Below are 57671 nucleotides of genomic sequence, written 5' to 3' on the forward strand. Positions count from 1 at the left end.
AGCAGCAGCTGCACGTTGGTGCGACGGGCCTCGCGAGCCTTGGGGCTGTTGGTGTGAACCACCATGCCGTCGAGCACGTAGTTGTTGCAGGCGGCAACCAGCTGATCGCAGCCCTCGACTTCGACCACGCACACGCGGCAGCCGCCGATCTCGTTTAGATCGCGCAGGTAGCACAGGGTGGGAATCTGGATACCGACGGACTTGGCCGCATCCAGGATCGTGGTGTGCTCGGGCACCACGACTTCGCAGTTATCGATAATGAGCCTGACCATGTTGTGCGCTCCGTTTTCGCTGTTATCGCCGACGGTGGTTTTGTTGGGCTCTACCATTCCAAGTTCCTCCCTCCACGGAACGCACCAAAGCCAAAGTGGTCGCAACGCAAGCAGCGACTCGCCTCTTGGCGTGCCTCTTCCTCGGTAAGGCCCTGTTCGACCAGATTCCAGTCGTGGATGCGTTCGCCGGCCTCGCGCTCGCCCAGCTCGCAGCGGCCGCACTCGTGTTTGCCCTTAAACTGAACGGTCGGCAGCTCCACGTCGAGCTTAATCTTGTGGTCGAAGCCCAGGTAGTGATCGATGTTTGCCGAAGCCACGCGGCCGGCATTGATGGCGCGGATGACGGTAGCGGGGCCGGTCTGGCAGTCGCCGCCGCTAAAGAGGCCATCGAAGTTGGGCACGGCGCCATCCGAATCGGTGACGACGCAGCCCCACTTGCAGGCAATGCCCATCTCCTCAAACGGCTTGGAATCGATGTCCTGGCCAATGGCGACGAACACGCGCTCGCAGGGGATGACGTGCTCGGGCGTGGCGGCGGCACGCGGAGCCGGACGACCGCGGCGGGGCTCGCCGATAATCTGCGGCTGCACGCGCAGACCGTTCACGCGACCGTCCTCGCCCGTCTCGATGGCGAGCGGGGCTGTCAGCTCCAGCACTTCGCAGCCCTCGGCCTGGGCACCGGCGATCTCGGCATCCTGGGCCGTCATATCGCAGATGCGACGGCGGTAGACGATGCTTACCTTTTCGGCACCGCAGCGCACGGCAGAGCGTGCCACGTCCATGGCAACGTTGCCGCCGCCGATGACGCACACGCGCTGGCCGCTTAGGTCGGGCAGCTCGTCATCACCGATGGCACGCAGCATCTTGACGGCCGACTCAACGCCGGGCGCCTCTTCGCCCGGAAGGCCGAGCTTCTTGTCGCTGTGGGCACCGATGGCTAGGTAGACGGCATCGAACTCGTCGCGTAGACGGGCGAGCTCCTCGCCGTTCACGGAGTGGTCGAGTTCCACATCGATGCCGGCGCTCATGATCCAGTCGATCTCGGCCTGCAGGCGCTCGCGTGGCAGACGATAGCTGGGGATTCCGTAGCGCAGCATGCCACCCAGGTGGTGGCGCTGCTCAAAAATGGTCACCTTGTGGCCCATCACGGCCAGGTAGTAGGCGCAAGAAAGACCGGCCGGGCCGCCGCCGATCACGGCGACGCGCTTACCAGTGTTGTCCACTACATGTGGCTTGTGGTCGTTGAGGTCGCTATGCTCAACGGCAAACCGCTTGAGGGCAAGGATGTTCATGGGGTCGTCGACCATGCCACGGCGACAGTGCATCTCGCAGGGATGCTCGCACACCAGGCCGCAGACGAGCGGAAGCGGATTGTTCTTGCGGATGACCTTGACGGCATCGGCATAGCGGCCGGCCTCAACGAGCGAAATGTACCCGGGAATGTCGACGTGCGCCGGGCAGCCTGAGACGCACGGGACACGGGCCTCGCGGTCAAAGCCGCAGGAGTGCTCACGAATGTGGTGCTCAAAGTCGTCGCGGAAGCCGCGAATGGCCGTGAGCGCCATGGCGCCGGCCTCGTAGCCGATGGCGCAGTCGCTCGAAAGGTAGATGGTGCGGGCCGTGCGCTCAATAAGGTTGAGCGTGGACTCATCGGCGCGCCCTTCGAGCACATCGGCGAGCAGGTCGCTCAGCGCGCTCAGGCCCACGCGGCAGGGCGTGCACTTGCCGCAGCTCTGGGTGGAGCACAGGTTGACGAGCGCTGCCGTAAACTCAACGGGACACGGAGCGAGCGAACTCACCGCCAGACGACGTCCGAGCGCATCGTGCAGGTCGTCCATGACGGCCTGAGCGTGGCTGCGTTCCATTACATGCAGTCGAGCCATAAGATCCCCTCTCACATGGCAGCCCGGAGGCGAGGCCGGGCGAAATTGCTACACGCAACACACTGACCTATAAAGTTGTTTGGCAGCAACACGGTTCGGCAGGCGGTATGAAACGTCGTCCTCAGCGGTGAAATAAAACATTACCGCAGATAAATGCCATATTTGATAAAACGCGTTACCCACAATGCGGCACTTGGGGACACTCCTCACTCTGGTGCATCGTGGACAGGTTTGTTTGCACCAATCGTGAGTTGCGGTGAAATAGGGACTGAAAAGCCGCTCAAAAGGCCAAAACAGTCCGTATTCCACCGCAACTTCAAGACGTTGGTGCAGATTAACCTGACCTCTTTGCACCAAAAAGGGCCCCGAGCGTAGTTGCTCGGGGCCCTTAGTTCGCCTCGCTCTAGCGTGCGACGCGTATGTTACTTGCGCTTGCCGCCGCCGTCACCGGGGCGACGGGAGCTGCCGCCGCGCTTGCCGCCACGGCCGTTGCCATAGCTGCCACGGTTATCGCGGCCGCCGGCGCGGCCGCCACGGGAGCCGGCCTGGTTGCCGCCGCGACCACCACGGTAGCCGCCGCGACGCTCTTCGCGGGTATCGTCGTAGTTGCGCCAATCATCGCGGCGATCGCGGCTGGCACGCGGATCACGACGATCGCGCGATTCACCAGAACGCCCGGCGCCGCTGCGGGTGCCATTAGCGCGAGCGCCCTCGCGACGCTCGCCACCGCGGCCACCGCGCTCTTCAAAGCGCTTGCCGCCACGGGACTCACCGCTGCGGGCGCCACGCTCACCGCGACCCTCGCCGCCACGGCGCTCATCGCGCCCGCCGCGCTCGCTATCGCGACCGGAGCGACGACGGTCACCCGAGCCGCGCTTGCCGCCGCGCGAGCCACGGCCCTCGTCTTCGCGCTCAACACGACGACGACCGCCGCGGTCCTCGTCCTCGCGGCGACGGCGATGTGCCTCGCCCTGGAACTGCTTGGCACGACGCTCGGCACGGTTGCCGCGCGGGCCCTGCTCAACAGCACCGGCACGCTCCTCGGCAGCCACCTCGCGGGCCACGCTCTCCACAGCCTCGTCCACGCGAGCCTGAACGCCCTCGCGCACGCGGGTCTTGCCGCCGCGCTTGGGACGGCTCGGACGCTCGCCGTCGCCGCGACGCTCGTCGCGACCGTGGTTGGAGCGACCGGCCACATCGCCATAGTCATCGCCGTTGCGCTTGCCGTCGCGACGTGCCTGCTCAAGCTTCTTCTTGCTCTTGGACTTGCCGCGCTTGGTCTTCTTCTTCACCTTAAAGGCCGCAGGATCGCGCTCGGGGTCAACCGCAGGCGGGTTGGGACCCACGTGCAGGTCGCCGGCCTCGTAGATGTCGGCGGTCTTGTCCATGAGCTTCTCGATCTCGTAGAACTCATCCACGTCCTGCTCGGTCACAAACGTGATGGCCCAGCCCAGCTCGCCAGCGCGGCCCGTACGGCCAATACGGTGGATGTAGTCAGTCGGCTCGGCCGGCACGTCAAAGTTCACGACGTAGCGCACGTCGCTGATGTCGATGCCGCGGGCAAGCACGTCGGTTGCCACCAGTACGTCGACGGTGCCGTCGCGGAAGGCCGAAAGGGCATGCTCGCGCTGGGCCTGGCTGCGGTTGCCGTGAATCGCGGCGGCCTTGATGCCCTTGCGCTCCAGACGACGGCAGCAGCTGTCGGCACGGTGCTTGGTGCGCATAAAGACGATAGTGCGCTCCGGGCCTTCCTTTTTGAGGAACTCGGGCAACAGGTTGTTCTTGGCCTCGATGGACACCGGGAACACAAACTGGTCGACGGTGTCGGCGGTCGACGTGGCGGGCGCGATCTCCACGCGGGCCGGGTCGCTCACCAGGTCGGTGATCTCACCCACGGCCTCCTCGTCGAGGGTCGCCGAGAACAGCAGCGTCTGACGCTCGGCCGGTGTCTCGCGCACAATGCGGCGAACAGCGGGCAAAAAGCCCATGTCGAGCATGCGGTCGGCCTCGTCGAGCACCAGGACCTTAACCTCGTCCAGGTGGCAGGCACCCTGCTCGATCAGATCGACCAGACGGCCCGGCGTTGCGACCAAGATGTCGCAGCCGTACTTGAGGGCAGCGGTCTGCGGCTTGTAGCTCACGCCGCCCACGACGGTCACGGCGACATGGCCGGTGACGTCGGCGATCTTGCTCGCGACCTCGTCGATTTGCTGGGCAAGCTCGCGCGTAGGGGTGATGACGAGCATCACGGGACCACGGCCGTTGCCCTCGGGCTTCTTGGCACCGCGACGGCGGTTGCGGCCGCCGCGCTCGCGCACGGGTTTGGGAGGAGCGATGTGCTCCAGATTGTTCATGGTCGGCAGCAAAAAGGCGGCCGTCTTGCCGGTGCCGGTCTGAGCGGCGGCAAGCAAGTCGCGGCCCTCGAGCACCACGGGGATCGAACCGGCCTGCACGGGCGTCGGCGCCGTGTAGCCCAGGTTCTCGATGGCACGGAGCATCTCGTCGGAAAGGCCCAGCTCGTCAAAGGCGGGCAGACTCTCGGTAGCGGACTCGACGGCCTGGGCAGCATTGGCCTCATCGGCGGCATCGAAGGCAGCCTGGGTCATGGCCTCGCGGGCCTCGTCCAGAATCTCGGCGTCGGTGACGTCGGATACAGAATTACGCATATGTTGTTGTTCCTTATCTGCACGCGCAATGGGCACGGCATACGGCCGCGCGGGCGTGCTTGGTAGTGCGCTAATACATACAAAAACGGGTGCGCACAGAGAGGACGTTGCTCAGCACGCTGGCGATCGCTTTGGCAGCCTTATCACGCGCCGTCCAGACGCAGCAGCTCTAAGCGATGGAGCAGATTCGCCGCCGGTTAGTATACCCGTACTCCGTATGCCCCCACGTAAACCACAGATGACGAGGCGGACGAGGCGAGTCTGGGCCAATTGTCTCAATCTGTAACAGTTAGAGATCATTTTCCCTGCTAGATGTTACAGATTGAGATGGTTGGTTGGGACGGTCCATCGGCCAACCATCCATCCTCATCTGTAACGAAATCTCATATATTATTTCTGTACTACACACCCCCAGGGGGTATGGGTGTATAGTATCGGCAGGTTAACAATTCCAACACCGAATCACGGAAAGGAGAAGCCATGGCTCAAGATAAGTTCGACGTGGGCGGCATGACATGCGCCGCCTGCCAGGCGCACGTGGACCGTGCTGTGAGCAAGCTCGACGGCGTCGAGAACGTCGCGGTCAACCTACTCGCCGGTTCCATGATGGTCGACTACGACCCCGCGCAGGTCTCCCCCGACGATATCTGCACCGCCGTCGACCGCGCGGGCTACTCGGCCTCACCCGTCGATGCGGGCACCGGTGCCGCCGGCTCAAACGGCAGCACGCAAGCCAGGTCCGGCGCCGCCCACATGGAGTCGCCCACCAAAAAATTGGAGGCCGCCGCCTCTGCCATGCGCACCCGCCTCATCGTCTCGATCGCATTCCTTATCCCACTGTTCTACATAGGCATGGGGCACATGCTCGGCTGGCCGCTGCCCGGCATCTTCACCGACCATACCCACAGCATGACGCTCGCCCTCACCGAGCTCGTCCTGCTCATCCCCATCGTCTATGTCAACGACGCGTACTTTATCAACGGGTTTAAATCGCTCGCGCACGGCGCGCCCACCATGGACGCCCTTATTGCCGTGGGCGCCACCGCTTCCATCGCCTGGTCGCTCTACGCCATGTTCATCATGGCCGACCAATTAGCCGCGGGTCAGGTCCACGAGGCAATGATGACGAGCATGGACAACCTCTATTTTGAGAGCGCCGGCACGATTCTGTCGCTCGTCACCGTGGGCAAATACCTCGAGACGCGCAGCAAGTCCAAAACCGGCGGCGCCATCGAGGCGCTGATCGACCTGGCGCCCAAGACCGCGACCGTCGTGGCAGAGGACGGCAGCGAGACCACCGTCGACGTCGACAGCATCCTTCCCGGTCAGGTCTTGCGCGTGCGCCCCGGCGAGTCCATCCCCGTCGATGGCGTGGTGCTCGAGGGCAGCTCGGCCGTGGACGAGAGCGCGCTCACCGGCGAGTCCATCCCCGTGGAAAAGACCGCCGGCGACACCGTCAACGCCGCCACGGTCAACCGCACCGGCTCGTTTACCTTCCGTGCCACACGCGTGGGCGCCGACACGTCGCTCGCCAAGATCATCCAGCTCGTCGAGGACGCCAATGCCACCAAGGCGCCCATCGCCCGCATGGCCGACAAGGTCGCCGGCGTGTTCGTGCCCGTGGTGTTTACGATCTCGGCCGTGACCTTTGTGGCGTGGATGGCGCTGACCGGCAGCGTGAACGAGGCACTCACTTCTGCCGTGGCCGTGCTGGTGATCAGCTGTCCGTGCGCGCTCGGCCTGGCCACGCCCGTCGCCATTATGGTCGGCACCGGCAAGGGCGCCGAGATGGGCATTCTGTTTAAGAGCGCCGAGGCACTGGAGAACCTGCGCAGCGTGGGCACCGTGGTGCTCGATAAGACGGGCACGGTCACCCGCGGCAAGCCTGCCGTGACCGATATCGTAGTAGCCACGCGCACTGACGGCTCGCCCGCCATGAGCGAAAAGGCGCTGCTCAAGCTGGCCGCCGCGTTGGAGCGCTCAAGCGAGCACCCGCTGGCCGAGGCGATTATGGCCGAGTGCGAGGCACGCGGAATAGTCGCGCGCATGGTCGAGGACTTTGCCGCCGTGCCCGGTCGCGGCGTTACGGCACGCGAGGGGCAAAACGCCATTGCCGCCGGCAACGTGCGCCTGATGGACGAGCTAGGCGTTACCGTGCCCGCGGGTCTTGCCGAGCAATTTGCCGCCGAAGGCAAGACGCCGCTGTTCTTTGCCAAGAACGGCGAGCTCGTCGGTACCATCGCCGTGGCTGACGAGGTCAAAGAGACGAGCGCCGAGGCCATCGTCGCGCTCCGCAAGCTCGGCGTCGACGTGCGCATGCTCACCGGCGACAACCGCGTGACGGCCGAGGCAATCGCCCGCCGCGTGGGACTGAGCAGTAAGCAGGTCATCGCCGACGTCCTCCCCGCCGACAAGGAGCGCCACGTGCGCGAGTTGCAGGATGCGGGCAGCAAGGTCGCCATGGTGGGAGACGGCATCAACGACTCCCCCGCCCTGGCGCGCGCCGACGTGGGCCTTGCGATCGGCACCGGCGCCGACATCGCCAAGGAAGGGGCGGATGTGGTGCTCATGCGCAGCGACCTCATGGATGTTGCGCGAGCCATCGAGCTTTCGCGCGCCACGATTCGCAACATCAAGCAAGACCTGTTCTGGGCGCTGTTCTACAACGGCATCGGCATTCCGCTCGCCGCGGGCGTGTTCTTCCCCCTCACCGGTTGGCAACTCTCGCCGATGTTTGGCGCCGCGGCCATGAGCCTGTCGAGCGTCTGCGTCGTAAGCAATGCGCTGCGCCTAAAATCCTTTAAGCCTAAAGTGGCAAAATAGGCTCACCATTAAGTCCATTTATAACGGGTTTTCCAGGTGCCCGAGATTGACCTGAAAGAGGAGCGACGCGTACTTTGGTACGCGAGCGACGACTTGAAGGTCAAGATCGGGTGCCCGGGAAAGCCGACACAACAGAGAGGAATACCCATGCGATACACAATCAAGACTTCCGGCCTTATGTGCGGCCACTGCGACGCCACCGTCGAGACGGCACTGCTCAACGTGGCCGGGGTGACCGACGCCGACGCCGATCACGAGACCCAGACCGTCCAGGTGGAGTGCGCCGACACCGTGACCGCCGAGCAGCTCGCCGCCGCTGTCGAGGCCGCCGGCGAGAAGTTCCACGCCCTGTCCGTGACCGCCGCGTAGCAGCTACCAGAAGCACTCGACCCCATCGACCAGAAACGAGGACCCGCCATGATGGCAGACCACAAATCGGTGACCCGCATGCTCAAGACGGCACGCGGCCAGATCGACGGCATCTTGCGGATGGTCGATGAGGACCGCTATTGCGTCGATATTTCCACGCAGCTCATGGCCACACAGGCGCTCCTCGCGCGCATCAACGCCGACGTGCTCAAGGCGCATATCGAGGGCTGCGTGACTTCGGCAATCGAATCGGGCGACGAAGACCTCAAAGCCGCCAAGCTCGCCGAGATCGAACGCGTCGTCGACAAGCTCTCCAAGTAATTGGGGCATTGGGGACAGACTTCTTTGCACCGTCTTGGTGTTCCGGGGACAGGTATGTTTGCACCACATTGGTGCAGATTAACCTGTCCCCCTTGCTCTAAATCGGGTATAAAGGCGTGCAGCATATCGAACGAAAGGCAATTTGCATGAATGACTTTATGAAAGGACGCAATGGCGCCGACGAGCTCACCATCGTGATGGGTTTTGCCGGCATCGTCATCGCGATGATCGGATCGATAGCCCACATCCAGTGGCTCAGCTGGATCGCCATCGCCGTCATCGTAATTGGCGTGCTGCGCGGCCTGTCCAAAAACATCGATGCACGTCGCAAGGAGAACGAGACCTTTGTCGCCGCGACTGCCAATGTTCCCGGCTTGGGCAAATTCGTCGCCAGCTTGGGCGGCGGGACTGCGGCTTCCAACGCCTCGCGCGCGGCCGGCACCAGCAAGGAAGACTTTGAGCGCGCCAAGCGAACGGCCAAGAAGATGTGGAAGGGCCGCAAGACCACGGCGTACCTCAAGTGCCCCAACTGCGGCCAGATGCTGTCCGTCCCCAAGGGCAAGGGCAAGATCCGCGTCACCTGCCCCAAGTGCCACGCCAAGATGGAAACGCGCTCCTAGCCGCTACACCATAGGGCAAAATAAAAGCCGAGGCCTCGCACTGAGACCTCGGCTTTTTGCATGGGGCGACATCATTCGATAAAGCTGTCGCCCCGTCGCGCCAGCGCCTAAGCTACGCCGTCGCGGGCGAGCTCCTCGGCCAGCGCCTCAGCCGGCATGGCCATAATCGTGTCGAGCTCGTTATCAACCTCGGGGATACGCTTCACCTTGAGCTTGCGCACCAGATCACCGCGGCACATCACGTGCATTGGCTCACGCAGAGCGCACAGGTCATCGAGCGGGTTCTCGCGCGTCACCAGGATATCGGCGACCTTACCGCACTCGATTGTGCCGGTCTCGCCGCCCAGGCCCAGCAGCTCGGCATTGACCTGCGTGGCCGTATGCAGCGCAAACGCATTGCTCACGCCCACGTACTTGGCAAAATAGGCCACCTCGCGCCACATGTCGTACTGGGTCACGAACGGGCAGCTCGAATCCGTGCCCAGGCCTACCTTGATACCGGCTTCCAGCGCCGCACGCGCACTCTCGATAATGCCCGAGCATACGATGTCGCCGTTCTTCTTTTGCGTGTCAGTCGAATGAGTCTTCTCCGGATCGAGCAATACAAACGGCAGTGCGGGGCTGATGGTGCAGGTCACGCTGGGCGCACGCCCCTCAAGCTGTGTACCCGCGGCGCCGCGGTACAGCTCCAGGATCTCGGGCGTCAACGGAGCGCCGTGCTCAATCGTGTCAACGCCGGCCTCAAGCGCGGCCTTCACGCCCTCGGTGCTCTCGATATGGGCCATAACCGGAAGGCCCATATCGTGCGCCGCCTTGCACGCCGCCGCGGCGACATCGACCGGCATGCGCAGCACGCCCGGCTCGCCCACCTCAGTCGCATCGAACACGCCGCCCGTTACGAACAGTTTAATGACATCGGCACCGCGCGCATACAGGTCGCGCACCTGTTCGGCCGCCTCGGCGGGACTGTTAGCCACCTGGGCGAACAAGCCAGCACCATGGCCCCCCGGCACCGTAACGCCCGTTCCCGGCGCCACCAGGCGAGGACCTTGATACTTGCCGGCATCGATAGCATCGCGCACGGCAAGATCCGCAAACAGCGGGTCGCCCGCGCCACGTACCGTTGTCACGCCGCTTGCCAGCTGTTGTTGGGCGCTGCCCTTAAGAATGTGGCGCACGATGGCGCGCCCCACGGGATTATCGAGCTTTTTCATCAGCGCGCCCGCATCGCCCGCCGAAACCGGCTTGCCCGAGCCGCACAGATGCACATGCATATTGATGAGGCCTGGCATGAGATACGCCCCTGCCAGGTCGATGACCTCGGCACCTGCAGGCGCCTGCGCCACAGCACTCGGCCCCATCCATGTGATGACGCCGCGTTCGACGACCACGGCCATGTCGGGCTGCGGCTCCATATGTTCCGAACCATCCAGAACGGTCGCATTGATAAACAACGTGGAACGATCGGCAGACGCCATATCGAGCTCCTCCCTCACGATTAACATGAACATTTGTCCATTATCGCCCAGCGCGACAGGGTTACTGCGGACATATCGGCTAACGGGAGGAAGAGAAGGGCGTGAGGATAAACAGACCAGCGCAGCGATGCTTCGGTCGTTCCAGCAAAACGTCTTGATCTGTAACAGGTAGATGGCCAAACGGCCCCTTGTTGTTACAGATCGAGACATTCAGTCGAGTCTGCACCTGTTCATCTCGATCTGTAACAACTACGGGTCCAAACGGTCTCTAGACGTTACAGACCGAGACAAATAGACAGGCGGCGGCGCTGCGACAGCCCAACCCTACTCCCATTCCTGTTCGTAGATGTTGAGCGACTTCACATACCGTCCCCGGGCACCCATGACGTCGCGGACCAGCCTCAGAAAGAAGCTGATACACGAGGTATCGAAGCCATCTTCCAGGTCTTCCGGATGAACGGCGCCGGGCCCGTCGACCGCCGTATCGCTCAGGTGCGCAATGTCGTAGAGGTAGAGCTGCCCCGCCGTCAGCAAAATATCGTCAACGCACGCGATGCGCACCGCAATCGCACCATCGCGCCAGTGCTCTTTTTGCACGATATGTGGGTCGTAGACATCAAAACGACGGTCGGTGCGCGTATCGCGCAGCGCGACCATACCAGTCGCCGGATCCTTGTCCAAAATGCCAAAGCGAGAGAAATAGTGCGTGTCGCGCACCTGTTCGAGCCGCCTGAGCGAAGCAGGCGAAAGCGACGCCGGCGGCTCGTCAACATACAGCCCAAGCAGCGTCTTGCCGTGGTAATAGGGGCGCTCAAACAGCAGCCAATCGGTAAATGCCATGTTATAGGCCATGATTTCGTTTTGCGAGGGCTCCTCGCAATAGCTGAGCCATGGATCGACTATCACTTCGAACTGTGTGCGCGCCGACTCCAAAAACTGGAACTTTCGCAGCATCCAAAACTGGGCCATGTCGGCAATATCGTCACCGACGGCCTCGGCCAGACGTCCCCGGTCCAAAACATGATCAGCCATGGCATCCTCCTCAAACTGATGAACCTCAATTTGAGCTTACGAGGAGGGCTCGCGGTCGCCGCCAGCGCGGGCGAAATGAGCATCGGGTTGCAAACCAGATACTGACCGAATACTTGACGGAACGCTTGACCGATACGTTATACCGAAACAAAACCCCAGTTAAACATAGGCAAATAAGCAGAGATTTTGAGCTTGCCAGCCACAGCCATCACGAAAACAGCAAGGTACCGCGAGTCCGCACGTCAGCAAATGAGCGGTCAGACGTCAAGAGTGTCCCCGGCGACTAGGCAAAATAGAGTGTCCCCAATGACTAGTCGTTGGGGACACTCTTGAATGGCTACCTTACAGCCCCAAGGTCTCGGCAACCTCGGCCGCGCAGGCCAGGGAGTCCGCCATGGCGCTCACCACGAGCGAGCTGCCGTTGCGGGCGTCGCCGGCCACATACACCGGCGCGGCATCCGCAGCAACGCCATCCACGCGGACCGCAAGGTGCGAGCCCTCGGAAGCCATCACCGGCAGCGGACGACCAGCGGTGGCAACAGGTACGCTCACCGCATCGAACACGCTGTGCTCCGGACCCGTAAAGCCGCAGGCGATGAGCACCAGCTGCGCCGGCACTTCGCGCTCGGAGCCCGCAATGCGTTCGGGCTTGCCGGCCGACCAATCCAGGTCGACCACGCGCAGGCCCGCGGCCGCGCCCTTCTTGTCCAGCAGCACCTCGAGCGTATCCACACCCCAGGCACGCATCTCGCCGCCCATGGCAGCGATGGCCTCCTGCTGGCCGTAATCGGTCTTCTTAACGTTGGGCCACTGCGGCCAGGGGTTGCTCGCTGCGCGCGCATCAGGCGCGGCCGGCAAAAACTCAAACTGGCGCACGCTGCGCGCGCCCTGGCGCACCGCGGTACCCACGCAGTCGTTGCCGGTATCGCCGCCGCCAATGACCACAACGTCCAGGCCGCGCGCGTTCACTGCGGGCTCGCCGCCATCGAGCACCGAGACGGTCGAAGCCGTCAGGTAGTCCACGGCATACACCACGCCGGGAGCGTCAATGTTCGCAGCCGAAAGCCCGCGCGGGGCACGGGCACCAGCTGCCACCACGACAGCGTCAAAACCATTGAGCTTGGCCGCCACCGCAGGGTTCGTAGCGTCAGTGCCCAGCTCAAAGACGATACCCAGCTCGCGCATGAGCGCCACGCGACGCTCGACCACAGACTTCTCGAGCTTCATGTTGGGAATGCCGTACATGAGCAGGCCGCCCGGGCGGACGTCACGCTCAAACACCGTCACGCGGGCACCGCGACGCGCAAGCTCCCATGCAGCCACCAGGCCAGCCGGGCCAGAACCAACCACGGCGACCGAGGGCGCGTCCTCCCCCGCCGGCTCAAAGCGACGCGGGCCACCGTTTGCCCATTCGTGGTCGCTGATTGCGCGCTCGTTATCGTGAATCGTCGTGGGCTGGCCGTCGACCGATCCCAAGTTGCACGCGGCCTCGCACAGCGCCGGGCACACACGGCTCGTAAACTCGGGCATGGGCGAGGTGAGCGACAGGCGCTCGGCAGCCTCGTCCCAACGGCCGCGGTACACCAGCTCATTCCACTCGGGATTCAGGTTGTGCAGCGGACAGCCGCTCGGGCGCGCCTTGCCAAAGCTCGCGCCCATCTGGCAAAACGCCACGCCGCACATCATGCAGCGGCTCGCCTGGGCACGGCGCGCGTCGTCATCGAGCTCCACGTACAGCGGGTCAAAATCATGGCTGCGCTCCTCCACGGGGCGAAGCTCGTGGGTCACGCGATCGATATCAAGAAAAGCACCGGGCTTACCCATGGCACTTACGCCTCCTTCTTGGTCGAAGCAACAGAGCTGGCAGCCACGGACGCAGCGTCCGCGGCACCGCCCGCGACATCAAAGCGAGCGACATCCGCGGCGCTCGCGCGACCGGTCACAATGTCAAACGCCAGCTCCTCTGCCTGCGCATGCGTCTTGCCGGCAGCCTCGCCCGCAGCGACAATCGCCAGCACGCGCTCGTACTCGGTCGGAATGACCTTCACAAAGTGCTTGCTCATCGTCTCAAAGCTGTAGAGCAGCTTAATGCCGCGCGGGCTCTGCGTCGCGTCCACGTGCTCCTGGATGAGTTCTCGAATCTGCGCCAGCTCGCCGGCCGTCGGGGCCTTGAGCTCAACGCTCTCGTGGTTCACACGGGCATCGAGCGTACCGTACTGGTCAAAGACATAGGCCACGCCACCCGTCATGCCGGCGGCGAAGTTCTGCCCGACCTCGCCCAGGATGAGCGCCAGACCGCCCGTCATGTACTCGCAGCCATGGTTGCCGCAGCCCTCGACTACCACGGTGGCGCCGGAGTTGCGCACGGCAAAACGCTGGCCGGCAAGACCGTTAATGAAGCCGCGGCCGCTCGTGGCGCCAAAGAACGCAACGTTGCCCACGATGATGTTCTCGTCGAACTTGTAGGTCGCATGCGGGTTGGGGCGCACCGACACCTCGCCACCCGAAAGGCCCTTGCCAAAGTAGTCGTTGGCGTCGCCGCACACGTTGAGCGTAATGCCGCGCGGCAGGAAGGCGCCAAAGCTCTGACCGGCCGAACCATCGCAATCGATGGTGATGGAGCCGGCGGGCAGGCCCTCGGGATGTGCCTTGGTCACCGCGTTGCCCAGGATGGTGCCCACGCAGCGGTTGACGTTGGCGATATCGGCGCGGAAGCGAATCGGACGCAGGTGCGCACGGGCATCGGCCGTATAGGGCACGAACAACGTGGAGTCGAGCGTCTTGTCGAGCTCGCTGTCCGCGGCCATCTGCGGGAGGAAGTGGCGACCGTCGGCACCCGGGATATGGGCACCGAACTCGCAGGTCGCGCTCGCCAGCACGGGCGACAGATCGAGCAGGTTGGCCTTGCGGTTGCCCGGCACCTCGATCTGGCGCAGGCACTCGGGATGGCCGACCATCTCGTCGACGGTGCGGAAGCCCAGGGTCGCCATGACCTCGCGCAGCTGCTCGGCAACAAAGAGCATAAAGTGCTCAACGTGCTCGGGCTTACCGCGGAAGCCGTGACGCAGACGGCAGTTTTGCGTCGCGATGCCGGCCGGGCAGGTATCCTGCTGGCAGTCGCGCTGCATGAGGCAGCCCATGGAGATGAGCGGCATGGTTGCAAAGCCAAACTCCTCGGCGCCCAGCAAGCAGGCGACGGCAACATCGGTGCCGTCCATGAGCTTGCCGTCGGCCTCGAGCACCACGCGGGAGCGCAGGCCGTTTTGCAGCAACGTCTGCTGGGCCTCGGCAAGGCCGAGCTCCAACGGCAGACCGGCGTGCCAAATGGAATCGCGCGCCGCGGCACCCGAGCCGCCGTTATGGCCGCTGATCAAAATCTTGTCGGCGGCACCCTTGGCCACGCCGGTAGCAATGGTGCCGACGCCGGCCTCGCTGACCAGCTTGACCGACACGCGCGCACCGGGGTTGGCGTTCTTAAGATCGAAGATAAGCTCCGCCAGGTCCTCGATGGAGTAGATGTCGTGGTGCGGCGGAGGCGAGATCAGGCCGATGCCAGGCGTGGACTGACGGACCTCGGCGATCCAGGGGTAGACCTTCTTGCCGGGCAGGTGGCCACCCTCGCCGGGCTTGGCACCCTGGGCCATCTTGATCTGAATCTCAAAGGCGCTGCAAAGATAGCGGCTCGTCACGCCAAAGCGCGCACTTGCCACCTGCTTGATCGCTGAGTTCTTGGAGTCGCCGTTGGCCAGCGGGGTCTCGCGACGCGGATCCTCGCCGCCCTCGCCCGAGTTGGAACGGCCATGCAGGCGGTTCATGGCGATAGCCATGCACTCGTGCGCCTCTTTGCTGATGGAGCCGTACGACATGGCGCCGGTGTTAAAGCGGCGGACGATGTTGAGCGCGGGCTCCACCTCGTCGAGCGAAACCGGCGTGTGGCCACTGGCATCAAAGTCGAGCAAGTCGCGCAGGCGCACGGCACGGCCGGTGCGGTGCAGGCGGGCGCTGTACTCCTTAAAGGTGTCGTAGCTGTCCTCACGGCAGGCGGTCTGCAGCAAGTAGACGGTCTGCGGATCGATCAGGTGATCCTCGCCGCCGAGCGGGCGCCACTTGGTCAGGCCCAGTGTGGGCAGCTGATCGGGAGCCGGACTCTTAAGGATGGCGAGCGCGGCGTCGTAGCGCTCGTTTTGCTCGCGTTCAACGTCCTCGACACCCATACCGCCTACACGGCTCACCGCGCCGGCAAAGTACGCGTTGACGAACTCCGGCGTAAAGCCCACGGCCTCGAAGATCTGCGCAGAGTGGTAGCTCTGCACCGTGGAGATGCCCATCTTGGACATGATGGAGACGATGCCCGCCGTCGCAGCCTTGTTGTAGTTGGCGATGCCCTGCTCGGCCGTCACGTCCAGGTCGCCGCGTGCAGCCAGATCTCGGATGCACGCATGTGCGTTGTACGGATAGATGCCACTCGCAGAGTAGCCCACCAGTGCCGCAAAGTCATGCGGGGACACGGCGTCGCCGCACTCCACCACGATGTCGGCAAAGGTACGCACGCCGGCGCGGATCAGGTGGTTGTGCACGCAGCCCACAGCGAGCAGCGACGGCACGGGCACCTCGCCCGCAGCGGCACGATCGCTCAACACCACGATGTTCACGCCGTCGCGGACCGCAGCCTCAACGTCCTCGGCAAGCTGCTTGAGCGCAGCCTGCAGTGCGCCCTCGCCGGCGTCGCGGCGGTAGACGGCACGGAAGCGGCGAGTCTTAAAGCCCACGCGGTCGATGGCGCAGATGCGGTCAAACTCTTCCTCGTTGAGCAACGGGCGCTCCAAGCGCACCAGCTGGCAGGCCGTGCGGGAATCCTCGAGCAGGTTGCCGTGGTTGCCCAGATAGAGCGTGGTCGAGGTGACCATATGCTCGCGAAGGGCGTCGATGGGCGGGTTCGTGACCTGAGCGAATAGTTGATAGAAGTAGTCAAAGAACGAGCGCGTCTTCTTGGACAGGCAAGCCAGCGGCGCGTCGATGCCCATCGAGGCGAGCGGCGCCTTGCCCTGCTGGGCCATGGGACGCACGACCTCGTCAACGTCATCCCAGTGGTAGCCGAGCTTGGCCATACGCACGGCGACGGGTACCTCGGCGTCCTCGGCGGGCGTTGTCGCAACGGGCTCATCAAGCGCGTCAACGGTCAGCGTCTCCTCGGCAATCCAGTCGCGGTAAGGCTTTTCCTTGGCATAGCGGGCGCGCAGCTCGTCGTTGTAGATGACGCGGCCGCGGGCAAAATCGACCTCGAGCATCTGGCCCGGCCCCAGACAGCCGCTCGTCAGGATGTTCTCGGGGCTTACCTCGATGGTGCCCACCTCGCTTGCCAGCATAAAGCGACCGTCGCGCGTCACATAGTAGCGGGCGGGGCGCAGACCGTTGCGGTCGAGGGCGGCGCCCAGCGTGCGGCCGTCGGTAAAGGCGATGGCGGCCGGGCCGTCCCACGGCTCCATGAGCATGGACTGGTAAGCGTCGTAGGCGCGGCGTTCCTCACTCAGGCTGTCGTTGTGGTCCCACGGCTCGGGCAGCAACATGGACGCGGCACGCGTGAGCGGACGACCGTTCATGACCAAGAACTCGAGCACGTTGTCCAGAATCGCGGAGTCGGAACCCTCGCGGTTGATGATGGGCATCACGCGCTCAAGATCATGCTGCAGCACGGGGCTGTACAGGTTGGGCTCGCGGGCGCGGATCCAGTTGACGTTGCCCTTGAGGGTATTGATCTCGCCGTTGTGGATGATAAAGCGGTTGGGGTGCGCGCGCTCCCAGCTGGGCGTGGTGTTGGTGGAGTAGCGCGAGTGGACGAGCGCCACGGCCGTCTTGACGGCGGCGTCGTTGAGGTCGATGAAGAAGCGGCGCATCTGCGTGGCGACCAGCATGCCCTTGTACACGATGGTGCGCGAGCTCATGGAGCACACGTAGAAGATCTTGTCGCGCAGGGCAAACTCGGCGTCGGCCTTCTTTTCGATGGTGCGGCGGCACACGTACAGGCGGCGCTCGAAGGCATCGCCGGCGGGCGTGTCGTCCGGACGGCCCAGGAAGACCTGCAGGATAGTGGGCATGCAGGCGCGGGCCGTCTCGCCCAGGTCGTGCGGGTCGACCGGCACCTCGCGCCAAAAGAGCAGCGGCACGTCGGCCTCGGCGCAGCCCTCCTCAAACACGCGGCGGGCATCCTCTACGCCCTTGTCGTCCTGCGGAAAGAACAGCATGGCCACGCCATAGTCGCCCTCTGCCGGCAGAATCTGGCCGCACTTTTGAGCCTCTTTACGGAAAAAGTGATGCGGAACCTGGAACAGGATGCCAGCGCCGTCGCCAGTGTTCTTCTCGAGTCCCGTGCCGCCGCGGTGCTCCAAGTTGACCAGAATGGACAGCGCATCGTCCAGAATCTGGTGATGGCGCTCACCGTTGATATCGGCAAGCGCGCCGATGCCACATGCGTCGTGGTCGAATTCGGGGCGATAAAGGCCCTGCTGCTGAGCGGAATCTGCCTGCATCGCGATCCTCCCCTAGATATTAGACAGTCAGTTGAATAGGCATACTAGGAGCATCGCCGGCCCGTTGTGTTTCCCGCCCGTTTCGAAACAATCGCGTAACGCGCGCCCTGCGAGTGGACACCACCGACCTCAAGGGCGACAACATAGGCCCCAAGTTCGGCCTGTAAGCTCGCCGCTTCAAACATCTCGATCTGTAACAGGAAGACCCAATTTCGACGACTAACTGTTACAGATTGAGATGTTTTCGAGAGACGGTTCCGAATGTCTCAATCTGTAACACGAAGGACCGGTTTTGGCGGTCAGCTGTTACAGATCGAGATATTCCATAGGACCATTTCTTCCTGTCTTGATCTGTAACACCTAGGCCCAATTTCCATCCCTAGTTGTTACAGATCAAGACATTTCGGCAGTCCCCTTTCACCATCCTATTCAAATACAGCAATTTTGTTAGTTTTAGTTAACTTTTGAGCCTAAAACGGGTATCCTTTGCGGCGTCAAGCAAACGGCACGCAGGAGCGCACCATGCTCAACCATCTCAAACAACACTTTGGTTCCCGGCGCACCGGCGGTCACGGAGGCCTAGACATCGCACGGCATATCGGCCCCGGGCTGCTCGTCACCGTCGGCTTTATCGACCCGGGCAATTGGGCCTCCAATATGGCCGCGGGCTCGCAGTTTGGCTACGCGCTGCTGTGGATCGTCACGCTGTCGACGATTATGCTCATCGTGTTGCAGCACAACGCGGCACACCTGGGCATCGCCACGGGCATGTGTCTTGCCGAGGCCACGACACGTTATCTCCCCCGCTTCGTTGGGCGCACGGTGCTCGCCAGTGCCTATCTCGCGACCATCGCCACCGCCATGGCCGAAGTCCTGGGCGGTGCGATCGCGCTTCAAATGCTCTTTGGCCTGCCCGTACGCGCCGGCTGCATCATCGTCGCGGCAGTATCGATTGCCATGCTCATGACAAGCTCCTACAAACGCGCCGAGCGATGGATCATCGCCTTCGTGGGCGTGGTGGGACTCTCGTTTTTAGCCGAGCTTGCACTAGTCAAGGTCGACTGGCCGCAAGCCGCCACAAGCTGGATCACACCCAGTATGCCCACCGGCTCGGCCGCGATTATCGTAAGCGTCCTAGGCGCGGTCGTTATGCCCCACAACCTCTTCCTGCACTCCGAAGTCATCCAATCCATGCACTTCGAAGGCCAAGGCGAGCGAGTTATCGAAGAACGTCTGCGCTACGAGCTCTTCGACACGCTCTTTTCGATGGGCGTGGGCTGGGCAATCAACTCGGCCATGGTCATCCTGGCCGCAACGACCTTCTTTGCGCACGGCATTGTCGTAGACGACCTCGCGGTCGCAGCGGCCACGCTCTCCCCCATTCTGGGCCCGGCAAGCTCAATCATCTTTGCGGTGGCACTGCTGTTTGCGGGCATATCGAGTAGCGTGACGGCGGGCATGGCGGCGGGCACCATCACCGCGGGCATGTTCGACGAGGAATACGACATCCACGACCGACATTCCTCGATCGGGGTGGCGGCCTGTTTCGTCGGCGCAGTGGCGGTGTGCCTGGTCGTCCCGAATCCTTTTGAGGGTCTCATTTGGAGTCAGGCACTGCTGTCGCTTCAGCTGCCGATTACGGTCTTTGTGCTCATACGACTCACCAGTTCGCCCCGCGTCATGGGCAAATACGCCAACTCGCGCCCGCTCAACGCGTTGCTCGTGGGGATCGGTGCCATCGTGACGATTCTCGATGTCGTGTTGTTGACAGGGATGTAATGGGGCGGGGCACCTACCCAGGCAAACGTCTCGATCTGTAACAGATAGACACGCTTTTGATGTCTAGATGTTACAGATCGAGATCATTCCGAGGGACAGCTCCGTTTGTCTCAATCTGTAACACGTAGACCCCGTTTTGACTGCTAGATGTTACAGATTGAGATCTTCTGCCGGACGGTTTTGGTTTGTCTCGATATGTAACAAGTGGGCCCAATTTCCACTTCTAGATGTTACAGATCGAGACATTTCTTCAGCTCCAACCTTTTGTCTCAATCTGTAACAGGAAGACCCGTTTTGAGCCGTTAGATGTTACAGATTAAGACCAAAGGTCGGCCGGATTCACGACAGGCAGGATCGGCTAACAGCAGCCGTGATCCCTTGGGGACGGAGGAAAAGGGCCCCGGCCGGGATATCCGACCGGGGCCCTTGGACAGAGCTATGTGTTGCTGCAAGTCGTGTGCCTGCGAGTTACTCCTCGACGAGCTCAAACTGATCGGGACCGACGCCGCAGACCGGGCACACGTAATCCTCGGGCAGCTCGGGCGTGTCGACCTCAACCTCATAACCGCAAACGATGCACACGAACTTATACGTCTTCTTTTCCTCAGCCATGATGTTCTCCTCTCGAACGTGACTGCTGGTGTACTTGCTTATTAGTATATATTCTCAATAATATAATGCAAGTATTTTTAAAACATTTCTAGCCTTGATACGAGGACGCCTTCGGAGGCGTCTTGCCCTTCAGGACCTTATGGTAGTAATCGTAGGTGAGCGGCGTCTCGTCGCTCAGGCGCTCGGCATCCTCGACCTCGCCGATAAACAGTAGATGCGTGCCCACGTCAACAGTGTCAATCAAACGGCAGCTAAACAAGGCTGCCGCATGCTCGGGAACATAGGGCATGCCCAGCGCGGGGTCGCGCGTCTCGTACTTGGCAAATTTGTCATAGTCGCTGCTAGTACGGAATCCAAAGTTGCCAATGTAGAGCATATCGGCCGTCTGATCGATCACGGTCAGCGCAAAGGCCTTGGCAGACGAGATAACACCAGACGTGACATTTTCCTTATTCACGGCAACCGAGATGCGCGGCGGCGTGGACGTCACCTGCACCGCCGTGTTGATGACGCAGCTGGCACGCAGCCCGTCGGCCGCAGCACTCACCACATACAGGCCACTCGGCATCGTAAAGAACGCAGTTTTGTCCATAACGACCACTCCCCTAACCCGGGATTGAACCTCATGGATGTATGTACCCACAAAAAAGGCGACGCCCATAACGGACGCCGCCTTTGAGACACATGTGTCAAAACAGTTAGGGAGGCGGGACAATCGCAGTAGGCCACCTCCCCGCAAGTCATGTGCCTAGCGGTTGCGCTCCTTAAGCGCACGATCGATCTCGCGCTGGACGTCGCGTTTTGCCATGTCTTCGCGCTTGTCGTAGAGCTTTTTGCCGCGGCCCAGGCCCAGCAGCAGCTTTACGCGGCCGTCGGTATTAAAGTAGAGCTCCAACGGCACCAGCGCATAGCCGCGGTTGCGCAGTTTGCCGTCAAGAAAATCGATCTCCTTGCGATGCAGCAGCAGGCGGCGCCGGCGATCGGGATCACGGTTCCACACGCCACCATGGCTGTAAGGGTGAATATGCAACCCCACCAGCCAGCACTCGCCGCCGCGAATCAGCGCAAAAGTGTCAGTGATCTGACAGGCGCGCTCGCGAATCGACTTGACCTCGGTACCGCTCAGTTCAATGCCACATTCGAACGTCTCGTCGATAAAGTACTCGTGATGCGCCGAGCGATTCTTGGAAATGAGCTTGCGTTCGCGCTTACTGGGCATCGCCGGCCTCCTTGACGCCGTCGGCTCCCTTGTCGTCGCCTGCGCGCTTTGCCTTGCGCTCGGCGTTGAGCTCGGCATCGCTCTCGCGTACCAGCTTAATGATCGCCGCGCATGCCTCCTCGCCCACCAGATCGCGGGCACGGACCGTCAGGCGCGTAGCCTCCTGCTTATCACCGTCGCTCGCAGCGTCGGTCGCACACATAATCAGGCAAATGGCAATCTCGGCCGAAGGCGAGGTCGGTACGCCCTGCAACGCCAGCTCGCCCATCACGTGCTCGTCGCTCTCCTCGGCGGCATCGGGATAGGCAGCATGAATCTTGTTGAGCAGGCGCGTCGTATGCGCATCGCCAGGCGCTAAGCACAGCGCCAGACGTGCGCAACCCACGGCCGCAGAGACGTTCTCGGTCTCGGGCTCCAAAAAGTACTGGCCCAAGTTGGCGTAGGCGCGGGCGGCGCACTTGCCGTCGCTCGCACGCTCTAGCACCGAAAACGAAAGCGAAGCCCACTCCTGCTTGTCCTCGAGGGCGCGGAATAGCTCGGCAAGATCCAGGCGGTAGTTGCAGTTCATGGGGTCCCAGCGCACGGCTTGCATCAAGGCGTTGCGAGCACTCACATAATCCTGCTGGCGAATGTAGGCAAACGCCATGTCGGAATACAGGCGATCAAAGGGCACCTCGACCTGCACCAGCTCGCGCGGATCTTTTTCCACACGACGGTAGGCCAGACGCTCAAACTTGCTATCGAAGCTAAAGTACTGGCGGTTCTCCTCCGTCTTGCACTCGGCATCGATATACTCCTCGGCGAGCTCAACCAGACGTTCCAACAGCGGCGTCGCCGTGGCCAAGTCTCCCTGCGCCAGGTAATTCTCTGCATACGTAATGTCTTGTAGGCTGATGGGCAGGTCCATGGCAACTCCTCGGTCCGGGTGAAACGCGGCTCATTCCACACATTCGGCGTATACACAAAACCCGGGTCTCTTGCGAGGCCCGGGCGTTCATTTTGTGGTAGCCCGTACCAGATTCGAACTGGTGATCTCCGCCTTGAGAGGGCGGCGTCCTAAACCGCTAGACGAACGGGCCATATGTAGCAAATGCAATGGCTGGGATGGAGGGAGTCGAACCCCCATTGACGGAACCAGAATCCGCTGTCCTGCCATTAGACGACATCCCAATGACTGCATCGCTGCGCTCGGCTGTGCCTTTGCGCAAGAAAGAAATATACGGGAAGTTCTACGGCGGCGCAAGCCCCATTTTTAACTTTTTTGAAAATCGGCCAATTTGCCCCGACCCATGAAGGACCTGTGAAGCCAAACCGCATGCAAGGGGTCAAAATCCCGCAAGCGCACCATAGCCACCGTTGGCAGATTGTTGCATCCTGGTCGCCGTCAATAGTGACACAATCAGGACACCAATTATCGCGCGGATATCGAGGCGACATGGATGATGAGCTTGATTACCTATGGGAGACCCTCGGCCTCGAGATAACTGCTATCCCTTGGCCAGATCGGCACAAAATTCATCCCACGCTACGACCCGCCATCACAGTCATGCAGGCAACGTATCGCGGCGCCTCATTTTTGATGATGCGAATGGCATGGCACGCGGCGCTACCCGACCTCAAGCGAGTTCAGGCAAGCCTCGTGGAGCTATCCGGTATTCCCGTCGTGATTTCGGAGACCCATTTGGAGCAACGCCAACGCGACCGTTTGCAAGCACAGCGAATCCCGTTCATCTGCCCCGGCATTCAGGCATATCTACCCTTTATGGACGAAGAGTACTGGAGCGGCAAGCCCAACAAACAGGTAAAGATCTACGACCCGCATAAGTGGGCACAGTTCGAGGACTGACCGGAGCGAACCTGCCGGCGGAAAGCGCATCCCAGAATTTGCGCTCAGAACGAAACACGCTTTCCGCAGTTGTTACAGCAGCGCCTCGGCCCAGGTTGCTTCCTTAAAGCCTGGAATCGCAAAGTCATCGCCCACCAGCAGCGGACGCTTAACCAGCATGCCGTCGGTCGCCAACAGCTCGTAACATTCCTGATCCGTCATCCCCGCGTCCAGACGCGCCTTCAGGCCAAGCTCTCGATACTTCATGCCCGACGAATTAAAGAAGCGACGCACCGGCAGCCCCGAACGCGCAATCCAGGTCGCAAGCTCCCCAGCCGAAGGATTGTCTGTAACAATATCGCGATCGATGTACTCAACCCCATGCTCGTCCAACCAGGCCTTGGCCTTTTTACACGTCGAGCATTTGGGATATTCAACAAACAGTACGGTCATGGGGATTCCCTTCTTAGAAAAGACAAGTGTCTGGCAAACAGCGCATCGATGGCCATCTGCGACCGATGCCGATATTGTAGCCAGCGCCGACGTGCAGGCGGTCGTGGTTTTCCATCTTGAGGTTAACGTCTCGCATGGGCGCCAATGGGACAGGTCGCGCGCTGAACCAGCACTGACACCAGCAGCACCAGCAGCATGGCGACAACGTAACCCGCGGCATCAAAGCCTAAGTCGATAACGTCGAAATGCCTTCCGGGAACAAAAATCTTATGCACCTGGTCCCCGACGGAGCATACGGCGCAAAAGGCCAGGACGGGCACACACCGCAATCGGGTGAGCAACATGCGCTTATCCAAGCACACCGCCGCCGACGAGGCAAACAGCCCAACAAAGAAGAACTCTACGGTATGGGCGACACGACGGATGTTGATGCCCATCCACATGCGAACGGGGGCAATCGGATCGGGATGGGCGACGGTAGCCGCTGAGCCCGCATCCCCAGCGGCATCTACCGCCTGGGTCTCCCCCGCAGTCTCGGGCTGCACGCTGGCGCTTTGCCCCTCCACCACGTGCGCGGTAGACTCGCTGAGCGACGATGTCTGCTCCACGCTCTGCTCCGTCAGCATCCAAATACTCGCCAGCGTCACGACAAGCAGGACAACCGATATCCATCCGACTATATGCTTCGCGCGCGCCAAGGGCTAACCTCCGTCTGTTATTGAGCAGCAGCGAGTGTACCCCCAAATGTCACCGTCGCCATAGCGGAATCCCAAATGTTCAAAACAAGGCGCCAGATGGCTGCGGTGTCCCTACTCCGTCTCGCGCATCCAGCGATCGAAGGTCCCCACGCACACACCTAAACGCTTTGCCGCCTGACTCCGGGTAATATTGCCCGCCTCATAGATATCGCGCACTCGTTCAAATTGCGGAGGGCACGGCTTGCGGGGTCGACCAAAACGCACGCCGCGCGCCCGCGCCGCCGCGATTCCCTCCGCCTGACGACGGTGGATGTTCTCTCGTTCCACCTGCGCCACGTAACTCAACAACTGCAAAACGATATCGGCGATCAGCGTGCTGGTCACATCCGATCCGCCGCAATCTCTCGCACGCGTATCGAGCAACGGCATGTCCAGCACAACAATGGCCGCACCAAGTTCCTTGGTTATACGACGCCATTCCTCGAGTATCTCGCTGTAGTTTCGACCCAGCCGATCGATGGAAAGCACCGCCAACACGTCGCCGGAAGCCAAGGTATGAAGCAGCTCCCGATACCGCGGGCGATCAAAGTCCTTACCGCTCGCACGGTCGGCAAAAACATTCGCCGCCTCCACGCCATAGGCGCTCAGCGCATCCAACTGGCGATTCAAATTTTGATCGCGCGAGCTCACCCGCGCATACCCATATACCGTTGCCACAACATCCCCGCTTTCTCGTAAACCTGCCAAAAAGGGACAGGTTTGTTTTGGTAGGTCCTATCTCCCAAAAGCATATGAAGAAGCTGCCGAGATCATGGCAGGGCAATTAAGAGACACGCAAAGAGGGCGGCCCCGAAAGACCGCCCTCTACGCTTTGTCGATACTCACTGCGTGCCGGTTAATGAATGAGCTTAAAGTCCAAATGTCCGCGAGTAGTGTTGACGCGCGAGACCTCGATAATCACGCGCTGTCCCAACTCAAAACGACGCCCCGTGTCGGCACCCGTCAACGTGAGCGCGTCCTCGTCAAACTCAAACCACTCGTTACCCAGGCTCTTAATGGAAACCAGCCCCTCAACCTGCGTCAAATCGAGACGCACGAATAATCCCATGTTGCTGACCCACGAGACCGTTCCGGCATAGCGCTCGCCCAGGCGGTCCTCGTAGTACTGCGCAATCTTGATTTTTTGCGTCGCATGGCTGGCAGCGTCGGCCGCACGCTCGGCGTCGCTGCACGCGCGGCAGATTTGCGGCAGGATGCGCGGAAGCGACTCTCTGCCTTTTCCGATCAACCTCGGCGTACGCACTAAGGCGTCTTTTCCGCCCAGCTGCTCGTATGCCAGCTGCAGCTTGAGCACGCGATGCACCACCAGATCGGGATAACGGCGAATGGGGCTTGTAAAGTGGCAGTAGCACGGCGCGGCGAGCGCAAAGTGACCCTCGTTGCGCGGCTTGTACAACGCACGCTGCATGCTGCGCAAAAGAAGCGTGTTGACGAGCGGCGCGTTAGCCGTGCCGGCAGCGGCATCAACCGTCGCCTGTAACTCGTCGGGATTTCCCAGAGCAATGCCCGCCGCGCGGCGATCATCGATGATACCGAGCTGCGCCAGCGCCACAGCAGCACCGTGCAGACTGTCGGGACTGGGGTCATCGTGCACGCGATAGCATGCCTCGATATCGCGGTCGGCCAGCCACTCGGCAACGCACTCGTTAGCCAGCAGCATTGCCTCCTCGATAAGCGAGGTTGCGCAGGAGCGTTCGCGTGCCACAATCCGTACGGGCACGCCGTCCTCGTCCAGCAGCGCGCGAATCTCGGCCGTATCAAAGTCGACCGAACCGCGTGCGCGACGTATGCGACGCCGAAGCTCCGCGAGTTCGTTTGCGGCGACCAGGAAATCGGCCAGGTCTACGTTACAGCTGCGAGCGGTGTCCTCGCACGCAAGCCCGCGCTCAAGTGCTTCCTCGCGCGAGGCTTCAGCCGCAGCGACATCCTCCGCAGCGCCCTCCAACACGGAATACTCAACAGCGCCGGCGCGCACCAGCAGCGTCTCGGCGCCGTCGTAGTCCATACGCACACGCGAACGAATCACACTGGGATAGGGATCGTAATGGCGCACACGGCCCTGCGCGTCGAGCTCGATGTCGACGGTAAACGCCAGGCGATCCTCATCGGGGCGCAGGGAACACAAGTCATTAGACAGGCGCTCGGGCAGCATGGGGAGCACACGGTCGGCAAGGTAGACCGACGTCGTGCGATGGCGGGCCTCCAGGTCGATATGCCCATCCCAGGCAACATAATGCGAAACATCGGCAATATGCACGCCCAGCTTATAGCCACCCTCGGGCGTGCGCTCGAGCGAGATGGCATCGTCAAAGTCGCGCGCATCAACCGGGTCGATGGTGATGACAAAGCGATCGCGCAGGTCACGACGAAGCGGGTCTTTAAGCGCTGCAGTCACATCGAGCGAAAGCGCCTCTGCCTCTGCCAGCGCCGCCTCGGGATAGCTGTCGGTATAGCCATAGCGTGCCATAACGTATTGGACGCCCAGATCGGGCGCATCGTCACCGCCGATGCGGCGCTCAAGAGTCACCGTTCCCGACTCCAAGCGCGTCGGGTAGGTCAATATGCGCGCGACGACGACATCGCCAGGGCGCACGCCCAGGCGCTCCGCCGAAGTGTCCTCGGGCAAAATAAAGAAGTCAGCCTTCAGGCGCGAATCGAGCGGCTCGATCACGCCAAGCGGGCCGGCCATCTGATACGTACCCACCACGCTGATGGCGGCACGTTCGACGACGCCTTCAATCACGGCGCGACGTTCACCATGCGGGCTGTTCTTAATGCTCACGGCAACGGTATCGCCATCCATGATCTCGCGCTTGCCGCGGCCCATGACCTTGTAGTCGCCGTTCTCGGTTATGACATAGGCACTGTGCTCATGGAGCTGCACGCGGCCAGTCAGGCTCGGACGACGCTCGCTGCGCACCGGCCCACGCTTATTGCGAGCTCCACGCTTATGCTTGTTATTGCGCCCCATGGCGCCTCCTTACTATCGATAGCCGTTTACACCCCAAGAGTCTACCCAAATGATCCCTAGGGGACGGCAGGATTGCGGATCACTCGAATCGACCGACCCCCTAAGTGATCCGTTTTCCTCCGTCCCCAAGGGATCAAAAAACGGGCCGTCCCAAAAGGAACGACCCGTTGGAAGGAACGAATTCCAAGCATGCCTACACGCGCAGGTAGCGGCGCATGGCGATGGCAGAACCAAAGAGACCGATAATGACGCCGACAAGAATCAGCGCGGCGTAGGTCACCAGGTAGTACTGCATCGGCAGCGCAAACGACATCCAGCCGACACTCTCCTGCAGGCGAGGAACCATCAGATTGCGCAGCAGCTCCAAAACACCGATGGAAAGCAGCGAGCCCAGAATGGCCTGCAGCACACCCTCGGTAATGAACGGTCCGCGGATGAAGCCGTTGCTGGCGCCCACCAGGCGCATAATCGCAATCTCGCGACGACGCGCCGTAATGGACAGGCGAATCGTGTTGTTGATAAAGATGAACGCGATAAAGGTCAGCAGACCGACGAGCACCACGGCGGCGATACGGATGTAGTTGGTCACCTGGAACAGGCGGCTCACTTCCTCCTGGCCATACAGCACGCTCGCGTTGACGTCGCCGTCGTCCGCGATCTTTTGGAAGTCGGCGTTCTTCTTGAGCTTCTTGGCCGTGCTCTCGACCTGAGACGGATCGTCCATCTCGATCGCAAACGAGGCGGGCAGCGGGTTCTGGCCGTCGAGCGCGTTCATGGTGGCGTCGGCGTTGCCCGACATCTTGCTCGTGTACTCGGCCAGCGCGTCGTCCTTGTCCTTATAGGTCACGGACTTGACGTTGCTCCACGTCTTGAGCTCGGCCTCAAAGGCCTGGACGTCTGCCTGATCGGCGTCATCGCTAATAAAGGCGTTGATGACAACCTGATCCTCGACGGTGCCGATCACGGAGTTCAGCATCGCGGAACCCATAATGAACAGGCCGATGATAAACAGCGAAAGGAAAATCGTGATGACGGCGCCGAGCGAGGTGGTCCAGTTACGGAAGAAGTGGCTGATAGCCTCTTTGAGCGAATAGCCCACGTTAGTTGGTGCCATAGTTGCCGTAACCTCCCCTCTCCTGGTCGCGGATTACGTGGCCGCCCTCGAGGGCGATCACGCGACGGTGCATGCTGTCGACCATCTCGCGGTCGTGCGTGGCGACGATCACGGTGGTGCCGGTACGGTTAATGCGCTCGAGCAGCTTCATAATGCCCAGCGAAATCGCCGGGTCGAGGTTGCCCGTGGGCTCGTCGCAGATAAGCAGCGGCGGACGGTTGACCATAGCGCGGGCAACGGCGACACGCTGCTGCTCGCCACCGGACAGCTGATCGGGCAGAGAGTCCATCTGATCGGCCAGGCCGACCAGGCGAAGCACCTCGGGCACCTGGCTGCGAATGACGCCCTTGGGCTTGCCGATGCACTGCAGGGCAAACGCCACGTTTTCGTAGGCGGTCTTCTGCGGCAGGAGCTTAAAGTCCTGGAACACGGCACCGATCTGGCGACGCAAGAACGGAACCTTGCGGTTCTTGATCTTCATGAGGTCCTGGCCGGCGACCAAAATGCGGCCGCTCGTCGGCTTGACGTCGCGGTTGAGCGTCGACAGCAGCGTGGTCTTACCCGAGCCGGAGTGACCGACCAAGAAGACGAACTCGCCAGGATAGATCTCGATGTTGATGTCGTCGAGCGCGGGCTTGTTGGGCTGTGCCGGGTAGATCTTGGTGACGTGCTCCATGAGGATGACGGGCTCGACACCGGCCTGCTTGGCCATCTTCTTGCGGCTGGCCTGCGGATCGATGGGCGCAAACACCGACGTAAAGTCGGGGTTGTTGAGCGCATTGTCGAGGCTTGCGACCTCGGCGGCCTGATCGCTCTCGACTACGGGAGCCGCGGGCTGCGTAGGATCGGGAATACCGGCAAAAAGGCCGGACTGCGCAGGCTGTGGCGCCGGAGTCGCAGGAGCCATGGGATCGGGAATACCGGCCATGACGGGTTGCGACGCAACAACGTCCGCCTGGGGCTGATCCACGCGAGCGGTCACCTTCTGCACGGGCTCAAAACCCGCGGCCTCGGAAAGCTCGACATCATTGGTGGGATTGTAGGCAAAGGGATCTGATGCCGGCTGTGCCTGATCTGCCGGCTGTGCGGGGATCGGGCTAAACAGCTGATCCTCTGAATCCGGGGTGGCGAAACGAGTGCCCACGGCGCCTGGCTGCGTCTTGGGGGCGTCATCGCCCGCACCGGAGGTACGGAAGTGGTTACCCACTGGTGCTCCTTATCGTCGTGCGTTTAAACTACATGAGCGCTTTGTATTTTAGCAGCATTAGCTTTGCTGCACATAAGAAGCATGGCGGCGTTTGGGTCCCACCGGCCGCGCACAGGGTTACCTCCCAAATCGTCCTCGGACATGTCGGAGCTCCCGCTACGCGCTTCGCGCTGCGGGGGCTCCTCCGTCCTGCGGAAAGATTTGGGAGGTAACCCTGTGCGCGGCCTGCGGCTACTAAGTAGTCGCCGCGTTTATCTTAGGGTGCTGCATATACAAAGTTGGGAGGGCTGAGTTGCACTTTGCTGATATGGGCCCGCTTCCCGGAGGAAGCCCTTGCTTGATGCGGGCCTGATTTATTTGTTGCCGAAAAAACAGGGGCGCCCTCTTTGGGGACGCCCCTGTTCTGGCTTGTATGCGGTTGTTGAGACGATACTTTGCCTCGTCTTACCTTAGGCCAAGAACTCCTTGGTGGTCGCCACGATGTTGGCGGCGTCCAGGCCGTACTTGTGCAGGAGCTCGGCACCCGGGCCGGACTCGCCGAACGTGTCGTTGACGCCAATCTTCTTGAGCGGCGTCGGGCACTGCTCGCACAGGACGTCGGCAACGGCGCTGCCCAGGCCACCGATCACGGAGTGCTCCTCGACGGTCACGACGTGACCGGTCTTGGTAGCGCTCTTAACGACCAGGTCGGCGTCGATGGGCTTGATGGTGTGCATGTTGATGACCTCGGCGTCGATACCCTCGGCAGCGAGCTGCTCGGCGGCCTCGAGGGCCTCGCCGACCATCAGACCGCAGGCGATGATGGTAACGTCGGTGCCCTCGCGCATGACGATGCCCTTGCCTACCTCGAACTTGTAGGTCTCGGGGTCGTTGATGACCGGCGAGGCCAGGCGGGCAAAGCGCATGTACACGGGACCGTCGCACTCGTAGGCGGCGCGCGTCACGGCGCGGGCCTCGACGTCATCGGCGGGAACGATGACGGTCATGCCGGGAATGACGCGCATCAGGGCGATATCCTCGCAGCACTGGTGCGTGGCGCCGTCCTCGCCCACCGAGATACCGGCGTGCGTGGCGCCGATCTTGACGTTGAGATGCGGGTAGCCGATGGAGTTGCGGACCTGCTCAAAGGCGCGACCGGCGGCGAACATGGCAAAGGTGCTCGCAAAGGCAACGCGACCGGTGGTTGCGATACCGGCGGCAACACCCATCAGGTTGCTCTCGGCAATGCCCACATCGAAGAAGCGGTCGGGGCAGGCGGCCTTAAACTTGCCGGTCTGCGTGGCGGCGGCCAGGTCGGCGTCGAGGACCACAAAGTCATCGTGCTCGTTGGCGAGCTCGACGAGGGCCTCGCCGTAGCTTACGCGCGTGGCGATTTTCTTGACGTCTGCCATCCTAGAGCTCCTCTCCGGCGGCCGTGAGCTCTGCCATGGCCTGCTCAAACTGTTCATCGTTGGGGGCCTTACCGTGCCAACCCACCTGGTTCTCCATAAAGGAGACGCCCTTGCCCTTCATGGTCTCGGCGATAATGGCGGTCGGCTGACCCTTGGTAGCGCGAGCCTCGGCAAAGGCGGCGCGGATCTGGTCGAAATCGTTGCCGTCGGCAAGCTCCACCACGTGGAACTTAAAGGCACGGAACTTGTCGGCGAGCGGCATGGGGTCGTTGACCTCCTCGACGGGGCCGTCGATCTGCAGGCCGTTGTGGTCGACGATCACGCAGAGGTTATCGAGCTGCTGGTTGCCGGCAAACATGGCGGCCTCCCAGACCTGGCCCTCCTCGCTCTCGCCATCGCCCAGCAGGGCGTACGTGCGGTAAGTATCGCCCCAGTGCTTAGCGGCAACCGCCATGCCCACGGCGGCGGAGATGCCCTGGCCGAGCGAACCGGTGGACATGTCGACGCCCGGGGTGTCGTTCATGTTGGGGTGACCCTGCAGGTGACTGCCGATGTGGCGCAGCGTCTCGAGATCCTCCTTGGGGAAGAATCCGCGCTCGGCAAGCACGGCGTACAGACCAGGCGCGCAGTGACCCTTGGAAAGCACGAAGCGATCGCGATCGGCCTTGCGGGGATCGGCCGGGTCGACGTTCATTTCCTCAAAGTACAGATAGGTCATGATGTCGGCAGCGCCGAGCGAACCGCCCGGATGGCCGGACTTGGCAGCGTGCACGCCGGTGACGATGCCCTTCCTTACCTCGTTGGCAACCTTTTTGAGCTCTTCGTCGCTCATTGTGCCTTCCTTTCATCCTCATTAGACAAAATGCGCACGGCACCGAAGGTAATCCCAACACAGCCGCAATGCACGTACGTCATTCATTATGCTGGAAACTGATGGCTTTACCAGAGTTTTTATCATTATTTGAACAATTTAGCAGGCAGAACCGCTGATGAAACGGTTTATCAATGTGAACGTCTTTTGGATGCGGTGGCTGCCTCTCGCCCCGGCACAAAAATGATCCGCAAACCGAAATTCAGCCTACGCGTTAATGTCCTTGAATCCTTCACCGAAGGCTTCCGTAACGTCGGCGACCGTCACAATGGCGTGAGGATCGCGTTCGCGCACGATCGTTTTAAGGGTGTTGAGCTCTCGACGGCTAACGATCACCATGATCACCGGCTTCTCGACGCCCGAATACATACCGGTCGCCTTTAATTTGGTGCAGCCGCGGCCCAGACCATACATGATGTCGGCCGCGATATCGGGGAAGTTATCCGAGATGATGAGCACCATACGACGCTTATTGCCGCCATCGACCACGGCATCAATCACATAGCCGCTGATCACCATCGAAAGTCCTGCATACAGAGCATTTTCGAGCGAGAAGACCGGAGCCGATGCCGCACATACGGCAACGTCGATTGCCATGACGGTCGAGCCTACCGGCAGCGAGGTGTTACGCGAGATGATTTGGCCAATCGTGTCCGAGCCGCCGGTGTTGGCGCCGGCGCGCAATACCATGCCGTAACCGATGCCCGTGATAATGCCGCCCCACATAGCGGGAAGCATCAGGTCAGCATGTGCCAGAGGCGCAACAAACGGGGCAAACAGATCGGTAAAGAAGCCCAGCAGCACAAAGCCCGTCGCCGTCTGCACCACGTAGAACATGCCGCCCTCGCGCATAACGACCAGTAGCAGCAAGGCATTCATCACGATGGTCTGGATACCGACGGGAAGCGACACGCCTCGCGCTGCGCCGACTGCCTGGATAATAGTCGCAAGGCCCGTAACGCCACCGGCTGCAAGGCCGTTGGGAATCAAAAACAGGTCGGTCGCGATGGCGGCCAAGGCACACCCCAACATGATCTGGGGCAGATCGTGAAAGAAGTTCATCGAAAGAATGCGCTTGATGTCCAGACGATATGCCATGCTGCCTCCTTTAAAAAAGCGCACCCCATCGGATGCGCTTTGAACTTCTTCTTGTATTCGATTCTACCGATTCGCCGGACAAAAACCACCCCTGTACAGGGTATGTTCTGGATACAAAACCACCCTGCTCGGAGGGCTTTAATCCATTTCCGCATAAACCGAGCGGTCTATGCGGACGGGGTCTCCGCGTCAGCGTTGCCGGTAGCCCAACGGTGATAGCCAATCACAAACGGATCCAGATCGCCGTCGTCAAGAACGGCCTCGACGTTGCTGGTCTCCACGCCCGTGCGCAGGTCCTTAACCATCTGGTACGGGTAGAGCACGTAGCTGCGGATCTGGTTGCCAAAACCAATTGTGGTCTTGGGTCCGCGAATCTCATCCAGGGCCTCGGCGCGCTTTTCGAGCTCAATCTCGTACAGACGCGCCTTGAGGATCTGCATGCACGCAGCCTTGTTTTGAATCTGGCTTCGCTCGTTTTGACACGTGACCACAATACCGCTGGGGAAATGCGTCACGCGCACGGCGGAGTCGGTGGTGTTGACGCCCTGACCGCCCGGGCCGCTTGCATGGTACACGTCGACGCGAATGTCATCGGGACTAATCTCGATATCGATATCGTCGGGCAGCACTGGAATGACCTCGACGCCGGCAAACGTAGTCTGGCGGCGCTTCTTGTCGTCGGTGGGGCTAATGCGCACCAGGCGGTGAACTCCGGCCTCGGCACGAAGCATGCCAAAGGCATCCTTGCCTTCGACGGTAAAGGTCGCGCGATCGATGCCGATGACCTCGGCCGCGGGGCAATCGTTGATGGTGACCTTCCAACCGCGGCGCTGGCAGTACTTCATGTACATCTTAAAGAGCATGAAGGTCCAGTCCTGGGCCTCCAAGCCACCCTGTCCGGGTTTGATGGTCACAATCGCGTCGCCATGGTCGAACTCCCCGGTAAACCAGCTCGCAAGCTCAAGCTCGTCGATGGCGCGAGATAGGCGCTCCGCCGTGGCGGCAGCCTCCTCGCGCAGCGCAGCGGCATCGGGGTCATCGCCCATTTCCTCGGCAAGCTCCAACGCGGCGCGAGCATCGGAAAGCTCACCGCGCGCGGTATCCACGGCGGCGATGTCCTCCTTGGCGCGCGCAATCTCCTCCATCGTGGCGCGAGCGGCATCGGCATCGTCCCAAAAGCCCGGGGCGACGCTTTTGGCCTCGAGCTCCGTTACACGGGTGCGCTTCTCGTCCAAATGGAGATACGACTCGACCTCGCCGAGTCGGTCTGCAAACGCGTCCAACTCGGCGGGAGTTACCTCTAGAGTCTCGGCCATTAACGATTCCTGCCGTGGCAGTACTTGAACTTCTTACCGCTACCGCAAGGGCACGGGTCGTTGCGGCCCACGTTGACATAAGGGTCATCACTCTCGGACTTGCGGTAGGTCGTCACCTTGCCACCGTTGTTAACGGCAGCCGGACCACCCTGGACGGCGGTGCGGGCCTGCACCTGAGCCTGCTTGCGCAGTACCGAATCGCCGTTGTCGCCATCGACCTCGGCGGGACCAGAGAAGTGCGCACCCTTAAGGGCGGGGTCCTCCTTGTGCTCCACAGCCTGCGGGGCAGCTTTGAGCTCAATGCGCAGAACAGTGCGCAGGTAATCCTCGTACATGGTATCGACGAGCATCTGGAACGCGCCGTAGGCCTCGGTCTTATACTCAACCAGCGGGTCGCGCTGGCCAAAGCCGCGCAGGCCGATACCGGTCTTGAGGTAGTCCATTTCCTGCAGGTAGTTCATCCAACGCGTATCGATGACGCGCAGCATGACCTGGGTATTGAGCTCGCGCATCAGGTCCTCGCCCAGGCGCTCGGCCTTCATGTTGTAGCACTTCTCAACATAGGCCAGGACATCGGCGGCCAGGGCCTCAAAGTCCTCGTCGGGGAACTGAGGGGTATCGATATGCCCGGTCAGCTCGACGACCCACTTACGCAGACCCTCAAGATCGCGCTCGCCCTCGTGGCTGTCCTTGGTGCAGAACTCCTGCACGCAGCGGTAGACGGTATCGTGCATGACCTCGGTGATGTGGTCGGTCAGATCCTTGCCGTCCAGAATCTTATTGCGCTCGGCGTAGATGACCTGGCGCTGCTTGTTCATGACGTCGTCGTACTCAAGGACGCTCTTACGCATGGAGAAGTTGATGCTCTCGACCTTGTGCTGGGCGCTCTCGACGGCCTTGGAGATGATCTTGTGCTGGATGGGCATGTCGTCGCCCATGTCGGCCGTAACCATCATCTTGGAGACGCGGTCCATCCTGTCGCCACCGAACAGGCGCATGAGGTCGTCCTCGAGCGACAGGTAGAACTGGGTCTCGCCCGGATCGCCCTGACGGCCGGAACGGCCACGCAGCTGGTTGTCGATGCGGCGGGACTCATGGCGCTCGGTGCCGATAACGGTCAGGCCGCCGGCGGCAAGCACGCGCTCGCGCTCGGCCTTGCAGGTCTCCTTGGCTTCGGCGTTAAACTGCTCGAGCTGCTCGGGCGTCACGTCCTCCATGGTCAGGCCCTCGTACTCCAGGCGCTCGCGCACCAGCTCGTCGGGGTTGCCGCCCAGCAGGATGTCGGTACCACGACCGGCCATGTTGGTGGCGATGGTCACGGCGCCGTAGCGTCCGGCCTGGGCAACGATGTGGGCCTCGCGCTCGTGATGCTTAGCGTTGAGGACCTCGTGTGCGATACCGCGCTTGGTAAGGGCGGCCGACAGCTTCTCGGAGCTCTCGATGGAGACGGTGCCCACCAGGACCGGCTGGCCCTTGGCGTGACGTCGCTCGACGTCGTCGGCAACGGCGTTGTACTTGGCCTGGATGGTGCGGTACACCAGGTCCTCGTGGTCCACGCGCTGCACGGGCTTGTTGGAGGGGATGACCTCGACGGGCAGCTTGTAGATCTCGCGGAACTCGGCATCCTCGGTAAGTGCCGTGCCGGTCATGCCGGAGAGCTTGTCATACAGACGGAAGTAGTTCTGCAGGGTGATGGTGGCCAGGGTCTGGTTCTCCTCGCGCACGAGCACGCCCTCTTTGGCCTCGATGGCCTGGTGCAGGCCCTCGGAGTAACGGCGGCCTTCCATAATGCGGCCGGTGAACTCGTCGACGATCTTGACCTCGCCGTTGGTGACCACGTACTGCTTGTCGCGGTGGAACATGTACTGGGCCTTCAGCGCCTGCTGCAGGTGGTTGACAAGCTGGCCGGAGAGATCGGCATAGATGTCATCGATACCCAGGCGGCGCTCGATCTTCTTAAGGCCGCGCTCGGTGGCGGCAATGGTGTGCTTGGCCTCGTCCATGACATAGTCGCCCGTGGGCTCGACGTCCTCGGTGGCGGTGAGCATGTCGTGCGACACGTCCTCGCCGCGCTCAAGGCCACGCACGGCACGTGCGAAGTCCTTGTAGGTACTGGCGGACTTGGTGCCAGCGCCCGAGATGATCAGCGGGGTGCGGGCCTCATCGATCAGAATGGAGTCGACCTCGTCGACGATGGCGTAGTTGTGACCGCGCTGCACGCGCTGCTCGGGGCGGGTGACCATGTTGTCGCGCAGGTAATCAAAGCCGAACTCGGAGTTGGTGCCGTAGGTGACGTCGGCCTGGTAGGCCGGGCGCTTGAGCTCGAGCGGCATGTTGTTCTGCAGCAGACCGACGGTCATACCCAAGTACTTATAGATACGACCCATCCACTCGGAGTCACGCTTGGCCAGGTAGTCGTTGACGGTGACGACGTGCACGCCCTTACCGGCGATAGCGTTGAGATAGCCGGCCAGCGTGGAGACGAGGGTCTTGCCTTCGCCGGTCTTCATCTCGGCAATGTGGCCCTCGTGCAGCGCCATGGCGCCGATGAGCTGTACATCAAAGTGACGCATGCCCATGGTGCGCTTGGAAGCTTCGCGCACGGTGGCAAAGGCCTCGGGGAGCATGTCGTCGAGCGACTCACCGTTGGCGTAGCGCTCACGGAACTTATCGGTCTGGGCGCGGAGCTCCTCCTCGGTCATCTTCTCAAACTGGGGCTCAAGACCGTTGATCTTGTCGACGATCTTGTAGTAGCGCTTCAGGTCCTTATCGGATCCAAAGGACAGCAGCTTTGACATAAATCCCATGTGGTTTTCCTTTTTGGCCATCGCCCGCGGCATGAAACCTTGGACGAGTTAAACACAGATAAATGTACTTTAGCCAAACAAGGCGCCGCCTATGCGGTCGACACACTCGACCACGTAATAACTACGACAGCCTGCCAAAAAGGGACCGGTTTATTTTGTCAGCTTTTATCTGGGAAAACGCTGTCTCTTTGCCATTTGGCGCAAACCAATCTGCCCCTTCGCACCAACCCGGTGCAATGGGGACGGGTTAGCTTGCACCAATAAAAAGAAAAGGGCCACGCACCCAAACGGATGCGCGGCCCTTATGCCATGAATGCGAGCGATTCCGCGGCGAGCTATTTACTCAGCAGCCTCGGTGGTCTCGGCCTCAGCAGCGGCCTCCTCGACGGGAGCCTCTGCGGGAGCCTCGGCGGCCTGCTTAGCAGCCTCCTCGGCGAACTTAGCGGCACGCTTAGCCTTCTCGGCAGCCTTAGCCTCAGCGGCGGCCTTGCGAGCAGCCTCGGCCTCAGCAGCCTTGGCGGCCTTGGCGGCCTTGGCCTCCTCGGCCTTCTTGAGCTGAGCGGCAGCGGCGCCACCGAACTTGTCGGCGAAGCGCTGGACGCGTCCACCGGTGTCGACGAACTTCTGCTGGCCGGTGTAGAACGGGTGGCACTCGTTGCAAAGCTCGACCTTCATCTCGGACACGGTAGCGTGCGTCTTGAAGGTGTTGCCGCAGGAGCACGTCACCGTGCACTCGACATACTGGGGATGGATACCCTGCTTCATGGTAGGACTCCTTATTGGTCAGGCGCTGGTTACCGATCAGCGCATAAGGCGTCTTGGTTTCCGACCAAGACAACAAACTCGGCTATGGTACCACGGCGCCGCGTGTCCCACAAAAGGTTCACGGTCTTTGCACCGGAGCGCACAGGCGAATCTGCCCGATCGCGGCGCCAACAGGAACCGCCTGACCTGTCCAGGGTGCCAAAAATACACCCCGCGAGACAAGCGCTCCATGTTGCAGACGTGTAACGCCGCAGCAAGGGTGCCCCTTTTGGCGCCAGACAGGTACAATGATGAACACTGTACCGTAGCGGAGCGCCCCCGCGCGCCGCAACCACGCGAAAGGGTTTCCCATGGCCGAGATCTCGTCCTCCCGCATCGTCATCACCGTCCTTGGCAAGAACCGCCCCGGTATCGTCGCCGGCGTCACCCGCGTTCTGGGCGAGGCCAACGTCGACATCCGCGACATTACGCAGTCCATTATCGAGGACATCTTTACCATGACCATGCTGGCCGACACCGCCGAGTCCAAGCTCGACTTCGCCGAGTTGCAGAAGGCCCTGGCCGAGGCAGGCGAGCTTTCGGGCGTTAACGTGTCCATCCAGCGCGAGGACGTCTTTAACTTTATGTACCGCCTGTAGCGAACAAACCGCTCGGGGCAGCTTGACGTCATATCGTCCAAGCGCGCCGCCCCAAAGCGGACCGGAGAGGAGCGCGCATGGCCTACGACGCCAAGAAAATCTACTACCGCTTCGACGATCACCTGAGCCGCCTGGTTCTGGATTACGAGGCGAGCCGTCAGATTTCGCCCGAAAGCGAAAACCTCTACCACGGCCTGCCGACCGCCCCGTACGACGAGGGCTTGTTCGTAGAGCACAACGTCAAGCGCGGCCTGCGCAATGCCGACGGCTCGGGCGTGGTCGCGGGTCTTACCCGCATCTCGGACGTGCACGGCTACAACAAGGTCGACGGTAAGGTCGTGCCCGATCAGGGCAAACTCACGCTTCGTGGCTACAGCATCGAGGATCTGGTCAACAACGCCCAGGCCGAGAACCGCTACGGCTACGAAGAGGTCGCCTATCTGCTCATCACGGGCTCTCTGCCCACCAAGGAAGAGCTTGACGGTTTTTGCGGACGCCTGGGTGCTTTTAGGCACCTGAGCGACGAATACGTCCGCGAGTTCCCCATGACCACGGTGTCGTCGAGCATCATGAATGTGCTTCAGCGCGCCGTGCTGCTGCTCTACGCCTTCGACGCCGAGCCCGACGCCATTACACCCGAGCACGAAATCGACGTCGCCATCTCCATGCTCGCCCGTCTCCCCCGTATCGCCGCCTTCGCGCATATGGCCTCGGTCGCCAAGCGCCGCGGCTCCGAGGTTCATGTACCGCACCCCACACCCGGCCTCTCCACCGCCGAGACTATCCTGCAGGTGTTGCGCGGCGGCATGGCATTCACCCGCGACGAAGCCATGCTGCTCGACGTGATGCTCATGCTGCATGCCGAGCACGGCGGCGGCAACAACTCCACGTTTGCCTGCCGCGTGCTGTCCTCCTCGGCCACCGACCCGTATTCCGCCTACGCCGCGGCTATCGGCTCGCTCAAGGGCCCGCGCCACGGCGGCGCCAACGCCAAGGTCGTGTCCATGCACGAGGACATCCGTGCGCACGTCTCCAATTGGGAGGACGAGGACGAGGTCGCAGCCTACCTGGGCAAGATTCTCGACAAGCAGGCCTTCGACGGCACGGGTCTCATCTACGGTATGGGCCACGCCGTCTACACGCTGAGCGACCCGCGTGCCGAGGTGTGCCGCCGTTACGCGCGCACACTTGCCGCCAAGAAGGACCTGGGCGATGAGTTCGCGCTCATCGAGCGCATTGAGCGCCTGGCACCGCAGGTGATGCGCGACCACGGCATGACCAAGCCCATCTGCGCCAACATCGACCTGTACACAGGCTTTATCTACAAGATGCTCGGCATGCCCGAGACGCTTTTTACGCCGCTATTCGCCGTCGCCCGCATGGCCGGCTGGTCGGCACACCGCATGGAAGAGCTCTTCTGCGCGCACCGCATCATCCGCCCGGCCTATCGTCCGGTGATCGAGCCGCTGGAATACAAGCCGCTCGCCGACCGCTAGGACGCGGACCGTTATAGAACCCGAGCGTGGCCAGGGCATCACCGCCCTCGGCCACGCTTTTTATGTCAGCAGAAAGGGCTGCATCAAATGATTGTGTTTTCCGATATGGATGGAACGCTGTTGACGAGCGATAAGCAGATGAGCGATGCCACCTGGGCGATGCTCGACGAGCTCGCTCGACGCGGGATTGAATTTGTGCCCTGCACGGGACGTCCGCTGTCGGGCATCTTTGAGCCCATCCTCGCCCATCCCGCCGTGCACTATGCCGTCTGCGCCAATGGCGCCAGCGTCTGGCAGCTCGACGACGATGTGTCCACCGACGCCTCGCGCGCCACGTGCGTATTGAGCCGTCCGCTCGATTGCGGCATTGCCCATCGCATCCATCGCATCGCCGCCGGCCACGATGTGACCTTCGATATCTTCGCGGATGGGCGGTGCTTCCTCCCCCGCTCGCTTTACGAGCGTCTGGATGAGTTCTGCGGCGGCGACCCCCACATCGCAGCTTCGCTCAAGCGCACACGAACACCGATCGACATGGATATCGACAGCAAGATCGACGAGGTCGAGACACTCGAACGCATCGCCATGTACTGGCACGACCCGGCCGATCGCGACGCCATCGCAGCGGAGCTCGACACACTCGAAGGCATTGAGGTCACGCGTTCGTACGCCATGAATATCGAGGTCATGGGCGAGGGCGCCACCAAAGGAACGGCCCTCACGTGGCTATGCGAGCACCTGGGCGAGCTTCTCGCCGACGCCTGGGCGTTCGGCGACAACATCAACGACATCCCCATGCTGCAGGCAGCGGGCCACGGCATGGCCATGATCAACGCCGAGCCCGAGGACCGCGAGGCCGCCGACGCCATCACCGAATACGACAACGACCACGACGGCGTCGCCCGCACCATCATGGCCGCCCTCGCCTAGCAGTAGCAACCCGGCAGGGTAGCTAATTTGGGGACACTCTTCGCGGGGCGCCGCAAGGACTGTCCCCATCCGCCGAATTACGCGAGACTCTCCAGCACGCGACGGAGCTCCTGCTGGACGGCGTGGTCGCGGTTGCACCCCACCACGCGATCGGCGACTGCCTTGAGCGCGGGGCGCGCGTTTTCCATCGCGCAGCCCGTGCCGACAAAGCGAATGATCTCGTAGTCGTTCATCGAGTCGCCAAACGCCATGACCTCGTCGCGTTCGACGCCATAGTGCTCCATGAGCTGTGCGATGCCCGAGGCCTTCGACACACCGGGTTGCATGGCATCGATCCACGCGTTGCCCGAAGGCGCAAAGGTAAAGAGCTGACCGAGTTCGCGCTGTAGCACGTACGCACTGTCCATAACGGCACCGTCGTCGCAAAAGATACTCGCTTTGATGATATTTACGCTGGGATCGGGCAGCTCCCAAATGCGCTCGGCATTGGGAAGGTCCTTATCGACCTCACGCACGAACTTGCACTCGTCATCGAGCAAAAAGGACTTGGTTCGGTCAAAAAGCGCAAGATGCAGATTGGGAAACGTCCTGACGGCTTGGGCGAGCCTTCGAATCGCCAGGTGCGAATACACCTCACGGTCTACCATCTTGCCGTCGGCGTAGACCTGGGCGCCGTTAGCGGCGACAAAGTCTATCTTGTCGCGAACAGGTGAAAAGAACTCGCACAGGCGGTCGTAGCGACGGCCTGACGATGCGGCAAAATGCACGCCATGCTCGCGTAGTGCCAGAATCAGTTCGTAGGTCTCGGGAGGCACCTGGCCGTTTTCGTCAAGCAGCGTGCCGTCCATATCGGATGCAATCAGTTTAAACATAGAAAAGCTCCCTTCGGACTTGTTGGAATCGAACGTGTATCCGATTCCAACGTACCCAAAGGGAGCTCAGATAAGACCTTGCGGGCGCAAACGTTACAAGGACCTGGCAAATAGCTCACACATGCCAGAGGCCTCACGGTCGCGGCGCCAGGCGACACGCCACCCCGACGGCTAGTCGTTTAAGAACGTCCCCGATGACTAGTCGGCGTAGGTGAAGGTCGTGACGTCGAACATGCCCTCGGGGCGGATGCGGAGCGTCGGGATCACCGGCAGGGGCAGGAAGATGATGCCCATGATGGGGTCGAGCGGCGGCTCGACGCCCATGGCACGCGCCTTGACCATAAAGTCGTCGTGCTGCGCGGCGACATCTTCGGCCGTGCCCTCGCTCATCAGGCCACCGAGCGCCAGCGGAATGCGCGCCACGACCTCGCCGTTGCGCACCAGCACGTGACCGCCCTGGCCCACGGCCTCAACGGCGGCCATCATATCGGCGGCGTTGTCGCCCACGACGCACACGTTGTGCGAGTCGTGTCCGATCGTCGAGGCGATGGCACCACCCGTGATGGTAAAGCCGCGCACCCAGCCGCGGCCGATATGCTTGCCAACGAGTCCCAGGCCAGCGGGGCCATCGCCGTCGGCGCCCTCGGCCTGCAACGACACGCCGCGGCCATGGCGCTCAATCAGCATAATGCGACGCAGGCCCTCGGCGCTCTCGGGGCGAGCCATACCCGTGATGGCCTTACCCGGCACCACGTCAATCACGGCCTCGCCCGGCTTAAAGGCATAGTCGAACACGTCGAGCGAAAGCTTCGGCAGCTTAACGGAGGCGCGCAGCTCATCGGCAAGGGCTGCGACCTCGGCCATCTCGGGTGCAATCTCGCCCACAAAGGTACCGTCCTGCGCCACCAGAGCACCGGCGGCATATACGCGATGCGGAGCCGTGGCAAACGTCAGGTCATTGAGCACCAGCAGGTCGGCACGCTTGCCCGGGGCGATGGCGCCACGCAGTTCGTGCGGGTCGCGGCAGCCGTGATCCAGGCCAAACGCCTCAGCCGTGGAAAGGGACGCCATGGAGATAGCGACCACCGGGTCGATACCGGCCTCAATCGCCACGCGGCAGGCGTTGTCGATCATGCCGGACGCAAGCGCATCGGAAGGAGCGCGGTCGTCGGTCGCAAAGCAGCAACGGCGGGCACGGGCAGGATTCTCCAGCAGCATCGGCGACAGGTTGGCCAGGTCATGGCTGCACGTACCCTCGCGCAGCATCACATACATGCCGCGAGACAGCTTGTCGAGTGCCTCCTCGGGAATCGTCGACTCATGGTCAGCGATAATACCTGCTGCGGCATAGGCGTTGAGGTCCTTGCCGGCAACGAGCGGGGCGTGACCGTCCACCTGTTTGGACGGCGTCTGGTTGGCAGCGTCGATTCGAGCGCAGGTCTCGGGATCGGCCATAAAGACGCCCGGCAGGTTCATCATCTCGCCCAGGCCAAAGACATCGCCCGGATGCTCGGCAAAAAACGCCTGCATATCAGCAGCGGTGATGACGGCACCGGCCTGCTCGTCGGGCAGCGCGGGCACGCACGAGGGCATCATGTACTTGATGGAAATAGGAGCGCGACGGCCGTCCTCGATCATAAAGCGCAGGCCGTCCAGGCCGGAAACGTTGGCGATCTCGTGGCTGTCGGCAATGGCAGTGGTGGTACCGCGCGTCGCCGCCATGCGCGCATACTCGGCAGGGCGGATGTTCGAAGACTCGATATGCAAGTGTCCGTCAATAAAACCGGGGGCAAGATAGCGGCCCTGGCAATCGATGACCTCGGCAGCCTCATACGTACCGGCGGCATCGTCGCGGCCATCGTAGAGCACACCGACGATCACGCCATCCTTGACGGCAACGCTACCGGGCGCCACGCGCTGGCCGTACACATCGACAATCTGTGCGTTGGCAAACAGCGTGTCAACGGGCACACGACCCTCGGCGGCCTCGATCACAGATCTCATGACCTCAACGGACATACATACTCCTTTAACCGTAGAAAAAAGCTGCGGAGCGGACAGACCTTCACCGCAGCAAACCAATAGCCATTGTATGCCCAAAAGGAGGCCGCCGATAACACCCCTTCCGCTTAACGGCACCGCCAAATGATCCCTTGGGGACGGAGGAAAAAAGTTGCGGTGGAATAGTTCCTACCTGGGCGCCCGTATGGCATTTTTAGGAACTATTTCACCGCAACTCAAAAGGCCGCAGTCGGGAGTTCCGGCTGCGGCCCTATTGCACATGTTAGGTTGACCTACTTGCTAGACCAGCTTGAAGCCCTTGCGCTTGCCTACGGAGAGGGTGTCGCCCAGTTTGAGGGCGCTGGGGTCGATGTTGTAGCTCTTGGGAGCCACGGCCTTGCCGTTGATCTTGACGCCGCCGCCGTCGATGTCGCGGCGGGCCTGACCGGCGCTGGCCGAAAGGCCCAGGTCCTTGAGCAGGCCGGCGAGGTAAATCTGGCCCTCGTCGTTGACGGTCAGCTCAACATGCTTCTCGGGGAAGTCGGCGAGCTGGCCCTCCTTGAACACGCGGTCGAACTCGGCCTGGGCCTCGTCGCCGGCGCCGGCGCCGTGGTAGGTGTCGCACAGGTCGCGGCCCAGAGCGCGCTTGAGCTCATAGGGATCGGCAGAGCCGTCGGCCAGAGCAGCGTCGATCTTGTCGACCTCGGCCGGGGTGAGCGAGCTCGCCAGGCGGTAGTACTTGCCAATCATCTCGTCGGGGATGGACATGGTCTTGCCGAACATATCCTTGGGCGCGTCGGTCAGGCCGATGTAGTTACCGTAGGACTTGGACATCTTACGGACACCATCGGTGCCCTCGAGCAGCGGCATGGTGAGCGCAATCTGCGGCTCCATGCCCATCTTCTCCATGAGCTCACGGCCGGCGAGCAGGTTGAAGAGCTGATCGGTGCCGCCCATCTCCACGTCAGCCTTGATCTGCACGGAGTCGAAAGCCTGCATCACGGGATACAGGAACTCATGCAGGGCGATCGGCGTCTGAGACTGGTAGCGCTTGGTAAAGTCGTCGCGCTCGAGAATACGGGCGACGGTGAACTTGGAGCACACCTGTAGTAGGCCGGCAAGGTCCATCGACAAAATCCAGTCACCGTTGTGCACGATGGTGGTCTTCTCGGGATCCAGGATCTTCATGGCCTGGCTCACGTAGGTCTCGGCATTGGCCTCGATCTGCTCCTGCGAAAGCTGCGGACGGGTGGAGTTCTTGCCCGAAGGATCGCCAATCAGCGCGGTACCGTTGCCGATGATGAGGGTGACGTTGTGGCCCAGGTCCTGGAACTGACGCATCTTGCGCAGCGGCACGGCGTGGCCCAAGTGCAGATCGGGGCTGGTGGGGTCGACGCCGAGCTTGATGTTGAGGGGCTCGCCCTTCTCAAGCTTCTTGCGAAGGTCGGCCTCGGGGACGATCTGCGCGGCGCCCGAGGTGATGATACGCATTTGCTCGTCAACAGACAGCATTGGGTATCCTCCTTTTGCTATAGCACCCTCGCCGAAAACGGCGGTGCTGGAAGTCCATAAACTCTCTTATGATAACAAACTGACGCGACGCGGCACCTACGACAGGAAAATCCTCGTCCTGCCGCATGCGTCGATGGCAACTGGTAGACGTGTACCGTCACGCTCGACCAGATAGCGCACCTGCCGACGACGCAAGCAGTCGCGGCAACGGACCTGCCCCGTCGCATCGGTGGCGCAGACGCCCTCGGCGGTCAACAGGCAGTGCTCGCACACCATAAGCCCGGGACGGTCGGCGTCGACCGGACCCAAGACGCCGGGTTCAGCAGCCAGCTCGGCAATACGCTCCCTATCATTGCTGAGCAACTCGGCAGGCAAGTATACCCACCCCGCGCCAAGCCCGCGCAGCCAGGCAAGCGTGGCCCGATTGGCGCAGAACACCGGCGCCGCCACGTCAAACGTCGTACCCAGCTCGCGGGCCATCGCCACCTGCCCCAGGTTGCGGCAGACGACACGCCCGGCACGTTGCATAAGCGCCCGAGTCCGCTCGGCATCGCGCGCGCGGCACACTTCGTCGAGCACCACCGTCGTATCGGACAGGTCTCGCTCATCGCGCGGATCCACATCCATCAGTTCCCAGGCAAAGACCATACGAGCAAAATCCTCGCGCTTTGCCGGCTCCCCCGGCTCCGCCAACTCCGTCGGCACATCACCATCTGCCAGAACGCCCTCAAACGGCAACACCTCAACGGACCGCTCAACAGGCGCGACCGCATCTGCCTCGACCCGCATACGCTCCAACACCGCTGCCGTCTGCCCCAGCACGCCTGCGCTGCGAATCAGATAGACCTCGCAGCCCGCATCCACCTTGCGCTTGCAATGGACAACGACGCGCTCTCCCGCAGCGGCATCCACGGGACAAGGCACCTGTGGCCAGCGCTTGGGCACATCGGGACGCGCGTCGGCACCCGGGTAAAATCGGATCTCGAGCGTATCGCCCGCCGCCACGGCGGCATCAAGCTCAACCGTCACCTCTTCGTGACCCACCGCCACCAAGTGGCCCACGCGCACGCCCTGGTTGATCGCGCGTTCAAAGCTCATGAGCTCGGCGCCCGAACGACCCCGCAGATACGCATCGGTAAAGCCGCGGTTGAACGACCTCCCCAGCTCGCGCTCAAGCGTCGGCACCGCATCGGCATCCCATGTGCCGGCGCGCAGCATATCGAGCGCCCGACGCCACACCCTCACCACGTTAAAGACGTAGTCGGGATTCTTCATGCGGCCCTCGATCTTGAGCGATGCCACGCCGGCGGCAACAAGCTCCGGCAGGTGCGCGATACCCAGATAGTCACGCGGACAAAGCAGGCGGTCCCCTTCGACAGCAACAACACTCTGCCCCGCCTCGTCCGCCAAGTCATAGGACAGACGGCACGACTGTGTGCAGTCGCCGCGCATCGCCGACCGTCCGCGCCGCAGGGCCGAAAACTCACACGCGCCTGAATAGCCAATGCAAATAGCGCCGTGACAGAACACCTCGATGGGCACGCCGGTGGCACAAAGCGCCCCAATCTCCGCCACGCTCAGCTCGCGCGCCGTCGTCACGCGCTCAACTCCCAACTCCTTGGCAGCCAACTGCACGGCGCCCTCGCTATGAGCGCCCGCTTGGGTGGACAGGTGAATCTCGACCCCCGGAATCGCCGCACGAAGCGCGCAAGCCAGCCCGGCATCGGCCACAATCAACGCATCGGCGCCCAACGCATGCGCATGCGCCCCCAACGCCACGGCGTCGGCAAGCTCATCATCGAACACGAACACGTTGAGCGTCACGTACACACGCACGCCATGCGCATGGGCCACGGCACAACCGCGCGCGAACTCATCATCGCTAAAGCCATGCGCGCTCACTCGAGCGTTGAATCCGTCCAGCCCCGCATAGACGGCATCGGCACCCGCCGCAATTGCCGCGAGCATCTGGTCGAGCCCGCCAGCGGGCGCCAGCAGCTCGGGCAGAGCCACTCCAGCCGCCGCCAACTCGCTTTCGCATTGTCCGCTCGGTTCCATCGGCCGAATCGCCATCGATAAACTCCTTGCCAAGGTGTGCTTTCACTCTGAAAATTGCTTCCAACCAGCATACACGAGGCCTCACGTGCCCCGATTGGTTTAATGTGTAATAACTTATGTCCATCCTGCCCGGCAACACACCTAACGCCTGGCACGACATACCTGGAGGTCAATCTATGGGTCCTCGCCAACGACAGGGACGCGGTCGTTCCAAGACGCATGCCCTTCCCATGATCTTGCTCTCGTTTTTGGGCTTTCTGCTTATCGCGGGCGTAGCGTTTGGCATCGGCATGATCGGCAACGTCAACCGCTGGCTGTCCGACCTGCCCGACTACACCGACGCCAACGCCTATCTGGTCAGCGAGCCCACCGACATCGTCGACTGCAACGGCAATACCATTGCGAGTTTCTACACTCAAAACCGCAAGTCCATCACCAAGGACCAAGTGTCCCCCTACGTGCTGCAGGGCACCATCGATGTCGAGGACGAGCGCTTCTATGAGCATGGCGGCATCGACCTCTGGGGCATTGCGCGTGCATCGGTGGCAACCCTCACCGGCGGTCACGAGGGCGCGTCGACCATCACCCAGCAGCTGGTCCGCAACACCATCCTGCAGGAGGAACAATTCGACTCGACCATCGAGCGTAAGGTGCGCGAGGCCTATATCGCCATCAAGATGGAGGATATGTACTCCAAAGACGATATCCTCATGATGTACCTCAACACCATCTACTACGGTCATGGAGCTTACGGCATCGAGGCGGCAGCCGAGACCTATCTGTCCAAGACCGCCGCCGACCTCACCCTGAGCGAAGCTGCGCTGCTGATCGGCCTTCCCAATTCGCCTTCTCAGTACGACCCCACGGTTAACCCCGACTTGGCGCTGTCCCGCCGCAACAAAGTTCTGGACAACATGCTGCGTCTGGGCCACATCACACAGGAAGAGCACGATGCCGCACAGGCTGAGCCCATCACGCTCAATGTGACCGAGATTTCGGGCAGTGGCGTCGACGTGTACTCTCAGCCCTACTTTGTCTCCTATGTCAAGCAACTTCTGGAGCAGGAGTTCTCCACCGACGTGCTCTTTAAGGGCGGCCTTACGGTTAAGACCACCATCGACCCCACGATGCAGCAGGTGGCCGAGGAGGCCGTGCGCTCGCAGCTTGACAAAATCGGACTCGACGGCCTGGACATGGGCATGGTGGTCATTGACCCCAAGACCGGCTACATCAAGTGCATGGTGGGCGGCTATGACTACAACTCGGACCAGAACCACGTGAACCACGCAACGGCCAAACGTCCCACGGGCTCCTCGTTTAAGGCGTTCACGCTCGCCGCTGCCATCCAGTGCGGCATGGATCCCAATATCACCCTCAACTGCAACTCGCCGCTCCCCCTTAAAAATTCTTCTGCCAAGGTCCAGAACGACGCAAACCAGAGCTTTGGCTCCATTTCGCTCAAACAGGCGACGGCGGTTTCGTCCAACACCGGCTATGTCCAGGTCGCAGACGCCATCGGCAACGACAAGATCATCTCGCTTGCCAAAAAACTCGGCATCGATCCCAAGAAGGACAACCTCGAAGACGTGCCCGTCATGACGCTCGGCACCGGCTCTATCTCGCCGCTCGAGATGGCCGCCGCCTATGCCGCCTTTGCCAACGGCGGATACTATCGCCAACCCATCGCCATCACCGAGATCATCTCCCGCAGCGGATCAGTGCTGTATCAGCACACCGACAATCCGCAACAGGTGCTCACCGCCGGTGAGACTGCAGCCGTAACCGATACCCTGAGCGGCGTCATGCGTGGCAGCGGCACCGGCGCTTCGGGCGCCCTGAGCGTCAACCAGCCATGTGCCGGCAAGACGGGCACCACCAGTGATGTTACCAACCTGTGGTTCTGCGGCTACACCCCACAACTCTCCGTTGCGCTTTGGAACGGCTACTCCCAGGGCGAGATCCCCATCAAAAAGAACGGTGCAGACTTACACCCTTATTCCGCCAACCTGCCCGTCTTCAAGAAATTCATGGATACGGTCTTGGCCGGCAAAGAGCGCGAGGAGTTCCCGACCGGCACGGCGCCTCAATACAAGAGCAATGACTCTTGGAAGTTCTTTGGCACAACCAACAAAAAGGAAGACAAAGAGGACGAAGACGAGGAGGAAGGGACCACCACAACCACTACGACGACAACCACGACCACTGAAACCCCGGGCGGCGACACCTCCGGCGGCAACGGTAACGGTACGACAGGTGGCGACGGTGGCACAGGCGGCGACGGCGGCGACGGCACGCCGACGCCTACCCCCGATCCCACGCCCACACCCACGCCCACGCCCGACCCCTCTACGGGCCAGTAAGCGCAAAGCGTCATCTGACAACAAGGCGCCCGAGCAGCACGTACGCTGCTCGGGCGCTTCTTTATTTCGGCAGATACCACAAGACGCCACGACAGCTCCAGCTACAGGACCGATAGGGCAACAGGCACTGGCATGCAAAAAGGGCGCTGACCTTCGTCAACGCCCTCGGCAATTACCTATAGCAACAATCGGCACAGCAGCAGTGCCGCTACTCCCCTACTTGTGAGAGTTACTCAGCTTGTTGATGAGTGCCTCAAGGCGCTCGCCGTCCTCGGCCGTCTGCGCAATGACCAAGATCGTGTCGTTGCCGGCAAGCGAGCCAAGCACGTCGGGCAACTCCGCGGCATCGACCGCTGCGGCAATACCGGAAGCCGTACCGGGCTGCGCCTTGATCATAACCAGATTATCGGTGCGCAGCACGCCGGTAACCAACTCGGAAACCATGCGCTGCAGATGCAGGTCCTCGGCAAGGACATAGATGCCCTCGGGTAGCTTGCGCAGTCCCATGTCCGCGATATCGCGCGAAACGGTCGCCTGCGTGCAATCGAAGCCCATGGCGCGAAGCTCGTCTACTAAAACACGCTGCGTGCGTACGTCCTTATTGCGAACAATATCTCTGATGGCATCCTGGCGCCCATTGCGTTTTTTGGCCATACAAAACCTCACTCCAAAAGATGGCGGAGACAATCACTTAGTGATTGAATAGTTTAGCGCTATTTGAGGGTTTTAGTGAATAAGAACGCATTTCGAAACAATTCCATGCAATTTATTTCGAAAATCACGCTACTAGACAGCCCTGGCGCCCGAACGATTGAAAAAGCCCGCCAGATGCGTATACAACGCGCACCGCATGGGCTTGGCGCTGGCTATCGAACCATAGAGCAGACCTAGGCCACGATGATTGCCCTTAAGGGCCGCAACCATCTGACGGGTACGCTGCGCTTCGAGCATATCATGCAAACGGGCCGAACGCTCTATTGAAGACACCCCATGGGGGCTCAGACACAAATTTTCGATGCAGGCAACCAGGCCGGTGTAGTAATACCGCTGGCAGACCAGTTTCAACTGATCGCTACCGCCCGCGACGGCAAGCGAATCGGCAAGCCTGTCGAGCGCCCCGATATCATCAGAAAGCCTGGCAAACATCGTGGGGTCAAACGTCTCCGTAATCGACGGCGCCACTGCATGAAAACGGGCACGGCCACATCCCGAAACGCGCTTTGCCAGCGAAAGCGCGAACGTCAAAAAAGACACCGTGCGAAATGCATCGCCATGCGCAAGGCATGCCTCAAAGAGGGCGCGATCATACAGCACGCCGGAGGACTGTCGGATTAAACCACGGAAGATCAACTGGGTCAGGCAAGCTGCCTGGTCCCCATCGCCAGAAACGGATGCCGCGTCCAAAACTCGGGAATGACGCTCGCGGTGGGCATCGTAGCGATCGAGCGAAACAGAAGGGAACACGATGTCAGCCGAAGCGTCGCACGAACTGTCGACCATCTGCGAAAGGGACTGCGGCGCAAACCACTCATTGGCATTCATCGCAATGATCTGGGAGCCGCGCGAAGCCGCAAAGCCGGCACGCAAACAGGCACCAGGCGCTGGGTCCTCAGCATCAATCAAATCAATATGAATGTCTCTGCCGGCGGCAACTTCGAGCGAATGGCGCACACCGGCTACCACGCCGCGGCAAACGACGACAATTTGCAAATCGTAGAGGTCTTGGTTCTGGACACTCTCGAGAGCGCGCATCGCATAACTGGGCGAACCCTCAACAATCAGGATCACCGAAAGTCGCGGATGCGAACCACGTCGAACCAAGTTTTCCGTCCTCTCGACAGCTAGTAACAAACTGTCGTTCATGGTACACCCCGTCAATTAATGCGGGCGGTCGCCCGCCGCGATGCACGTCAAGAACAGATGTTGCACACGCCCCGCCCACAGGCGCCGCGCGCAAAGACCGCCGTCAGGCAGCCACTTCCCTAATCGAGCACCACAAGCTCGGTGGGGTCATAGTCCACACCCATAAAAGTAAGACCGCATGCGGGCGCCGTAGGACCGGCAGCGGAGCGATCGCAGGCATCAATTACCTCGCGCATCCACTCGGGATCGCGGCGATGCATGCCGATCTCGACGAGGGTGCCCACAATGGTTCGCACCATCGAATGTAAAAACGCATTGCCCTCAATGGTGAACGTGAGGATATCCTCGCCAAAGGCGACCTCATGGCCAAACTCAGCACGCATTACGCAGCGATGCGTGGGCTTACCCACGGCAGAAGCGACCTTGCAAAAGCTCTTAAAGTCCTGCTCGCCCAAAAGCGCAGGGCAGGCAGCCGCCATCGCATCGACGTCGAGGGGATAGCGATGCCACCACACAGCACCGCGTGACAGCACGGGCCGCGCGTCACGATCGGCAATGCGATAGGTGTACGTGCGAGAACGCGCGTCAAAGCGCGCAGAAAAGCCCTTACGAGCCTTGTAGACCTCGTTTATGGCGATATCTTTGGGAAGGAGGGCATCCATAGCCCTCAGCCACCTACGGCGCGTACACGCGAGCTCAGCGTCCGTTACAGGCACGCTGATGTATTGGGCCACCGCATGCACGCCGGCATCGGTACGCCCCGCGCACGTCAGATCGATTGGGCGGCGCAACAACGTCTCGATGGCACGACGCAGCTCGCCCGCAACCGTCGTCTGGCTCGGCTGCTCGGCAAATCCGCTATAGGAGGAGCCATCGTAGGCCACGCGAAATACAAGGGTGGCATCGAGCTCGGGGGTCGAATTGAAATCAGACGGCGCAGTCATGGGCGCTCCCAACAAACTAGCAACGATATTGCGAGAAAAAAAGAGGGGTACGCGAACGTACCCCTCGAATATAGCCTATGCAGACAGAATGTCTACTCAGCGGTCTCCTCAGCAGCGGTCTCCTCGACAGCCTCAACCTTCTTGGGAGCAGCGGCCTTCTTGGGGGCCGGAGCAGCCTTCTTGGCCTTAGGCGTGCAAGGCTCGGTGACGAGCTCCATGATAACGATGGGAGCGTTGTCGCCCTTGCGTTTACCGAGTTTCATGATGCGGGTGTAACCGCCGTTGCGGTCCTGCCACATGCCCTGAGCAGCCTTGTCGAAGATCTCGGCAACGAGCTGCTTATCGCCGAGCTTGGCGATAGCCAGACGACGAGAGTGCAGGTCGCCCTTCTTGGCCCAGGTGATGATCGGATCGACGACCGAACGCAGCGCCTTAGCGCGGGTCTCGGTGGTCTTGATGCGGTCGTTCTCGAAGAGGGCCTTAGCAAGGCTCTTCTTCATGGCCTTGGTGTGGCTCGCATCGGTGCCGAGCTTCAGGCCCTTCTTAACGTTGTGACGCATGGTCTAGTTTCTCCTCAAATATGCGAAGCATTAAGCCTTCAGGCTCAGGCCCATGGACTCAAGCTTGTCCTTCACTTCCTCGATCGACTTAACACCGAAGTTACGGATGTTGAGCAGATCGTTCTCCGAGAACTCAACGAGCTGACGGACCGAGTGAATGCTGGCGCGCTTAAGGCAGTTGTAGGAACGGACGGAAAGGTCCAGGTCCTCGATCTGCTTGTCCAGCTCGGCGTTGTCGTTGGTGACCTCGGGAGCGAAGATCGAAGCCTCCTCCTCGACCTCGGGGGTCTCGGCAAGGTTCATAAAGGCGGCCATATGCTGGTTGATGATATTGGCAGCCTGGACCACGGCGTCGCGCGGGGCGATGGAACCGTTGGTCTCGATCTCGAGGACAAGGCGGTCGTAGTCGGTATGCTGGCCGACACGACAAGCCTCAGCGAGCTTGGCGCAACGGGACACCGGCGAGTACAGCGAGTCGACGTGGATCACACCGATGGGATCGTTGTCACGCTTGTTAGCCTCGCCAGAGACATAGCCGCGGCCATAGCCGATGCGCATGCTCATGGTGAGATGGCCACCCTCGGTGAGCGTAGCAATGTGCTGCTCGGGGTTGACCAGCTCAAACTCGGACGGAATAAAGAAGTCCGCACCGGTGACCTCGCAGGGGCCGTCAACCGAGATGGTTGCGGTCGCCTCGTCGGTCGTGCCGAGAGCCCTGAAGACAAGACCCTTGACATTCAGGACGATGTCGGTGACATCCTCGACCATATTAGGGATGGTCATGAACTCGTGCTGCGCACCATCGATCTGAATGGCCTCGACGGCGGCACCCTCGAGCGAGGACAGAAGAACACGACGAAGCGAGTTACCCAGCGTATCGCCGTAGCCACGCTCGAGCGGCTCGACGGAGACACGAGCAGAGGTCTCGTTGATCTCTTCGACCTGAACCTGAGGCCTAATGAATTCTGACATGTATTACCTCCAGCCTCAGCAGCCCGGATGGACTACTTAGAGTAGAGCTCGACGATGAGCTGCTCGTTGATATCACCGCTGATCTGCTCACGCGTCGGCAGAGCGAGCACGTTACCAGACAGCTTCTCGATATCGACCTCGAGCCAGCCAGGGACCTCAAAGCGCTCGGAGGAAATCAGGGCCTCCTTGATGGGGAGGAGGTCACGGAACTTCTCGCCGACAGCGACGACGTCGCCGGCCTTAACGCGGTAGGACGGGATGTCCACGCGCTTGCCGTTCACGGTGAAGTGACCGTGACGGACGGACTGACGAGCCTCTTTGCGGGTGCGGGCGAAGCCAAGACGGAAGACGACGTTGTCGAGGCGAGACTCAAGGATGATCATGAGGTTCTCACCGGTGACGCCGTTCATCTTACGGGCCTTGTTGAAGTAGCCGTGGAACTGCTTCTCCAGAACGCCATAGATGAACTTGACCTTCTGCTTCTCACGCAGCTGCATGCCGTACTCAGATTCCTTGCGACGGCGCTTGGGCTGACGGATAGATTCCTTCTTGCTGCTGTAACCGAGCTCAGCGGGATCGATCCCGAGCTGACGGCAGCGCTTAAGAACAGGAGTCCTGTCGATTGCCATATTGATACGATCCTTTCAGTTACACGCGGCGACGCTTCTTGGGGCGGCAGCCGTTGTGCGGAATGGGGGTCTTGTCCTGGATGCTCGAGACCTCGAGGCCAGCAGCCTGGAGGGAGCGGATGGCGGTCTCACGACCGGAGCCGGGGCCCTTGACGAAGACGGAAACCTTCTTCATGCCGTGCTCCATGGCCTGCTTGGCAGCAGCCTCGGCAGCCATCTGGGCAGCGAACGGCGTGGACTTACGGGAGCCCTTGAAGCCCACCTGGCCAGCCGACTTCCAGGAAATGACGTTGCCCTGGGGATCGGTGATCGAAACGATCGTGTTGTTGAACGTAGAACGAATGTGAGCCTGGCCCACGGAAATGTTCTTACGGTCCGCGCGCTTCAGACGGGCAGCGCGAACGTTCTTCTTAGCAGTAGCCATCTATCTAGCGCTCCTTATTTCTTCTTCTTAGCACCGATCTGACGCTTCGGGCCCTTGCGGGTACGAGCGTTAGTGTGGGTGCGCTGGCCGCGGACCGGGAGGCCCTTGCGGTGACGAAGGCCGCGGTTGCAGCCGATGTCCATAAGGCGCTTGACGTTCTGGTTGCGCTCACGGCGGAGGTCGCCCTCAACCATGATCTGATTCTTATCGATATAATCGCGGATGGCGTTAACCTCATCCTCGGTGAGGTCCTTAACGCGCGTGTCCACGTTAACGTTGCACTCGACGCAGATCTTCGTCGCAGTGGTGCGGCCGATGCCGTAAATGTAGGTCAGACCGATCTCAACGCGCTTCTCACGCGGGAGGTCGACACCATTAATACGGGCCAACGTAGTCTCCTCTCTTAACCCTGACGCTGCTTATGACGGGGGTTCTCGCAAATAACGAGGACCTTGCCATGGCGCCTAATGATTTTGCACTTATCGCACATCTTCTTGACCGAAGGACGTACCTTCATCGTTCTTCCTTTCGGTAGCGCTCAAACTACTTCCCTACTATCTACTCGCCCAGCCGCAGGCGTTTAAAACTATGGCTGGTCTTCACACGCAAACCGACCGTAGGTTGAGCTAAGCCTGCAGTCGGAAAAGAGCGTGTATGCGTGCCGCTATTTATAGCGATAGGTGATGCGACCGCGGGTCAGGTCGTACGGGGAAAGCTCCACGACAACCCTGTCACCGGGGAGAATGCGGATGTAATTCATTCGGATCTTGCCAGAAATGTTGCACAGAACCGAATGACCGTTCTCGAGCTCAACCTTAAACATGGCGTTGGGCAGCGGCTCCTTTACCGTGCCCTCGAGCTCAATTGCGTCTTCCTTCTTCACAAGCAATCATCTTTCTCTAGAAAACGACAGCGATTGAGTATTCTACAATACGCATGCACGTATCGTAATATCTTCGTAATGGCTCCACATCTAAGTGGAACTTGTTACATTTCTCCGCCCTGCAGGGAGCACCAGGAACCCTGGGCATCCGTGGTAAGAATCACCGGACCGTCATTGGTAATGGCGACGGTGTTCTCGTAGTGCGCGGCGGGCAGGTGGTCGTTGGTCGTAACGATCCAACCATCGGAGCCTGTGCTCACATGATTGGAACCCATCGTAACCATCGGCTCGATGGCGATGACCATACCAGCCTGAAGGCGAACGCCTCTCCCCTTCTTTCCATAATTTGGAACGTTGGGGTCCTCGTGCATCACACGGCCGATACCATGCCCCACGTAATCGCGAAGCACGCCGTAACCGTGAGACTCAGCGAGGGACTGAACGGCATAACCGACATCCCCGATATGGTTACCGGGAACAGCCTGCTCAATGGCAGCCTTAAGGCAATCGCGCGTAACCTCGCACAGGGCCTTGGCCTCGGGCGTGGGGGTGCCGACGAAAAACGTCCAGGCGTTATCGCCGACCCAACCGTCAACGACAGCTCCCGTATCGATGGAGATGATATCGCCATCACGCAGGATCATGTCAGGGTTAGGAATACCGTGAACCACGGCATCGTTAATCGATGCGCAAATGGTCCCCGGGAACCCACCGTAACCCTTAAAGGCAGGGGTGCCGCCATGCATGCGGATAATCTGCTCGGCAAGCTGATCGAGTTCGAAGGTCGACACGCCGGGGCGAACCATGGCTCCAACGTGGCGGAGCGCCATCTTAGATAGCGCTCCTGCCTTCTTCATCTGCTCAATTTGCGTTGCAGACTTAATCTTGATCATAGACCGAGAGCCTCTTTGACATCCCCGTACACGGTCTCGCGAGCCTGGTCGCCGTTGACCGACTTGAGCAGACCCTGGCCACGATAGTAGTCGACGAGCGGGCTCGTGGACTTCTCGTAGACGTCGAGACGGTTCTTGATGGTCTCGGGCTTGTCGTCGTCGCGCTGATACATCTCGCCGCCGCACTTGGGGCAGGTGGCATCGGCAGCCGTGCCGGTGTAACCGCAGGCGCGGCAAGTGCGACGCGAAGACAGACGATCGATGATGACCTCGGGGGCCACATCGACCAGAAGGGCGCAGTCGATCTCGCGACCCATGGCGGAGAGCTCGGAATCGAGCGTCACAGCCTGGGCGGTGTTGCGCGGGAAGCCATCGAGGATGAAGCCCTGCTGGGCGTCATCGGCGGCAAGGCGCTCCTTGACAAGGTCGATCACGAGCTGGTCGGGAACGAGCTCGCCA

Annotated in this window: 49 protein-coding genes and 2 tRNA genes (2 of these 51 cut by a window edge); 10 read left to right on the forward strand and 41 right to left on the reverse strand. The window is 61.3% G+C overall.

Annotated features, from left to right (window positions below):
* From V2391_RS03390 to V2391_RS03400, 3 genes are all read right to left on the reverse strand, one after another.
* A protein-coding gene (locus tag V2391_RS03390; RefSeq protein ID WP_329738268.1) for a [FeFe] hydrogenase, group A crosses the window boundary here: on the reverse strand, positions 1–329 show its start. 1483 nt of this gene lie to the left of the window's left edge; 329 of the gene's 1812 nt are visible here — the first part of the coding sequence; its start codon is at positions 327–329; its stop codon lies beyond the left edge, outside the window.
* A complete protein-coding gene (locus V2391_RS03395) occupies positions 323–2155 on the reverse strand; it encodes an NAD(P)-binding protein (protein ID WP_329738269.1) in 1833 nt (610 codons plus the stop codon). The genes V2391_RS03390 and V2391_RS03395 overlap by 7 nt, the downstream gene beginning before the upstream one ends.
* A 422-nt stretch (positions 2156–2577) precedes the next feature.
* A complete protein-coding gene (locus V2391_RS03400; RefSeq protein WP_329738270.1) occupies positions 2578–4821 on the reverse strand; it encodes a DEAD/DEAH box helicase in 2244 nt (747 codons plus the stop codon).
* 480 nt (positions 4822–5301) lie between these two features.
* Here V2391_RS03400 and V2391_RS03405 point away from each other — a divergent pair, with 480 nt between their 5' ends.
* From V2391_RS03405 to V2391_RS03420, 4 genes are all read left to right on the forward strand, one after another.
* Positions 5302–7644 carry a heavy metal translocating P-type ATPase gene (locus V2391_RS03405; RefSeq protein ID WP_329738271.1) on the forward strand — a complete coding sequence of 781 codons (2343 nt, stop codon included), beginning with the start codon at positions 5302–5304 and terminating at the stop codon, positions 7642–7644.
* 147 nt (positions 7645–7791) lie between these two features.
* Positions 7792–8013 (forward strand): heavy-metal-associated domain-containing protein, encoded by a 222-nt coding sequence (locus V2391_RS03410; protein ID WP_055310331.1) that lies wholly within the window; start codon positions 7792–7794, stop codon positions 8011–8013.
* A 51-nt stretch (positions 8014–8064) separates the two neighbouring features.
* Positions 8065–8334 (forward strand): metal-sensing transcriptional repressor, encoded by a 270-nt coding sequence (locus V2391_RS03415; RefSeq protein ID WP_229066831.1) that lies wholly within the window; start codon positions 8065–8067, stop codon positions 8332–8334.
* Between the two features lie 146 nt (positions 8335–8480).
* A complete protein-coding gene (locus tag V2391_RS03420) occupies positions 8481–8954 on the forward strand; it encodes a hypothetical protein (protein ID WP_329738272.1) in 474 nt (157 codons plus the stop codon).
* 107 nt (positions 8955–9061) lie between these two features.
* Here V2391_RS03420 and V2391_RS03425 read toward each other — a convergent pair whose 3' ends face one another.
* The 4 genes from V2391_RS03425 to gltB form a co-directional block, all read right to left on the reverse strand.
* On the reverse strand, positions 9062–10459 hold the full coding sequence (locus V2391_RS03425) for an amidohydrolase family protein (RefSeq protein ID WP_329738273.1): 1398 nt from the start codon (positions 10457–10459) through the stop codon (positions 9062–9064).
* Positions 10460–10756: 297 nt separating this feature from the next.
* Positions 10757–11464, reverse strand: coding sequence for a hypothetical protein (locus tag V2391_RS03430; protein ID WP_329738274.1), 708 nt, complete (start codon positions 11462–11464; stop codon positions 10757–10759).
* 342 nt (positions 11465–11806) lie between these two features.
* On the reverse strand, positions 11807–13288 hold the full coding sequence (locus tag V2391_RS03435; RefSeq protein WP_329738275.1) for a glutamate synthase subunit beta: 1482 nt from the start codon (positions 13286–13288) through the stop codon (positions 11807–11809).
* 5 nt (positions 13289–13293) lie between these two features.
* Positions 13294–17991, reverse strand: a complete 4698-nt coding sequence (gene gltB / locus V2391_RS03440; protein ID WP_329738276.1) for a glutamate synthase large subunit — start codon at positions 17989–17991, stop codon at positions 13294–13296.
* Between the two features lie 522 nt (positions 17992–18513).
* On the opposite strand from gltB, the gene V2391_RS03445 reads away from it, so the two are divergent.
* Positions 18514–19770 carry an Nramp family divalent metal transporter gene (locus tag V2391_RS03445; RefSeq protein WP_329738277.1) on the forward strand — a complete coding sequence of 419 codons (1257 nt, stop codon included), beginning with the start codon at positions 18514–18516 and terminating at the stop codon, positions 19768–19770.
* 468 nt (positions 19771–20238) lie between these two features.
* On the opposite strand, the gene V2391_RS03450 is transcribed toward V2391_RS03445, so the two are convergent.
* From V2391_RS03450 to V2391_RS03475, 6 genes are all read right to left on the reverse strand, one after another.
* On the reverse strand, positions 20239–20382 hold the full coding sequence (locus tag V2391_RS03450; RefSeq protein WP_117638060.1) for a rubredoxin-like domain-containing protein: 144 nt from the start codon (positions 20380–20382) through the stop codon (positions 20239–20241).
* 88 nt (positions 20383–20470) lie between these two features.
* Entirely contained in the window at positions 20471–20974 is a 504-nt protein-coding gene (locus tag V2391_RS03455; protein ID WP_329738278.1) for a flavin reductase family protein, read from the reverse strand.
* A gap of 156 nt (positions 20975–21130) precedes the next feature.
* Positions 21131–21601 carry an SsrA-binding protein SmpB gene (gene smpB / locus V2391_RS03460; protein WP_006235325.1) on the reverse strand — a complete coding sequence of 157 codons (471 nt, stop codon included), beginning with the start codon at positions 21599–21601 and terminating at the stop codon, positions 21131–21133.
* The gene (locus V2391_RS03465; protein WP_329738279.1) at positions 21591–22508 is read right to left on the reverse strand and encodes a tetratricopeptide repeat protein; all 918 of its coding nucleotides are present in this window, start codon (positions 22506–22508) and stop codon (positions 21591–21593) included. Before V2391_RS03465 ends, smpB begins: the two co-directional genes overlap by 11 nt.
* A 95-nt stretch (positions 22509–22603) precedes the next feature.
* Positions 22604–22680 (reverse strand) — tRNA-Glu (locus tag V2391_RS03470).
* 17 nt (positions 22681–22697) lie between these two features.
* Positions 22698–22771 (reverse strand) — tRNA-Gln (locus V2391_RS03475).
* Positions 22772–23036: 265 nt separating this feature from the next.
* Between V2391_RS03475 and V2391_RS03480 the strand changes: the two genes are divergently transcribed.
* A complete protein-coding gene (locus tag V2391_RS03480; RefSeq protein ID WP_329738280.1) occupies positions 23037–23447 on the forward strand; it encodes a hypothetical protein in 411 nt (136 codons plus the stop codon).
* A 72-nt stretch (positions 23448–23519) separates the two neighbouring features.
* Here V2391_RS03480 and V2391_RS03485 read toward each other — a convergent pair whose 3' ends face one another.
* The 12 genes from V2391_RS03485 to rpmE form a co-directional block, all read right to left on the reverse strand.
* Positions 23520–23885: an arsenate reductase family protein gene (locus tag V2391_RS03485; RefSeq protein ID WP_329738483.1), complete on the reverse strand. Its 366-nt coding sequence runs from the start codon at positions 23883–23885 to the stop codon at positions 23520–23522.
* A gap of 116 nt (positions 23886–24001) precedes the next feature.
* The gene (locus V2391_RS03490; RefSeq protein WP_329738281.1) at positions 24002–24577 is read right to left on the reverse strand and encodes a VanZ family protein; all 576 of its coding nucleotides are present in this window, start codon (positions 24575–24577) and stop codon (positions 24002–24004) included.
* A 111-nt stretch (positions 24578–24688) separates the two neighbouring features.
* Positions 24689–25294 (reverse strand): recombinase family protein, encoded by a 606-nt coding sequence (locus V2391_RS03495; RefSeq protein WP_329738282.1) that lies wholly within the window; start codon positions 25292–25294, stop codon positions 24689–24691.
* 178 nt (positions 25295–25472) lie between these two features.
* A complete protein-coding gene (locus V2391_RS03500; protein WP_329738283.1) occupies positions 25473–27608 on the reverse strand; it encodes a ribonuclease R family protein in 2136 nt (711 codons plus the stop codon).
* 193 nt (positions 27609–27801) lie between these two features.
* On the reverse strand, positions 27802–28722 hold the full coding sequence (gene ftsX, locus V2391_RS03505; RefSeq protein WP_329738284.1) for a permease-like cell division protein FtsX: 921 nt from the start codon (positions 28720–28722) through the stop codon (positions 27802–27804).
* Positions 28709–29929 carry a cell division ATP-binding protein FtsE gene (gene ftsE / locus V2391_RS03510; RefSeq protein WP_329738285.1) on the reverse strand — a complete coding sequence of 407 codons (1221 nt, stop codon included), beginning with the start codon at positions 29927–29929 and terminating at the stop codon, positions 28709–28711. Before ftsE ends, ftsX begins: the two co-directional genes overlap by 14 nt.
* Positions 29930–30378: 449 nt before the next feature.
* Positions 30379–31320: a transketolase family protein gene (locus tag V2391_RS03515; protein ID WP_329738286.1), complete on the reverse strand. Its 942-nt coding sequence runs from the start codon at positions 31318–31320 to the stop codon at positions 30379–30381.
* A gap of 1 nt (position 31321) precedes the next feature.
* Positions 31322–32152, reverse strand: a complete 831-nt coding sequence (locus V2391_RS03520; RefSeq protein ID WP_006235308.1) for a transketolase — start codon at positions 32150–32152, stop codon at positions 31322–31324.
* A 246-nt stretch (positions 32153–32398) separates the two neighbouring features.
* A complete protein-coding gene (locus V2391_RS03525) occupies positions 32399–33289 on the reverse strand; it encodes a YitT family protein (RefSeq protein ID WP_138375120.1) in 891 nt (296 codons plus the stop codon).
* Between the two features lie 167 nt (positions 33290–33456).
* Complete coding sequence (prfB, locus tag V2391_RS03530; RefSeq protein ID WP_250786789.1) at positions 33457–34605, reverse strand: peptide chain release factor 2; 1149 nt, start codon at positions 34603–34605, stop codon at positions 33457–33459.
* Positions 34605–37412: a preprotein translocase subunit SecA gene (gene secA / locus V2391_RS03535; protein WP_329738287.1), complete on the reverse strand. Its 2808-nt coding sequence runs from the start codon at positions 37410–37412 to the stop codon at positions 34605–34607. The genes prfB and secA overlap by 1 nt, the downstream gene beginning before the upstream one ends.
* A 339-nt stretch (positions 37413–37751) precedes the next feature.
* Positions 37752–38177, reverse strand: a complete 426-nt coding sequence (gene rpmE / locus V2391_RS03540) for a 50S ribosomal protein L31 (protein ID WP_006235303.1) — start codon at positions 38175–38177, stop codon at positions 37752–37754.
* A 350-nt stretch (positions 38178–38527) separates the two neighbouring features.
* On the opposite strand from rpmE, the gene V2391_RS03545 reads away from it, so the two are divergent.
* From V2391_RS03545 to V2391_RS03555, 3 genes are all read left to right on the forward strand, one after another.
* Entirely contained in the window at positions 38528–38815 is a 288-nt protein-coding gene (locus tag V2391_RS03545; protein WP_006235289.1) for an ACT domain-containing protein, read from the forward strand.
* A gap of 77 nt (positions 38816–38892) precedes the next feature.
* The gene (locus V2391_RS03550) at positions 38893–40311 is read left to right on the forward strand and encodes a citrate synthase (protein WP_329738288.1); all 1419 of its coding nucleotides are present in this window, start codon (positions 38893–38895) and stop codon (positions 40309–40311) included.
* Between the two features lie 87 nt (positions 40312–40398).
* On the forward strand, positions 40399–41241 hold the full coding sequence (locus V2391_RS03555; protein WP_329738289.1) for a Cof-type HAD-IIB family hydrolase: 843 nt from the start codon (positions 40399–40401) through the stop codon (positions 41239–41241).
* Positions 41242–41318: 77 nt separating this feature from the next.
* Here V2391_RS03555 and V2391_RS03560 read toward each other — a convergent pair whose 3' ends face one another.
* From V2391_RS03560 to V2391_RS03575, 4 genes are all read right to left on the reverse strand, one after another.
* Complete coding sequence (locus V2391_RS03560) at positions 41319–42113, reverse strand: HAD family hydrolase (protein ID WP_329738290.1); 795 nt, start codon at positions 42111–42113, stop codon at positions 41319–41321.
* Between the two features lie 198 nt (positions 42114–42311).
* Positions 42312–44132, reverse strand: coding sequence for an adenine deaminase (locus V2391_RS03565; RefSeq protein WP_329738291.1), 1821 nt, complete (start codon positions 44130–44132; stop codon positions 42312–42314).
* A gap of 282 nt (positions 44133–44414) precedes the next feature.
* Entirely contained in the window at positions 44415–45626 is a 1212-nt protein-coding gene (gene tyrS / locus V2391_RS03570; protein ID WP_035137437.1) for a tyrosine--tRNA ligase, read from the reverse strand.
* A 96-nt stretch (positions 45627–45722) separates the two neighbouring features.
* Entirely contained in the window at positions 45723–47699 is a 1977-nt protein-coding gene (locus tag V2391_RS03575) for a U32 family peptidase (protein ID WP_329738292.1), read from the reverse strand.
* A 161-nt stretch (positions 47700–47860) separates the two neighbouring features.
* Here V2391_RS03575 and V2391_RS03580 point away from each other — a divergent pair, with 161 nt between their 5' ends.
* Positions 47861–50044 carry a transglycosylase domain-containing protein gene (locus V2391_RS03580; RefSeq protein WP_329738293.1) on the forward strand — a complete coding sequence of 728 codons (2184 nt, stop codon included), beginning with the start codon at positions 47861–47863 and terminating at the stop codon, positions 50042–50044.
* A 216-nt stretch (positions 50045–50260) separates the two neighbouring features.
* On the opposite strand, the gene V2391_RS03585 is transcribed toward V2391_RS03580, so the two are convergent.
* The 12 genes from V2391_RS03585 to V2391_RS03640 form a co-directional block, all read right to left on the reverse strand.
* Positions 50261–50698: an arginine repressor gene (locus V2391_RS03585; protein WP_022094272.1), complete on the reverse strand. Its 438-nt coding sequence runs from the start codon at positions 50696–50698 to the stop codon at positions 50261–50263.
* 132 nt (positions 50699–50830) lie between these two features.
* Positions 50831–51907, reverse strand: coding sequence for a glycosyltransferase (locus tag V2391_RS03590; RefSeq protein ID WP_329738294.1), 1077 nt, complete (start codon positions 51905–51907; stop codon positions 50831–50833).
* A 119-nt stretch (positions 51908–52026) separates the two neighbouring features.
* The gene (gene truA / locus V2391_RS03595; protein WP_329738295.1) at positions 52027–52851 is read right to left on the reverse strand and encodes a tRNA pseudouridine(38-40) synthase TruA; all 825 of its coding nucleotides are present in this window, start codon (positions 52849–52851) and stop codon (positions 52027–52029) included.
* Positions 52852–52943: 92 nt separating this feature from the next.
* Positions 52944–53411: a 50S ribosomal protein L17 gene (gene rplQ, locus V2391_RS03600; RefSeq protein ID WP_329738296.1), complete on the reverse strand. Its 468-nt coding sequence runs from the start codon at positions 53409–53411 to the stop codon at positions 52944–52946.
* A gap of 30 nt (positions 53412–53441) precedes the next feature.
* Positions 53442–54383, reverse strand: a complete 942-nt coding sequence (locus V2391_RS03605; protein WP_329738297.1) for a DNA-directed RNA polymerase subunit alpha — start codon at positions 54381–54383, stop codon at positions 53442–53444.
* 32 nt (positions 54384–54415) lie between these two features.
* A complete protein-coding gene (gene rpsD / locus V2391_RS03610) occupies positions 54416–55012 on the reverse strand; it encodes a 30S ribosomal protein S4 (RefSeq protein WP_006235275.1) in 597 nt (198 codons plus the stop codon).
* 19 nt (positions 55013–55031) lie between these two features.
* Positions 55032–55436, reverse strand: coding sequence for a 30S ribosomal protein S11 (gene rpsK, locus V2391_RS03615; protein WP_006235274.1), 405 nt, complete (start codon positions 55434–55436; stop codon positions 55032–55034).
* Positions 55437–55450: 14 nt separating this feature from the next.
* The gene (gene rpsM / locus V2391_RS03620) at positions 55451–55825 is read right to left on the reverse strand and encodes a 30S ribosomal protein S13 (RefSeq protein WP_022094275.1); all 375 of its coding nucleotides are present in this window, start codon (positions 55823–55825) and stop codon (positions 55451–55453) included.
* 14 nt (positions 55826–55839) lie between these two features.
* The gene (gene rpmJ / locus V2391_RS03625) at positions 55840–55953 is read right to left on the reverse strand and encodes a 50S ribosomal protein L36 (protein WP_006363204.1); all 114 of its coding nucleotides are present in this window, start codon (positions 55951–55953) and stop codon (positions 55840–55842) included.
* A gap of 147 nt (positions 55954–56100) precedes the next feature.
* Complete coding sequence (infA, locus tag V2391_RS03630) at positions 56101–56319, reverse strand: translation initiation factor IF-1 (RefSeq protein ID WP_035137443.1); 219 nt, start codon at positions 56317–56319, stop codon at positions 56101–56103.
* A gap of 104 nt (positions 56320–56423) precedes the next feature.
* Complete coding sequence (gene map / locus V2391_RS03635; RefSeq protein WP_329738298.1) at positions 56424–57212, reverse strand: type I methionyl aminopeptidase; 789 nt, start codon at positions 57210–57212, stop codon at positions 56424–56426.
* Positions 57209–57671, reverse strand: partial view of an adenylate kinase gene (locus tag V2391_RS03640; protein ID WP_006235269.1) — the 3' portion only. 164 nt of this gene lie beyond the right edge of the window; the window shows 463 of its 627 coding nt (coding positions 165–627); its start codon lies beyond the right edge, outside the window; it ends in the stop codon at positions 57209–57211. Before V2391_RS03640 ends, map begins: the two co-directional genes overlap by 4 nt.

The sequence above is a fragment of the Collinsella sp. CM84Y_54 genome, from assembly GCF_036317945.1.
Taxonomy (GTDB): domain Bacteria; phylum Actinomycetota; class Coriobacteriia; order Coriobacteriales; family Coriobacteriaceae; genus Collinsella.

Coding starts and splice junctions, on each gene's coding strand:
- V2391_RS03520 (WP_006235308.1), bottom strand. CDS start 32,152: ATGAGCGACGAAGAGCTCAAAAAGGTTGCCAACGAGGTAAGGAAGGGC.
- V2391_RS03560 (WP_329738290.1), bottom strand. CDS start 42,113: ATGTTTAAACTGATTGCATCCGATATGGACGGCACGCTGCTTGACGAA.
- rplQ (WP_329738296.1), bottom strand. CDS start 53,411: ATGCGTCACAACGTTAAGAAGGGCCTGAAGCTCGGCACCGATGCGAGC.
- V2391_RS03480 (WP_329738280.1), top strand. CDS start 23,037: ATGGATGATGAGCTTGATTACCTATGGGAGACCCTCGGCCTCGAGATA.
- ftsX (WP_329738284.1), bottom strand. CDS start 28,722: ATGGCACCAACTAACGTGGGCTATTCGCTCAAAGAGGCTATCAGCCAC.
- V2391_RS03430 (WP_329738274.1), bottom strand. CDS start 11,464: ATGGCTGATCATGTTTTGGACCGGGGACGTCTGGCCGAGGCCGTCGGT.
- V2391_RS03500 (WP_329738283.1), bottom strand. CDS start 27,608: ATGGGGCGCAATAACAAGCATAAGCGTGGAGCTCGCAATAAGCGTGGG.
- V2391_RS03580 (WP_329738293.1), top strand. CDS start 47,861: ATGGGTCCTCGCCAACGACAGGGACGCGGTCGTTCCAAGACGCATGCC.
- secA (WP_329738287.1), bottom strand. CDS start 37,412: ATGGGATTTATGTCAAAGCTGCTGTCCTTTGGATCCGATAAGGACCTG.
- V2391_RS03465 (WP_329738279.1), bottom strand. CDS start 22,508: ATGGACCTGCCCATCAGCCTACAAGACATTACGTATGCAGAGAATTAC.
- V2391_RS03435 (WP_329738275.1), bottom strand. CDS start 13,288: ATGGGTAAGCCCGGTGCTTTTCTTGATATCGATCGCGTGACCCACGAG.
- prfB (WP_250786789.1), bottom strand. CDS start 34,605: ATGGCCGAGACTCTAGAGGTAACTCCCGCCGAGTTGGACGCGTTTGCA.
- V2391_RS03525 (WP_138375120.1), bottom strand. CDS start 33,289: ATGGCATATCGTCTGGACATCAAGCGCATTCTTTCGATGAACTTCTTT.
- V2391_RS03405 (WP_329738271.1), top strand. CDS start 5,302: ATGGCTCAAGATAAGTTCGACGTGGGCGGCATGACATGCGCCGCCTGC.
- V2391_RS03420 (WP_329738272.1), top strand. CDS start 8,481: ATGAATGACTTTATGAAAGGACGCAATGGCGCCGACGAGCTCACCATC.
- V2391_RS03545 (WP_006235289.1), top strand. CDS start 38,528: ATGGCCGAGATCTCGTCCTCCCGCATCGTCATCACCGTCCTTGGCAAG.
- V2391_RS03425 (WP_329738273.1), bottom strand. CDS start 10,459: ATGTTAATCGTGAGGGAGGAGCTCGATATGGCGTCTGCCGATCGTTCC.
- tyrS (WP_035137437.1), bottom strand. CDS start 45,626: ATGCTGTCTGTTGACGAGCAAATGCGTATCATCACCTCGGGCGCCGCG.
- V2391_RS03400 (WP_329738270.1), bottom strand. CDS start 4,821: ATGCGTAATTCTGTATCCGACGTCACCGACGCCGAGATTCTGGACGAG.
- V2391_RS03555 (WP_329738289.1), top strand. CDS start 40,399: ATGATTGTGTTTTCCGATATGGATGGAACGCTGTTGACGAGCGATAAG.
- V2391_RS03450 (WP_117638060.1), bottom strand. CDS start 20,382: ATGGCTGAGGAAAAGAAGACGTATAAGTTCGTGTGCATCGTTTGCGGT.
- V2391_RS03605 (WP_329738297.1), bottom strand. CDS start 54,383: ATGTCAGAATTCATTAGGCCTCAGGTTCAGGTCGAAGAGATCAACGAG.
- map (WP_329738298.1), bottom strand. CDS start 57,212: ATGATCAAGATTAAGTCTGCAACGCAAATTGAGCAGATGAAGAAGGCA.
- truA (WP_329738295.1), bottom strand. CDS start 52,851: ATGACTGCGCCGTCTGATTTCAATTCGACCCCCGAGCTCGATGCCACC.
- V2391_RS03575 (WP_329738292.1), bottom strand. CDS start 47,699: ATGGCGATTCGGCCGATGGAACCGAGCGGACAATGCGAAAGCGAGTTG.
- V2391_RS03395 (WP_329738269.1), bottom strand. CDS start 2,155: ATGGCTCGACTGCATGTAATGGAACGCAGCCACGCTCAGGCCGTCATG.
- rpsD (WP_006235275.1), bottom strand. CDS start 55,012: ATGGCAATCGACAGGACTCCTGTTCTTAAGCGCTGCCGTCAGCTCGGG.
- V2391_RS03550 (WP_329738288.1), top strand. CDS start 38,893: ATGGCCTACGACGCCAAGAAAATCTACTACCGCTTCGACGATCACCTG.
- V2391_RS03445 (WP_329738277.1), top strand. CDS start 18,514: ATGCTCAACCATCTCAAACAACACTTTGGTTCCCGGCGCACCGGCGGT.
- V2391_RS03585 (WP_022094272.1), bottom strand. CDS start 50,698: ATGGCCAAAAAACGCAATGGGCGCCAGGATGCCATCAGAGATATTGTT.
- rpmE (WP_006235303.1), bottom strand. CDS start 38,177: ATGAAGCAGGGTATCCATCCCCAGTATGTCGAGTGCACGGTGACGTGC.
- V2391_RS03410 (WP_055310331.1), top strand. CDS start 7,792: ATGCGATACACAATCAAGACTTCCGGCCTTATGTGCGGCCACTGCGAC.
- V2391_RS03515 (WP_329738286.1), bottom strand. CDS start 31,320: ATGGCAGACGTCAAGAAAATCGCCACGCGCGTAAGCTACGGCGAGGCC.
- V2391_RS03590 (WP_329738294.1), bottom strand. CDS start 51,907: ATGAACGACAGTTTGTTACTAGCTGTCGAGAGGACGGAAAACTTGGTT.
- gltB (WP_329738276.1), bottom strand. CDS start 17,991: ATGCAGGCAGATTCCGCTCAGCAGCAGGGCCTTTATCGCCCCGAATTC.
- rpsK (WP_006235274.1), bottom strand. CDS start 55,436: ATGGCTACTGCTAAGAAGAACGTTCGCGCTGCCCGTCTGAAGCGCGCG.
- V2391_RS03415 (WP_229066831.1), top strand. CDS start 8,065: ATGGCAGACCACAAATCGGTGACCCGCATGCTCAAGACGGCACGCGGC.
- smpB (WP_006235325.1), bottom strand. CDS start 21,601: ATGCCCAGTAAGCGCGAACGCAAGCTCATTTCCAAGAATCGCTCGGCG.
- V2391_RS03565 (WP_329738291.1), bottom strand. CDS start 44,132: ATGTCCGTTGAGGTCATGAGATCTGTGATCGAGGCCGCCGAGGGTCGT.
- V2391_RS03455 (WP_329738278.1), bottom strand. CDS start 20,974: ATGGACAAAACTGCGTTCTTTACGATGCCGAGTGGCCTGTATGTGGTG.
- rpmJ (WP_006363204.1), bottom strand. CDS start 55,953: ATGAAGGTACGTCCTTCGGTCAAGAAGATGTGCGATAAGTGCAAAATC.